The organism is Agrobacterium sp. ST15.13.013, assembly GCF_027956525.1.
GTDB lineage: Bacteria > Pseudomonadota > Alphaproteobacteria > Rhizobiales > Rhizobiaceae > Agrobacterium > Agrobacterium salinitolerans.
Window position 1 is genome coordinate 1 of record NZ_JAQKGP010000025.1, and the last position, 57671, is coordinate 57671.

Sequence of the window (57671 nt, forward strand, 5' to 3'; positions counted from 1 at the left end):
TATGGTGAAGTCACCGAAGATATTGCGACACCGGTTCTCGGTGAGATCCTGCCGGAGTATGCCGACGATATCTATAAGGTTGGTCGCGCTGTTCTGGAAGCCACCTTCCTGACTAAGGAGCTGTTTTTTCTCAAGATGGAGCCCACCAGTTAGGGCCCGCCCAAGGCGACTAAGCTATGAGGACGATCTCGCCTTCTGGCAAGTCTATCCTTGGCTCATAAATATCCTACGGTGTCATCTTTCTCCTGCGACGTTTGTATTATGTTTGTATTATGTTTGTATTTTCATAATTGTTTGTAACTGAATAAAGTGTTTTAATTTATTTCCCTCTTGCTTTACTCTAAACTTAATTATGTTAATAACAATTCTTATATAACGATCAATCATTATTAATACCAAATTTAGCTATTACATCATACGATCAGACTCCATAACATGTTACACAGATAAAACACACTAGTTTCAAAAAAATAGACTCTTTCCAGCACATACAATCTCTTCATACTTAAAAAACATATCGCTCTGATCCTCTGGCTGACGCTGCCGGGTAAAGACATCGAAGGGGCCACACTCGCCGTCCACTGTGCGCACCGATATCTCACCGGTCTTCTCAAAACAATTGCTGGGGAGGAACGCCACGAAATAGTCGCAACAAGCAGATTGAAGAGATCCAGATGCAGGACCTCCACAAACAATGGAGTTAAGTTTCTCAAACGCCTCGGCCCTTGTAACCCCAGGCAGGTATGGTGGAAGCGAAGTAATTTTCGCGACTGAATTGCTGTTGCAAACGAGGATGCGATTCTTTACACACAAGTCTGCTATTGGTTCATCCATATACATAAAAAGAAGCTTGTCGACCGTCACAGATTGATCGAGATCCGCCACCGCGTAACCGTTGCTTTTCCAGAAGTCGAGTGGAGTGCCCCCCATTTCGCCGGACAGCTCAGCTATTGAGACAATGCTTTGATGAACTCCCTTGGGGAGGCCATTTTGAGCGCTGAGTGTGGATGGATTTCATTATAGTCTTCAATCCATCCGTCGATCTTCCGGAGAGCTGTGTCGGCGTCCGGAATGGATGAGATGCGTATGTAGTCTCGCTTCAAGGTTTTGACGAAGGCTTCAGACATGCCGTTCGATTGTGGGCTGGCCACGGGCGTGAAGCATGGGATCAGGTTGAGGGCTTGGGCAAACAGCCTGGTCTCCCTCGCGGTATATGCACTGCCGTTATCAGATAGATGTTCTATTGCATGCGGGGCGCTGGTTGCGCCGAAGCGCTTTTCGACGGCCTCCAACATCATGTCTCGAATGTCGGAGCCGGATATCCCGGCATTGGCGACGGCTGCCCATGAGATAATTTCCCGGTCAAACGCATCGATAATGAACGCGAGACGAACCACCTCGCCATTCCAGCAAGTGAACTCAAGCCCGTCCGAGCACCAGCGGAGATTAGACCGCATCACCATGACCTTGCCGTCGTGGACACGACCAATTCGCACCGCCGTGTGTTTCTCAAGGATCATGGCGTGATTGGCCATGATGCGATGCACTCGCTTGCGATTGACGACGGGCAGATCGGCGGCTCGCCGCTGCCTGTTGAGAAGGGCAGCGATCCGCCGATAGCCATAGGTCGGCCGAGCATCCACGAGTTTACGAATGGCAGGCAGCAGCTCGGCATCATCCGCTTTGAGATATGATCCACGCGGCTTAGACTTGCCTTTAAGACGCTCCACGAGATTGGACCTCGATACGCCAAGGACGTCAGCCACGGTCTTCATCGGGAACCGTCCTTCGGCAACAAGATCGGCCGCGATATCGGTTTTTTTGAGTGGGCTTTGGAAAGAGCTTCGCGGAGAATCTCGTTCTCCAACGTCTTGCGCCCGAGGATGCGCTCAAGCTCGCGCACTCGATCTTCCAGCTTCTTCACCTCGGAATTGCCGATCACTGGCTCGTCAGAATCCACGGCCACCGCACCTCCCTCGCTAAGGAGCCTACGCCAGCGATACAGAAGATTTGGCGCAACTCCATGTCGCCGCGCCGCGGAGGAAACGGTCTCCCCGGCGGCATAGCTTTCCTCGATGATCTGCAGTTTGCGCTCCGTTGTCCAGCGTCGCCGCCGGACGTCACCGATCATCAGATCAACCTGTCGAAACTCGTTAGACATAAGCTTATCCTCAAGCCTGTGCTTGAGCCTTCCTGCTTATGCTGAGTGTCCGGTCGAAAGTGGGGGCAGTTCATCGAGATCATCGCGGTAGTCCCGTAGCGCCGCCTCAAGCTCGGCCCTCACATCCGGACCCAGGACTGTAACGAGAGAAATGCCTTCCAATTGACGCTCCAACTCATCTGCCATGCTCATGCTTTAGCAGGATTAGTGCTTTGTGCCTCCAGCTGTAAATTCTCTTCTGATCACTTTAGAGCAGCTGGAACCTATTTAAACACCTGGCCTCCTCCTTGTTGATTTCTGTGAACTTTTCGAGATGCGAAATAGATAAAAAATGAAATAAAATCTCAACCGGGCGTATCCGAATCTGTCAACTTGACTTTATTGGGGAGAGAACCTCTCACAAAGCATCATAATCAAAGCAGCCACACTTTCGATATTAGTGGAAGTTATTGGTGGTCTCGCAGCTCAGCCAATCAGGTAAGGATATAGTGAAGCGATGGATTCGATATGCTAGAAAAGGAACCACTCCATTAGCAATCGAGTGGCATCCGCGTCAGCCTCTCGTGCCCAACCCAATTTCAATGCTTTTTGGATATTATTGACTGTCCTAGTGGACTGCCATTTTTGAAGGCTCTTCTTCCGCCACGGGATTATATTCCATTTCCACTAAACTCTCTTTTGAATATTAAATTTGGCCTCAATCGAGATCGGTTGGAGATCAATGCTATAAAGATAGGTTTCAAGGAATTGGAAAACATGTTGAGGATGTCCTGTTGATTGGGCGCCGATAGTCAGGACGGCATGCTCACCGCTCACGCGATTCCAGTAACTCCCTTAGCAGCTGTCATGCTCACCGCCGTCTGCCGACGGGCAAATATGTTCTTCTGCCACCCTCGCTTGAAAAAGGTGCGCTACCGTTGTTCAGCAACCTTCCCAATGGTTATGCTCAACGAAAGCTACAACAAGAAGCACAAGGTCCGTTACAAGCCACCCGCCTTGAGCCCCCTGCGACCGCATTGTCCGGCAAGGTCGTCGTGCTCGTCACCTCGACGCCAGTCAATTTGGAACACCTGAGCTTAGCTTCGGTGCTACCGGCAAGTCACTCAACTTGGCTACAATCTGCGTGCTCTCTCAAACTCTGTCTGTATTATTTACGTATAACTGGCCAGCGGATATCCCAATAAACGCTGTATCCACCGTCTTTGTTATCACGTTGTACCCTTTGATATGTTATCAGATATTAAATAAATAATTTTAACACTATATTACTTCAATAAGCACACGGCACTGCAATGCGATTGATTACCCAAAAATATATATCATGATCATTTAACTACCCATCGAGCGCACACAGCGCTTATATTATAGATATTCAAAATATAACATATTTTACAATAGCACTTGATATCATCATCCCGTTATTTTAACACAATAACGTAACCGACACACGGGAGAACAAGCGAAACATGCATGATCTTAAGTCATGTAAGATAATACGAAATATAATCGAAACTCCCGTTGGATCAGCGGTGCACTGCCTATTCCAACAGGACCTTGCCAATTGCCAGTATGGCCTCATAAGCTAAGGGCCCCTCCAGTTGTCTGCTATAAATCTTGCAAAGGCCTTCGCCGCCATTTTTGGTGACAATTTCACAGCTCTGATAGTCGAAATTTTCATCTGGCAAGATCGCCACAAAATAATCCATGTCTGTTGGATTCCGGTACCCTCCTCCCGAAATGGAATTGTGGATCTCCCTTAAAGCAGCGAGTGAGACATTTGTCTGATAGGGAGGAACGACGCACGATATCAGATCTCCCTCCAAATGCTCCTCGCACACGAGATGCTTGTTCTCCTTGCAGGCTTTAGCCACGGCCAGGGAGGTAAAGACGAAGGACAGAGGATACTTGAACCCGGCCGGATGCAGCCCCATTTCTGCATTGTTGACATGGACTGCCTCCATATGAGCCACACGCTCAGTTGCAGATGGTATATAGTACTTTAACGTCTCTGTTTGTGCAGCCTTGTAGGTTTCCACCACATTAACAAGCTGAGCCTTCAGTCGAGTGGGCTCCTTGATCAAACGAAAATCATCGACATGAAGCCGTTGAGAGCTACCACCGAAATAACGAGCCATTCAACTGCCACTTTAGGTTAACTTGGAAAAATGCATGGGAAGCAGAGGTATTTAAAGGTGCTTGGTCACTAGTGTCAGCAACGCAAATTATCTGACTTATGAACTTTTCTTCCGATTATTACTCCAAGGCCACATTGTTTGTAAAACGTTTTCCATTTGCTACAGAAATTATTGAACAATCATGAAGGCGACACTTTGGCGTATTGCGGCTATTTCGTTCAAATAATCAAGGATTAAAAGTCTTTCCTCTGACTTCTGGTTTCTTTATGTTGAATTTGCTATGTGACTTTTTAGAGTGGGCTAATTTTCTTGTCTTTATTATCAGTTTTCAAGGAGAACGAGTTTGCCTAGTTTAAACATGTGGGCACTTCTATCGAGATATTGATAGCTAAGTTTGACAAATTAATCATCTATTGCGGCATTGCGGGCCAGCTTCGGTCATATATTGCGGCTATGTGAACTATTTTCTTTAATACACAAATAATTAAAAACATAAATGGAAAAAGTGATAACCAAATTTCGAACAGGCAGGTTTCATTTCAAGCAAACAACCCATCCATCGGAACCAAAAAAGAACAAGTGCATCCATGGCGCAGGTTACATCAACCAGATCCATGAGTTTATTACATTTATATTTCTAGCGTGAAACAGGTACCACCTCCAGCCTCTGGGCACCGTCAGAACAGCTACTGCCATCACTCCATTCCAAATTTGCATTCGCCATGCCTCACCAACGCACCAGGTTCGAGCCTGAGCTGGTTGCTGGCATAAAGGTCGAAGGTCAGAGACTTTCCCTTTGTTGAAGTTAGTTCCATCTGCCCATCCAGCTTGACGAAGTACCCGGGGACAGAAAGTGCGGCGAAGTAGGCGCTCCGGATAACATCCTCGTATCCAAAGAATCCTGATGCCTGCCTAAGCCCCCTGCACACCTCACCGAGACTTACATCTTTCTGGTATGGTGGAAGATTGGTGATGAGCGCGCCGTGCGTGGAATTGTAGGGCAAAGACCCTCCATAAAAGCATCGCATCATCGTCGGGCAATCGACGTAGAGGTACAGTATCCCAGGGTCTTGGCGACCGCCCTCTTCGTCAACATCCATCGACTGGCCCTCACCCGGCTCCGTCAGGGGGGTCCGCTCCTTTGAGGCGCTCTGGATGTGTTTCTTTAGCTCATCGCTGGACGATACGTCGCCTACCTTAAGACTGGAAAAGAGAGCACATAGGTCAAATTCCGCCATGTTAGCAAAGTAGGAAACAATAGTGGCGTGCACCCAGAACTGGAAGCACCATTCCCTTTATAGATGCTTTTGCTTATATGAGTTGAATATCAGTTAGGTATAGCTGCAAAACCCAATATTCATAAATTATACGACTATCGATGTTCCACGTCTCACATTTGTAAAATAATTATAGACCGGCACGTGTCTGTACTTAAAATGGCCTTTAAGGGTTTTGCATCTTTGCAAAAGCACGAGTGGGAATAGGTTCTGCTGTCCAATAATGGTGTCACATCGTCAATAGCATCTTTCTTTTTCCTTTAATTATGGTCGCACGCGCCTACCTTTATTTATGCTGCGAAAAGGCACTACTTTTTCAACCTGTGCACCACGTTAGGCCTGTCTGCACCACACAGGTGTCGCTTTTCCATGGGATCTCATTCAAAGCACTTAACTAGCCACGATTCCTTCTTTTAGATAAATGCTATTTCGGCCCATTTTGATTTTTGGGCTCTAAAACGATTGATGGGCTTCAAATCTAAAACTTGTATCAGTATGGCACTTATAGCAAGATCCGAATGGACTGGTTGCCTGGCGTGGCAATATTAAGTCGTATAGGTCCAAATTGTATTTAAGATTACACTTGCTATATAATCCACATTTTATTGGCATAAGAGTAATTGCGTAATTGAAATAAATTATTTGTATGAGCAGACATATGCAATTTCAAAATATACCACATACATCAATAGAATTTATGATATTATCGGCAATAACTACACGTAGCGGCAATAATTACATCTTAATTATAAATAGCATCGAGAGTGCAACCATCAACAAGTTGCCCGTGCAGCTTTCACGAAACCCAATATTCGGCAAACTTTAAGCTCTACCCCACCCCTCCCCATTTCAGGTATCTTTTAGATACACTTTCACTAAAGCCAAACAAAAAAGACAAAAATGCTAGCCCACTACTATGACCTCGTGACCAATCAAGCAGGCATTATTTTTCGCTTGATCCAGGTTTTAAGGCCGCCATGTCCGAGCATCGATTTTGATGCGATGGTGATTATTGCCAGATTGCCTCTGGCTTTCCCGACCGGAAACTGTGGCTGATTGATGCCACTTGCCGGCGGCGTACTTTAAATGGCACTGAACTTGCCGTTATTCCACAGTTATCCCCAACCTCACATCACAATGCCTCCTCGATTACTATTCCTTCAACGCTTTCAACCACGAGATCTCACAAAAGCCTGGAACCAGCTTAACTTGTTCAATGAGATCCAATTTGCATTTTTAATCTATAGCCAAGTCTATAGCAAAACTCTCATGGATTTCCAGAAAAGGTGGGCCCAAGGCGTGCTTGATTTGGAGGAAAACCGTCCGCCGGTGGTCATACTTAAACAACTGGCCCATCTTCTAAAAAACAAAGTATGTTATCATCCCCCCATGCTTGTCGATCAACCGGATTTGGCCAGAGAAAACGACCGACATGTATTTGTCTATCTATCTCGCGAGAAGATGCAGAAAGTACTGGAGGAAAAATCCATCACGTTTGGATTAGAGGCCGTGCTGGCGACCACGATGCAACCCTATCGTAGCGACCTCGCCCTCCAGGAGATGGTCCGTGCTCACAACATTGCTTGGCCGCACCGCCGCGTGGAAGAACCTGATCTGGAAGGTTTTATCGCCATTTTTGCAAGTACCTTGTTCATTCACCTGCTGGAGTTAAAAGTGACAAATGTGTACGGCAGGGAGGTAGCCTGCACCTTCTTCGTGCGGCAAGGCACTGGAAACCGCTCCTATGACGTCATTGCTTGCGGCATCACACAGTTCACCAAAAATGCTGGCGTGATGCCACGACCGGCGGTACCGTCACCGGAGCCAGACCTCACCCTGCGGCTCTCGGGACCCAACCAGAAACGTGAAGAGGGTGATATGAAGCCTGCTATAGTAAATCTGAAGAAAGAAACCTCGGCGACTTGAGGTCCCCTGCAGGCCACCTTTAACTATAAGTTTGGTAGGATTTCTATGTTTTCCGGCGTAGCCCCTATGCTCCTGTTAGGAGTTGTGTAGCGTACGCCACGATGTATTTTACTTGTGTTGAAATAAATTATTACAGCATTATTTCTGCCGCCAATTTTCAGAAAATAGGCAAATCATTTCGATATTTATAGAGATCTCACACAATACTGATAATGCTTTTACATTGATATTGTTACAAAGGCGCCTTAACAGACAATAATATTCCAAACATTACAAATCGCCATAGAGAGACGTTAAAGTACTATATAGAAAATTAAAAACAATCGCACGGTGGCTCGCAACTTATTGTACCAACGAGAAAATAGCCGACATCATCTCCGGCGGCGAGATGAATCGAAATTATAGAGCCACGTGCGTATTAATCCCGTAGGTTTGTTTAGAACTGCGTATTAACCCCGTAGGTCTGAATATTCCGGTCCAGCGACAAAGCGTCCCCTCGTGGCAATTCCGTGATCATTGACCATCACGGGAGGCCCAGGAGAAGTTATAGCCAGAGGAGTGACGCTCAGATCATCAAGCTCTGCAATTTGGTCAGGGAGGAAATCGCCCGGCGACACACGTTTGGCCTTCTTCTTCTTGACCTTAGCCCGCCGAAATAGGTCGGAGACAACGAGCGAGGCCTCTCCAAAGGTCTGGGCCATTCCGACAACGTTTATTCCGGCTAGTTCCATCCTGAGAATAAAAGAAGTGCTGTTAGCAAAATAGATTTCTTGCAAAACGAAACAAACATTTAGAACTTACAGCATTGAAGCATTACAGCATGATCTAAATAATTCATTCTTCTGGTGAAGCGATTTATATAGGAAGTTAACAAATGGCTGGCCGAAGACTAAGAAAAAAATAGTAGAAGGCCCACCGCCGAAAGTAATGGTCGTTGTAGACCCTATGCAATGATGAAGCATTCTTTTTTTGTTTGGCTGTTAACCTTTCTCCGTTGATTGCGGATTTTCTTTCAGCCTGCTCAATTGGCAACATTAAAGTCTTGTGAAAAGGAAATTCAAACCGAAGGTGATAGTGACCCCTTAGCTCGTCCAAAATATATGCAGTCCTAATTAGCGGCTAGTGGACCCCAAACGGCACAGTGGCGAATGCAAGTGGGGCGGCTGCCAATGACGAATGCAGTGACCTCATTGGGGTTAGTGGGAATATCTCGAATTGCGTGGCCGGCTAGTGTGTCAAGGGGCCCGCTATTAGCTGTCAAGATGCGAAAGCACGTGGAGACAAGCAATCACGAAGGCATTTCTCTGGAGATGTGAAGACTTTAATGTCATCGATCAAGGCGCTAATGGTCACAGATGGAAATTTTTGGAATCTGATTAATGTCATTTTAAGCCCACTCAAAGAATATTTTTTAAGCAGGATTCAATCAAAAATAAAGGAAAAACATTATTATTCATGGAAAGCTAAGTTGAGCGCCGCTACTGCAGCTTACAGGCTTACGGGATTAATACGCACTAATACATTAATATACTTAAGCAGGAAAATATATTTTATTCCAATCCAGGGGATGGAGTGAAGATAGTGTCCCGCCGGTGCTGCGAATGACGGTGCAGGCCGTTATGATGCCCGTCTTAACCTGCTCTTCGAACAAAGCTCCGTTTACGCAGTCCTTACTGTCAATCTGGCAAACTGCCCCATGCTCCATTAACGGAGAATCATACATATGCGGATCTTGGCTGTACTGACATTTTTTAAGAGAATTTTCCCTCCATAAAGAGGCCCTGAAACCATCCTTCAAGTGGCCGTCGAAGACATATTCTTCGTAATCTTCGTTGACTGGAACCAAATGACAAGCCAATTCAGGAAAGACAGCAGCAAGTTCTCTGACTAAATCCAAGCACCTTCTCTTCTTCTCATCGGACTGGAACGGGCGGGATAGATAGTCGTTCATTTCATAATGAAAAATAACAAGCCCCTCTCCCGATGGCGATTCGATGTCAATACAACAGAGCTCACGGACGAGCCCATCCGTCCAGATCAAAGCTGGGATATCGTCATCAAGCCAGAATTTTTGCTTTGTGATCATGAAAAGTGCTGCGTTAACAGTAGCAGACGAGTTTCCAGCGGGGGCTTCGATATCATAGCCGACACAGGTCACATGGCTAACCGGAGTGATATTAGTTGCATCGGGCCCACCTCGCCCGCCAATGATGACCTGGTCAAAAACGCGCGAACGGCCATCTTTCATGCATACCTTCACTTTCCCGCCCTCCTTGGCTAGTCCACGCAGGGGGTCAAAATGGAATCCTACTTTTCTCTTGAATATCTCAATGCGCATCAGAGCCTGCAAAAGATGAACCCCTCCAACAGAGATATACTGGTCCTCCTCGTACCCATTGATTATCCAGTCCAGGACTGTCGAAAACAGTAGGGTGTAACAGGAAGAAACTCGGCCGCCGCCCAATCTCATCATCCCGAAAGCAGCAAAATCAGTTGTTTGCCATGCCGCCCCACCAGGACTCTCGACACCGCAGCTGAAGATCTCGACCAGAGCGGCATGGAAAGTGAAATTATCAAACTCCCTGAGCCAAGCCCGCCTTGCTTCCGAGGCTTCTTCATAACGCCGACCTCTCAGCATGGAAAAGATATCCATCGGAGCGATCAGCCTCCTGCCGTTCCGTTCACACCCGTGGTATAGTAGTTTCTCCCACCCTGCAGATATCCGCTGGAATTCACCTGGTGGAGCTTGTCCAGCCGGCCATTCGTAACGTTTTTTCCGGAAGTAGAGTGCTGTGTGATCGTTGCCGGCACAAGGAAAACGAAGGCTGGACGGAATTCTAAACTTATCCAGATAGTATGACAGACAAACTTGGTTGCCGGAGATGGGCATGACACCGAATGACGTCAAGACCTGGCGAGCGTCGCCGTTTGACATCGGCGATACACCCAAACTCCGAACCTCATCTACTGGGGTAAAAAGGGCTATTTCCCTGACGCCAGCGTCAAGTAGTTCTGCAGCAGCAACAAGGCCAGAGAGCCCACCACCTACGATGGCGACACTAGGTAGTGGTGTGCCTTCCGGATAATGCCCCACACCATCATTGGCATCGCGCTCATGGAGGAAAACCTGATAGTCGTACCGCAGATCGAAGCAAGAAAGATCCTCATTGTAGTTCGCTGGCTGATGCAATGCGTTGTGAAAGAGCACAGACCCTATTGCAACTATGTCGTAACGGCTGAAGCACTCAGCGGGACGACGAAAGAAGCGGCAGGTTGTTTTTAATCCATTTCGCCCATGCACATCACATGTACCCTCCTCAACAAATAGGCTGCTGAGTTGGATGGCAATAAAGCACTGCACGTCTGCAATGCTCGTGTGACTGCCTGGACAAAAACTATTGTGGGCTCGAGACATTTCCTGCAGTGAGAGGTCACTCACGTAGGGCGGGATCATGCAAGCAAGGACGGCGTCGCCAGGTTGAGCAATGCACTGGTTCTCAACAAAGTGGCGCAACCTGCGGTACGACGTATAAATGAAGACCTTCGTGCGACAAGATCTCAGCACTTCCAGTGTGCCTGTTCGGGGACCATGAAGGCAAGGTTCAATCTGGAACACCAGAGCCATGTCTTCTATGGCTTCTGCAAATCCGTGGTCGAACACCCAATCCGTCCACCTTTGCTGATATTGTAGGAGTTCATCGCAAAACTGGTCATAGCAGACAAAGGCCCGAGAAATTGCTCGTTTCAGTTTGGCCGCACTAGGTAGACCGGTGATAGCAAACGGGGGGAAACGGGGGCGGTTATAGGGAAGATCCATCATGTAGATATGGAGTATTGAGAGAATATAGAATTTCCTTTTGTTTATAGAAGGCATGCTTTGTTAATGTAAATCTGGATGTAATATATATAAATTGAAACTATTTGCCGGAATTATCTTTTTATTCTGATGTACACGTAAATGGCGACATGTCATTGAAATTCAATAAAGCTGTCTCCCTAGACAACATCAACAATTAAAGAGATGAACGAAAATTCAAAAAAGTCGGAAAATTACGGCCCAAATTTATGCAATTTCGAACATGCAATAAGATTGACAAAAGGAATTCAACATACAATGGCAACACAAATATCAAACACATTGGAAACTTCCGTTACTGCTTCTGTTTTGTATCGTGCTCATAATGTCCTATCAATTAAGCCAAATACATCTTTAACGCTCGCAATTTCATTATCATCGCTTCCATCGTCTTCCAGGAATTCGGCATAACTTTCGAGCATTTTAGCAGCAGCATCGAGGATCAGAACACCAATTTCATTGAACTCCTTACAGGGATGTGGTTCCCGGAAAGTTATATATTGGCTGCAGAAGCTCGCTCTGCTGATATCGCGGGGCTCAACCATTGTCGGGGCGTCGAAAAGACCGAGAACGTATTTTCTGACAACCTGGGGGTCGACGAGTTCAAACTGACTTTCATTTTCGAGGGAGAAGGCGGTGAGTGGAAGTCCGTCTTCTTTGGCGGCGTAGCAACGGCTGGCATGGTCGCAGAAGAGACAAAAAACATCACTCAGCGGGACGGAACAAAGATCAGTCCGTTTGAAAAAGGTGGCGAGTGCAGCAGCGGAAAGATTAAGACAAGATGAAGGGCCTGTGTGAAGACCGAAACTCGTGCCCCAACCAGCCCTATATACCTGCTCCCCAAGGCGGTGAAGCACCTCCAACGCGCGGTGTGACTCGACATCCACTTCCAGACACAGAACCTTGTCACACTGATAAACTACCGTCCCAGGTTTATTGGCGGCAATTCCGAAGACCGTACTGCCAAGCAATTCTCTATCCCGCTCGACCAAGCCGAGATGGGTGAAATCGGCGGCGGCAAGTTTACTGTTGTCGGGGACCGGAGCGAAAAGAAGTTCAAATTTGGACCTGGGCGGACGTGGACTTGGTCTGCGAATACCGTGCTGCTTCCAATGACTTTTCAATTTCTCTGCAGTCACTGTGCCATCGCCTTTCATAAAATTGTAACTCTCTATCATTCTGGCTTCGACGAGAGCTCCAGAACTCGCAAACTGGAGGGTGAAATGGACAGAAACCGGAGAGTTGCTGGAACTCATCCTCGGCTGAATGAAGATGTATACGATGGCACCTTCTCCAATATCCTGAGCAACTTCTTTCTCGATCTTTTCACGGACAGCATGGCTGATCCCGTCGGAAGTGGCTAACATAGCACTTGCTATGTCGGGGTGGCAGATTGCGCACTGGTACCCTATTCCGAGGTCTCGCACTGGAGTTTCACCGGCGGCGACGGCAATTCGGTGATTTAGAGCAGGCATCCGCCGAATGACGTCGCCGAGGCCTGTCACTTTTTCGGCATCCATTGCAGCAACGACATTACATATGCCGCTAAGACCTCTGGCGACAGCGGCCGTAATCACATCTACAGGATCATGCAAAATCTGCAGCGCAGCGAGTTCTCTCTTCCAGTTACCCTCCGGGAAGGCGACCGCGGCAGCGCACATCGCGTCGCTGGCTGGCATGGTAGCAAGGCAAAAAAGGCAAGACCTTGGAAAGGGAGAGGTGGATGATTGGCGGTGTTTATAGGAAGTCAACGGGTCTGCAGGTCTACATCGACATAATCCGGCCTTGCACGCAAACATTGTCAGCCTGGCCCCACATTGATAATGGCTGGCCAACTAATCCCTGCTAAGAGTTATTTCTCTCACCAAAAAGTCAACTAATGCTTGCCGCGCTGCGTTACATTTAAGGCTTCATTCAGATCGTATTTACACCAGCTTTGAATATGTCTCTTGTTGAGGTCATTCCGGATATCGCGGAACGGGTAGCACGCGGTCTTACGGATCCCTCTCTCCGGGTTCTGCTCGCCTTCGATGGTGATGGCACCGCCTTTAAGCAAGATCGAAACCGTCAGTGCTGGGAAATTAATCCTGCCATCGATATCATCGACAATTTGACCAAGATCGCCCGGAAGGGACATTACCTACTGCTGACGTCCGCTCGCCACTGCGGCGAAATCGCTGCTTCGCCCTTCAAAGACATTCCAGGTATTGATTTTCAAGGGAATGACGGAACGGTCACAATCTTCAAAGGTCAACGTTTTGAATCCGTTCCCCTGCCCAACTGGAGCCGCATTCATGCGGTTATGGAGAGCGAATTTGGCGGCAACCCAGAAATCCGCAACATTCCGATGGAGCATTTCTATGGCTGTCAGATGTGGGACTCTCATCCACGTTACCAATCGGCCGGAGATCTGCTTTCATCGCTTCTTCCGCGTGTAGATCATTCCTGGGGACGCACTTTCCGGGCGACCGCAGTACCCGAGGGTCATTGCGTTATGCCCGAGGAAACGCCAGGCAAGCGCAAAGGCTATTTTGCTTATGTCAATCTACTCCCTCGTGAGATCGGCCTACATATAGCGTGCGGCAACGGCGAAAACGATAAAGATATGCTGACCGCTGTTGGCAACAAGGAGAATGGTATCGCGTTCTGGGTCGGTACCCGTGAGACGAAGCCCACTGGAACCAACGTCTTCGCCATACCGAATGAGGATGCTCTCTCTGCAATTCTTGGCGATCTCGGCGTGTTGTTGCCCGATCTGAGCAAGTGATCGCTCCGATCTGCCGCTGTTCTATTACATCCATAGTCACCGTAGGAAGGGAAAGAAGTCATAATTGCTTCAGTTGTTACTTAGTTTTTTCTATTTTAGTGTCTATGATCCGCCACTCCGGCGACTATTTCAATACACAACGCCAGAAATAATATAATATCTCCATGAGCCACTGCATTATTGAATAAATAACTATGGAATCTTTTTCACCGAAAATTATTTATATTTTATATACTTTATTTAATTAATCAATAATTCAGAATAGAATATTTTTAATATAAATTCTTTCAACATCATTAAGTACTTAAGACTCCCGCCGGATAAGGATTAATTATTACAAGAATCCTTTTTAGAAAAGCTCATATTTATCTGGCAGCCTTCCGAAACCGATGGAAAACGATATCCTTTGCCAGCGCAAACCGTTCCCCGTGAAAGGCACATGTTGGCCCGAGTGGAAGCTCGAATGGGATCTCCCAAATGGTGTCACGGCGGATGAGGTCTCGCCCGGCACTCGGTACCGAACCTCCTTGAACGTCTTGAAGAGACTCTGCCTCTTCAAGTCATCGAACACAGAGGCATGTACAATCTCGGAAAGCGAGTACAGGAATGCACTGAAACGTCGTTGCTCGCTGCTCTCGGAGAGATAGGCAGGCGCAATCTTTCCGAGCTCGATGCCGCACTCAGCTCTGACGATGTGCCCATCGCCTCTCACGACTTCAACTTGTGGCGAGTCTCCGCTTTGCCCGACCAACTCGTACGGCATAGTCGACAGATGTATTTGTTCTTTTTATAAAATGTTAGTAGTGAATATTATTGGCGCCCTTTCTAATTGCTCCAATCTGCTTGTATTTCCTATTTATATAATTTGGAAAATAAGTGCAGGCTCACGTATTGTTGCACGACGACGATTGGCGATAAAATTTTCACCTTTATTATTTAAAGGCGCGGATATTATTATTATTTTAATATCTTAAATAAAAATTGTAATTAGATAGGCTGTATTAATCACTTTTAAACATACCCGGACACCATCTGGTAATATAGCAAAAACGTGCTCAAAAATCGCTTCAAAGCTCTTGTACTTAGCTCGTTTACACCACAATATATCCTGCCACCCCACATAAGGCGACATCGTGCTTTGCCTTGGGTCGCTTATGAGGTGCGCCATGATCAAGAGCGATGATAGCCGCAACCTATTCGCGACCTTTTCATGAGGGAGCACGTTTCGGTAATATCTTGAAGCAAGGCCCGTTGTAAGGCGGTTTTGTTCGTTTGGAGACCTCGGGCGGTTGGCAGGAAAGTTCTGATGACAGTGTGCGCCACTTCGCTTATTGAACTCGGCTGTATAAAATCAGGCATTGGGCCAAGACACTGCGCTGGAGACGGATATCATCGTCGTTTGCGCAACCGCTGACGGCTTGCACGTCGGTCAACTTCTTCCGGTCACGACGCTCCACCGCCCTTAAGAGGCGGTCCATAAAGTTGAGCGCAACAAATCGCCGATTGGCGACGCTATAAATGCTGGAGGCCCCTAAGGGATGTCGAGGCGCCTGCATCCGGAGGAAAACCTCTCGGCACGACGACGGCGGGCGGACTCTGTCCACGTAGCGTGCCAATGCTTCCGCAACGGAGGGCACCAGCGGATAGATCTGGGCTTGTCGGCGCTTTAAGCGGAAAAGCCGAAGCGTTCGCCCCGCCCAGTCGATTTGGTCGAGCCGCAGCGCGGCTACTTCGCCGCGCCGCATACCATATACCGCCAGCAACATTAGGATCGCGCGGTCTCGGATATCGCGGGGCCGGTCGGTATCGACATCAGCCAACATCTTTTGGACGTCCGACCAGTCTGGGGCATATGGCAGAGATTCTTGTCGATAGAGCCGAGGCCGCGATATTGACGACACCAGGCGGTCTGAGCACCAAGCCTCTTTTGCCGCATATCGAAGAAATCCGCGCAAGGCTGAGACGATGTATGCAATCGAGACACGACCCCAGCGTCCGGCCCCTTGGGTCGCTATATAGTTGTCGATGTCTTCTGCCTTCAAATCCTTGAGCCGGTGGCTCGACTGTTCGCACCACAGCAAGAATCTGCCGGCTATGCGCCCCCATTGTTCCACCGTCGACGGTGTCAATCCGCGTTCGTCGCGCATCCAGCCAACATACCGGTCGAGTTGCGCCTGGTACGACAATATGACAGTGGGCTCACGCCACCAGCCAAGGAACTTCAGCCAGGGGCGCCCGATATCGACGACCCGACGTGCAGCGGTAGCCGCACCGTGAACATTCTGCCGAGCCTGCGCGATCGGCAACAACTCCGCCATGCCGACGCCGGCCGCAGCCTCTGGACCGAGATGTCGCGCGATCCACAGGAGTTCGTTGCGTTTGACCCTGAGAACTTCGGGTCTCGCTCCGAGTGTGGCGCAGTGATGCAAATAGCGGTTCCGCTCGTCAGCAAATGGCACTTCGGTAAATAGGGCATCAGCGGCTTGGTCGGAAAAGGAAGGGTGATCCATGTCGAACCTCCAAACGAGAAAAGGTCCGGCTGCCAAACTTGCGATTTATGTTGCGTCAAATCGGGCCCAAATACTCAGTTGACAAAGGGTATAGGTCAGCAGGGCCACATATGGACGGCCGCAACATAGCCCCCGATATGTTCGGCAGAACATATTGGCGGCTACAATCCGCTGTTCAAGGTAGACCGCGATCCGGGGCCGCTGACGCAGGCGCTCTGCTGGTCGCACGCGAGGCGCAAGTTCTTCGTGCTGGCCGACATCGCCACGAATGCCAAACGCGGCAGCCGCGCCGCACCGATCTCGCCTATGGCGTTGGAGGCCGTCAAACGGATCGATGCCCTGTTCGACATCGAGCGGCAGATCAACGGGCTTGCCGCAGCGGAACGCCTGGAGCGCCGTCGCAAGGACAGCCTGCCGCTTGTCGGCGAACTGCACTGCTGGCTTCAAACCGAACGGGCAAAACTGTCGCGCAGTTCTCCAGTCGCCGAGCCGATCGACTACATGCTGAAGCGCTGGAACGGCTTCACGTCTTTCCTCGACGAGGGCAGGATTTGTCTCACGAACAACGCGGCCGAACGAGCGCTGAGAGGCTTTGCTCTCGGGAGGAAGTCATGGCTCTTCGCCGGATCGGATCGAGGTGCCGATCGCGCCGCCTTCATGGCGACACTGATCATGACAGCATTATGCCGCGCGCGGCATAAGGCGGTTTATGCCGACCGGCGAACTATGCCGAGCACCTCTTCCAACTTACCAGTTGAAACGCGCTTCTCTTGCCGTTTTGGTCGAAGACCCGTCGTTGGCACTCGGCATAGTTCTCATGCTCAGAGGGCGTTCAGGAATTCCAGAAGCCGGTCGTTTGGTCGAAATCGCTCGGCCTTGGCGCGTTCGTACGGCTTCAGCTTTGCGAGTGTCGATTCCTTCAGTTCAAGATGTGCATGAAGATAGGTCAGCGTCGTTTCCATCGCCTCATGGCCCAGCCACAGGGCAATGACCGAGCAGTCGACGCCCGCCTGTAGTAGCTCCATGGCAGCGCTGTGCCGCAAGACGTGGGGCGACACCCGCTTCGAGCGGAGGGAGACGCAGTGCTCGCGCGCTTTGGCGACATATTTGTTCAGCAGTGCCTGCACGCCGTCGGCGCTGAGCCTGCCACCGTGCATATTCGGAAAGAGAGCCGTTGCGCCTCGCTTCCCTGGTTCCTTGAGCCAACGCCGGAGGGCTTCCTGTGCAACCTTTGTGAGCGGCGTACTTCGCTCTTTGCGGCCCTTACCGACGCATTGCACATGCGCACCGCGGCCGAGCATTACCGAGTCTCGGTCGAGGTCGATGACTTCCGAAACCCGCAGCCCCGTTTGCGCGGCCAGCAATAGCAGAGTGTAATCGCGGCGTCCCAGCCACGTGCTTCGATCCGTGCAGTCCAGGATCGATTCAATCTCGGGCCTGGTTAGGAACTGAAGCTGCCGCTTGTCGCATCGCTTGCTGGGGATCGCGAGCACGCGCTGGATGTGGGCGCTATGTGCCGGCTCCTCGAACGCCGCATATCGGAAGAAAGATCGAATGGCTGTGAGGCGGAGATTCCGGGTCCTCACCGAGGCGGCTCTCTGCGTCTCGAGGACTTCCAGGAATGCGCCGATGAACGGAGCGTCCAAATCCCGCAGTGTCAATTGAGATGGGGACCTCCCAAGGCGCGCCTGCGCGAACGCAAACAGGAGCCTGAACGTGTCTCGATAGGAGGCAATGGTGTTGGAACTTACACCTCGATGCTTCATGAGCCGATCTGTGAACCACCGCTCGATCAGCACGGCTAAGTCGTTCGTTCGTCTCATGACCGAACCTCCCACCGCTTATCCAATCGCCGAACGGCATGATTCATCAGCTCCGGCGCGGCGGACAGATACCAGTAGGTGTCGCGAACATTGGCATGGCCGAGGAAGGTCGAGAGTACCGGCAGCTCGCGTTCCACATCTTCGCCAGCGCGATGCCAGTTGATCAGGGTTTGGACGGCGAAACGGTGACGAAGATCGTGAACCCGCGGGCCACCGCGATCCCCCTCCTGCCGTAAACCAATTTGCCGGGATAGTCGCCAGAACACCCGGTGCACGTATTGATGCAGCAATCTGCCGCCCTGTTCGGCGACGAAGAAATAGGGACTGCGCGGCGTGCCAAGGTGTGCATCGCGTCGGGCAGCATAGTTTGTAAGGACAGCGATTGTCGTGGCATGCAGCGGCACCAGCCGTGACTTGCCGAACTTTGTCTCTCGGATAGTGAGGACGCCCTGCTCGAGATCGACGTCGGCCCGGAGCAGGCCGAGCGCTTCAGAATGGCGCAGTCCGGCGACCGCTATCAGTCCGAACAGGCAGTGATACGTCCAGCGTCGAAGGGCGTTGGCTGGCGGCAGCGACAGTGCTGCCGCCAGCAGCGCCTGAATCTCAATGTCGCTATAGATGTAGGGCTTTGTCCGCCGTGCCGGCGGCACTGCGTCGCTCGGTGGCACTTCCGTCAGAAGATCGAAATGACTGAGGTGCTGGGCAAAGCAGCGCACATCAGCCAGGCGGATGGACCAACTCGGCTGTCGGCCCATCGACGTCACCCACTGCATTGCCAGGTCCGACGTGATGGTCTCGGCGCCGCGGGCTTCCATGAAGGTGACGAATGCCGACAACCGTCGTGCCGGCCCATCATATTTGTATCCCAGCCCTTGGCGCATGCCGACATAGCGGTTGAGGGCAGTGCGAAGCCGGCTCATTGGACACCTCCCGGCCAGGGCAGGCTCAGTCCACGCAGCTTGTCAACATCGAGCTTGGCATAGATCCTTGTGCTGTCGATGCTTCGATGACGGAGCAGTTGGCCGATCTCGGCAAAGCTGGCACCCGACCGTAAAAGGTCGGTCGCGAGGCTGTGGCGGAAAAGATGGGCGCCGTGATGGGCATAGCCATCAATGCCTGCCCGCTCGAGTGCCTGCTTCGCGATCATCGTGATGGCGCAGCCGGAGGCAAAGCCCACGTGCGGCGCAAGTGTTCGCAAGAAAACTCGCCGACACGCCGAAGCGGGACGCCCATGCCGGATATAAGCCACGATAGCTGTTCCGACGTCGTGACGCAGCGGCATAGTCGCTTGCCGCCGTCCCTTTCCGTGTACGAGAATCGTGCCCGACTGCCAGTCGATATCATCGAGATTGAGGGTAGCAACTTCGCTAGCGCGCAAACCGAGCTTGGCCAAGATCATCAGAACCGCATAGTCCCGATGTCCCATTGCCGTCGTCCGGTCACAGGCATCGAGAACCTTCTGGACCTTCTCTGGCGGCAGGAAGGTTGGAAGGCCGGCAAGTCGCCAGCGGCGGATGGATGGCACGCAATCGGCCAACGCCGTCGAAATGAAGCCCTTCAAATGCAAGTAGCGCAGTAAGGCACGCACGACTCCGCACATTGCCTTGCCGCTGTCGGCGGAGCCATCGAGCGCATGTCGTTCGACATACCCGATGACAATCTCCGGGGTGAGCGCTGCAAACCCATTCGCGCCGGCAGGACAGACCTCCCGCAGAAATCGAAGTGACAGAAGCTTGTAGCTCCCCACCGTCGAGGCGGCGAGCCCTCTCTCATTCGAGAGATATGCCCCGAATACATCGACGATCTGCTCGTGCTCAGTGCGCTCAACCGGAAGCGCACCTGGTATTAAGCCCTCTTCCCGTAACGCTGAAAGCACGCGTCGGAGTGCCGATCGGTCGCCCGTATCGGGACTCCAGTGTTTGAAGCGATGCTCAAGAAAACGATCGACATAAGCTTCGCTCAAATCCTGCGGGGCATATCCATTGCCAACATGCCAGTCCATCAGGTCTCGAAACAGGCTCAGCGAGCGCCACGTGCATTGCCGACCCAAGCCTTCTTTCGACATGCTGGCGGCGTAAACACGCGCAAACTCCCGATACGGACCGTGGAGCAGCTTCCGATATAGGGCGCTGCGATTCAAATAGTCAGTTGTGTTCATGTGTCCTCTCCTTCGCGTCAATTGCGACGGAGAGACCCTAAGCTATGCCGACTGGGCGACCGCTATGCTGCCGGAAACGTTGGAAAAAACTTGATTAATAGGCATAGTTCGCCGGTCGGCATAAAGTGCCAAGCTCAACGACGTCGATCCGCAGGCTTGGCTTGCTGACCTCCTGGCCCGCATCGCCGACACGCCAATCAGTAAGCTCGAGCAATTGCTTCCGTGGAATTGGCAGCCGCACGGATTGAAAGCTAAAGCAGCCTAACCTGCGGCCTTCACCGGATGCTTACCCTACAGTAAACTGACTCGTAGCATTGCACCAGGTTGGGTCCGCCGGGTGGCGTTCAACGCGGCACATACCCCTCCAAATCCGGCAACAGGACGACGCTTTCCTGCTCCTTCGGGTCGGTGCGGGCGATGACCGCTGTCGCCGGCCGGTCGCTGAGATTGGCGGGAAGATGCGGAACGCCAGCCGGAATATAGAACATCTCATCTTCGCGAACGATGACGTGTTCTTCCAGCTGGTCGCCGAACCAGCAATGCGTCTCTCCGGAAATCGCATAGATCGCTGTCTCATGCGAGGCGTGCAAATGCGCCTTGGCGCGGGCGCCCGGCGGTATGGTTAAAAGATGCATGCAGATCCCCGTCGAGCCCACTGTCTCGGCCGCAATCCCTTCGAAATAATTGAGACCCTGTTTTCCGGCATAGGTGCTGCCGGGCCGCACGACACGGCAGGTGGGCTTCGATGAGACACTCGTGGCAGTTATTTTCGGGGATGGCACGGATTTCTCAGTGATCATTTTGACGCGAAACGTTGGTAGTTTGGGAATATGGCAGCAGGGATGAGCTCATTTGCCGGGGGGCGACTTGACAACTCGGTGTGTGCCCCCCTAGTTTAGCTATCATCGCGACAAAGTACCTGAGCCGGTGCGATCCCGATTCATCGAGCGGTCGCAAATTTCGGCTCTCGGCGAACTAAGCTTTTCCCTATCATTCGACGATCGCGATTCGTGCAATTCATTCAACCTGGATCCACCGCCATCATGAACGTGGCGATCGTCGCCGACGAACCCGGATCCGGCTTGATGGACGACGGTCATATCCGATTCGAGCGGCCCATCAAGTTCGTTTCCAAGATGACTGTTGGTATTTTCCCGCTGCGACCGCGAGGGGTTAGCTGAAGGGTGCTGCCAGGCCTGTTTATGGAGGGCACGTTCCGCGGCACGTAATACTTGAGCCTCGAGTTCGCGTCCACTTAATGTCTTCAATTCTTTACCGACCGTAACTCCGAGGATTTTTTTGGAGACCTCTTTGATTTCGGCGTTCAGGTATGTCGCTTCCGCTTTGTATATCTTCCCAAACGTGTGCTTGCTGCTCTTTAGCTCCCCTGTAGCGTCATCGTAGACGGCTGAACGCTTGTTGAGGAGGCTTCGATGTGCGGAGACATCCCGACCTAACTCGTGGCCGTCCTTATCCAGCCGGGATCTATATGATTCACTGAAAGCTCCGCCAAGCTTGCGGATACTTGTTCTAGATGTTTGTCGATCCGGTGCCTTTTGTGAAGACATCGAATAGCCCATCCGTTTGCTTGCAATGAGCTCCAGATTACCCTTGTCATCGCGTTCGAAAGTCTTTTGTTGGGAGCCCTCCCGACGCGTTAAAACGCGATAAAGCCTCTTCTCCAGGCCACTCTCATAAGGACGTCCGATTTCCTCGGAAATGGGATGCAACGCCCGTCCAGTAAGTCTGCGCCGATCGATGTATCGGGTGCGCATCAGTTCACCGTTTTCGTCCCGCTCCCATTTTTCTTCGAAGGCACCGGCTTTGCTTTTGATATGTTTCTCGCTCAACACGCCGTTCTGGTCGTAGTCATAGCGACGGACACTATTCCAGTCAGACCTCTCGTAGTGAATAAGCCGAAGGGAGCCAGTTGTTTGATCTCGAATGAAAACCTTCTTCTTCTTTTTTATGAGACCCCGACTATGGGTCAATTCTCCATTGCTATCGACCCGCAGTTGCTCGCTGCGAAACGGCTTGTGGGCGATCACACCACGGAAATCTGCATCGAGCTTATTGAGGAGTTGCAGTTTCGAGGCATATTTTTTCAACGCCGGCGGCGCTTCAAGTCGCGCGCGCCTTTCCTGCGCCTCGCGTTCCACAAGGTACGCCTGCCCTAACTGATCAACCAGGCGTTCATCAGAATTGCGCGTGGTCGCTGTAGAAGATTTCTGCGGGGCTTTTTTATTTATACTGACCATTAGGTGGGCCTTCCCTGTGCACGCTTTATCGATGCTCGTTTAAAAATTCGCTCGTCAACCAAGTGCTTTCGTCGGAGAAATAATCGAATATTCAGACCAAGTTCTACCGGCTGAGATCAGAATTTGACCTCCCTCGCGGTGCCCGGGTTAAGTTCGCGCGAGCATCGCGGTAAGCCTTCTCAATCGATCCAGCGATTCCTTCCGCTTTTACCATCTGGTCGTGAGCACTGAGAGTTTCGGGAAGGAGCTCAGTGCGGATTTTTTGTTCGATCTGAAGAATGTCCGTGGCCAGTTGTTTATTGCTCCGCTCGTGCGGACCTTCGGATGTCGACGCAAGCCCCAAATGCTCCTGCGCATGGATGCGTTCGTCGGCGTAGAGTCTCGCAAGCTGGGGTCTCTTCGCCATTGCATCGAAGATTTGTGACTTGTGTTCGAGTTCCAACTGGTTGTGCGCCGCTGCAATCGCGTAGGCTGCATAATGGCGACTGTCGTAGTTGATAGGCCCGTCTACCTTGAAGTATTCAATTGCTCTGTCGATAAGGCGTCTCTTGTCGGCCCTCTCGAGGTCACTCAAATGGGACGTCATCGACATAATCGCCTCCGCCTGCTCACCGCCTTCCGACATATTGAGAATGTGATTGACGATCGCTGTTTTCCTGGCGGGCGATTGGAACTTCAAAGTTGGACCAATTGTCCTGATGCGCTGGCTCGCCAGCGCAAACTCGCCAGCAGGGTCCGGTTCCGGATAGTTCGGATACTCGGCAAAGCCGTTCCGGGGTACAGCCAGGTCATACAATGCCTTGCTTGAGGCACCCAGTCGATTTACGCTTCGGTGGAACGTTCCGACATCGCTCTGATCGACCGATGCCCGAACCGACGGGCTCGCAAGTTTAAAGCTTGTGAGGTTGGCTGCCGTTTCGACTGGATCGTCGGTCGGCAGATGTTTGGCAACTTCCACCAAAATGTCATTCGGTAAGGTGGCTGCACTTTCGGTCTTATCACCACCGAGGACCGAAAGCTCGCGTTCCTGCATTTTCTGGCCGTCTTCGAGCATAACTCACACTCCAACGCGGATCAAGGATATGCGAAGTCTAACACCTGCGCTTAAGGCGTTGAATGGACATCGTGTTTCAACTGAAATTCAGGCCCTGGCGATCGATTGCACTACGGCGCGTTTTTTGCGGGGGATTTCAAAGAGTAGCAGTACAGCCTGCGGTTCAAATGCTGAACCATCATTTTTAAGCATCGATACAAAGTCCGCTAACGATGGTCATCTCCAGCTTTGTCACCGTTGTAATGCTTTGTCCCGACCGCGATCGCGCGGATCATAAACCCGTCGTTCATCAAACTCGTGAGTTGCTTTTTCAACTTCTGCGCTCGACGATTGGGCTTTCAAGGGTGAAGTGCCTATTGAGGCGGCAGTCCGGTTCAACGCGGAAACAAGCGCAGCTTTTTTCTTCCGCAACCCAAGTGTCTTGGCCTCCAGGTCCTTCTTGACGTCATAAAGGGCTAAAAACTCTCGATAGACTTGCTGCTCACGCTCGCGTGTTGGCCATCTTCCTGTCAATGCTGTTTCGCGAGCGAGTACAGCTTCTGTCTGGCCACGTGGCCCAAGGTGCAACAATTCCGGAGCTTGCTCTTTACTGGGCGGAGAAAGTACCGGATCGCGGCTTACCGTATAGTTGTAGCTAGTAGTCGCGACCTGAAGCGGCATGATAACCCCATCTGGCGTTTCGCTCTGCAGCCCGTCGTTAGCGAGCTGGTGTGCGTAGCCTAGCTGGTTTAATTGATACCCGTTTGACGCCGTTGCACCTTCCGTGGACGCAACAGGGTCCGATAGAGTTGCCCTTTGATCCGAGCGGTAACTTGCGTCATCTGGCCAGCCGCGCCCCACCAGTCGGGTCCGCCCCCTTCCCGTACCAACATGTTGTCGATGAAGTTCCTTGCATTCGAGATAGGCGGGCATAGGCCTTTCCAGCCGCCGGCCCTCTTTGGTCGAGCGCAGGGTATCGTGGACAACCTTGAACCCGAAAATATGCTCCGACTCGTATTTCCCGGTCTCGGTCGCAAGCCGAGCTCGTTCGTTTTTTCGACTTCCATAAGTGCCGATATTGTCGCTTCTCGAGCAAGCGGCTTTTTCTGGCTGAGTGGACTGAACCGTCAAACAACCCTCGTGAGACGACAGTCTTTCCGCACTTGAAATTACGTCATAGGCCGTTGCTTTAGCGCCTCGACGGCTCTTGGCACCCAGCCGTTTAACTTTGCTTACCTCGTCGAGGCGATTACTGTCGGCGATGCTGGCGGTTTGGTCTGCATCCCTCCCAGAGGGCCCGAAATATAGAGCACGTCTTGCTTCCAATTGTGCGCACGTCAGGTTTTGCACGTGAGTCGGCTGTTGTGCTGGCTCACGTGCGAGACTAGGCGAGCGCGCTTCCGGTTGATCACCTAAACTGAGGCGGGACTTATTGGTCGTGCTTGCTTGCGACAGAAGACCAGTCGCCCCGCCATCCTCAGACGGATCATGTTCATCGGGAATCCAGGCCGCCGGGTCGAGCTCTGCCAGGCGCGCGTTCACCACCAGATTTTGCCACCGCGGCTGGGCTAGCTGCCTCCACCGTCCGTACGCCTGACGCTCCGCATCCCCAAGCAACATTCCCTCGTATAAAAAGACTGAGGAAGATGTCTTCCCGATCATCCCATTCGAAACGGCACCGCCTTCGATAGCAGCTTGGCGCGCGACTATGATAAGATCTTCCCAGGTGGGCCGGTCCGGCCTGCTCCAACGATCATGCGCAGCGCGCTCGGCTGCTCCGAGCGCCACTCCATCGTACACGAAGAACGCACGCGACACCTGCTCGGCGTTAATTGGGACGCCCGAGATGCGCCCGGACTCGTTGGAAGAAACGTCGTTGCCTGGTTGGTGTTCGCACCACGTCGGAGCAGACTGGTGCAATTCCGCAACGCGTGCGTCCACAACCAGGTCTTCCCATCCTGGTTGCGCGGGCTCGAGCCATTTTTCATATGCTAGGCGTTCCCCCTCCCCAAGCGGGACGCCTTCGTACTCGAAGACCGAGGTGTCATTTGATTCGTTGAGCCAGGTGGAGGTGTCGATTGCGTCAAGACGGGCGTCAACTATCAGGTCTTTCCAGGATGGCGGTTGCGGTTTACTCCAATTCTCATATGCTTCGCGCTCAGGCGAGCCGAGTCTCATCCCATCAAATTCGAATGGTTCAGGGAAACCGTTCTTTTGACCAATGGAGCTTGTCCGCTTACGCTTAGGCGCCTCCGATCGGAATTCCTCTTGAAGGGGACTACACTCATTCGGAATTGCAGCAGAGGTGTTTAGCTCTTCAATACGCGCGTTCACAACGAGTTGTTGCCAACTGGGCTGTCCCGGCTCCACCCATTCCTCGTAGGCATGCCGTTCCCCTTCCGCCAGAGGAACACCATCATAAACAAAAGTTGAAGAGGTACTTTCTCCGACATCGACATTCCAAGCGAAACTGTCAATCGCGTTCAGGCGAGCGCTCAGTATCAGGTCTTTCCAACTCGGCCGGTCCGCTCTATCCCATGTCTCGTACGCGGACCGCTCGGCTGCGCCCAGTCTCATTCCATCGTAAGCGAATTGCGCAGATAAATTTTCCCGGTGATCCATTTGGCCGTCAGATGGGGAGCAAGCAAAACGGTTCCAAGGCTCTTTGGGATGAAGGACAGGCGTAACCCCTGCGCGAACCTGGGGCGAGGATCTAGCCGACCCGGCGTATCCAGTTTTTGAGCTTCCCGACGGTTTCATGGCGATGTCTCATCAATTGGCAACCTTCAACGTTGGTAATGCATTCCCGAAACGGGACATCTGACGGCGCTAACAAGACTCGATCCGAAGCGGTATCACATCGAGCTTCAAGTGCCGGAGGCTGTTCTACCTCGTAGCTGGAGCGAAATGATCTGGTCGAGGAGTTCGCGCTGCGCCAAAAGAGCCGGAGCAATTTCCGGAAGCTTCTCAGAGGTTGCGGCGTCCGCGCCTTGGTATTCCCGCTCGTCATCAACTTCGTTTGAACGGGGGCGAACTTCTATTGGCATTACTCCATCAGCCACAGTTCTGTTTTGGGGGGAAACGACTTCCCCATGGTCGTTCTCTTCAATCTGCACCGGTTTTTGCGAAGTTGTATCGGCTGTTCCCTGGTCGAGCTTGCCTTCAACGAGGTTTGTGTCTCCCGGCAACATCAAAGATGCGGGCTCGGGAAGGGAACCGTGTTGGCTTTCGAAAATTCGCTTCAATATGAAATCCGAATAATATCGCACTTTTCTCAGTTTGAGGGGAGGTTGGCCTTTGATAAGGACTATTTCATAATCGTCGTCGAGTAGGCGGACTTGTTCGGCGCGCAAAAGCGGTGCTCCTTGGTCGGAGATTTGGATGTTATGATCAAACATGCGCGCTTGGCTGTACGACGTTGAGCGAGCCTGGAATGTGTAGTCGCCGATAGCTTTGGAAATGTAGTTGGGCGTCTCGTCATCAGCAGTCGCCATGAATACCTGCACACCCGTATTGCTGAGAAAATTTTGCTTACCAGCTTCATCATAAGTTCCTGTCAAAGCCGAAAGACTCTGAATAATAAACATGAAGCGGCCCTTGTAGCCGGCGATCGTCGTAATTGCCGTCTCCACAGCTTCCAGCTTGCCCAAGTGCTTGAACTCATCGAGGAGAAACAGAACTTCGTGCCGTTCATCTCCAAGTGGCAGCGATCGCTGCAGGATTGATACAACCTGCTGGAAGAGAAGACGCATCAAGGGCGCTATGACTTCGAGATCGTTCGGGCTGACACAAAGATAAATACAAGTCCTCTTCCGCCGCAGATCGTAGACGGAAAAATCCGAGGTGCTTGTAGCCGCTTTAACGAGTGGATCGGCCCAAAGATTGAGTCCGCCGTCGCCGAGCACCGATGTGTAGGATGTCAGGATTTTGGTGTCATTCCCCGCCATATTGTCGAAGATACGCTGAGCCTCTTTGTTTTGTGTTTCCTCCGCGAGTTGCGCAAATAGTTTGTACTTTTCACCCGGCTGAGCAAACAGATCGTAAACGGCACCGATCGTTGGTGTGCCGCGCTCAATGCAACTCAATATGCCTGCTACGAAAAGATCCCGTGCCCCGTCGATGAAACCTTCGGCTCCCTTGCCTTTGGCTGTGATGAGATTCGCAGCGAGGCGGCGCGTTTCTGTAAAGCGCCGTTCGGGCGGCAACGCGGCAATATCCAGCACGGGATTGTAACAATGCGTTCGCCGCTCTGGATCTAAGGGCGAGAACTTGAAAACCGCGTCGCCACTTGATTTACGCGCCCTCGATGTGAGTTCAAATAGCTCGCCTTTCACATCCAAGGCAATTACTGAGCCCTTGAAGGTTAGCAACGTCGGGATAACGACGCCGACACCCTTACCAGCGCGAGTTGGCGCGACAACAAGGCTGTGAGGTTGTTCTCCGTTACTTAGGTAGCTGCCAAACCAACGTGGTCCACATGTCTTGCCGAAGATGGGACCCGTGACGTGACTGTAGCGCCGGAGGTACCTGGCGTGCCGCATCTCGCCGGAGCCGGCCCAGCGAGCAGTGCCGTGATGTTCGCGCTCGCGCATCGATAACAGTAGTTGGCATAGCAACACGAGCGTTGACGTCGCAACGATGATGGCTAGTCCGCGATAGAACGTAGGACTTGCGTATCCCAAATAAGGCGGTGTCTCGTACAGGAACGCAAAAACGTTGAAAGTCATCATCGTTTCGCCCGTAAAGCCATGGCGAAATGTGACATAGAGACTGGCCGCACAAAACCCCACGGCCAATGAACATGCTATGCTCGCAGCCAGGCCTATTGGCGTGTACTTGCCTGAATTCATCACGTGACCACGCTCCGTTTATCCTATTGGACGGCTGTTTGCTTTACGGGCAGCTGGATCTACAGCCCATACCTTTCGCGCACGCGCGGTTCCAAGGTTCTCTTACCACCCTGCGCGTCACGGCCGTCCCCGTTCCGGCCCATCGACTGATCTGCTAACCGGTCGGCCTGTTGCGCGCGATCTTCGTTTCGTCCGTCAACAGTTTTTGCGTTTGAAGTTCCAGGTTCCCGCAGGTGGTCGTGGACAGGAGCGGGACGTAGGAACTCGATGAAAAGGTTTTCGGCGCCGTTCGCAACCTTGGAATTATAGGTTTCCGGCGTCATGTAAGCATTGGCTGGCGATTTGAGCCAAACATTTTCCGCGCCATACGTATTCGTTACTGTCGCAAGCTTTTCCAGCCTGAGAAGTTTTGGCCAAAACGCGAAGAAGGTTCCGCTATGATGCTGAACCATCACCTCTGGATTATGCACGCCTGCCTGCCGCGGGAACTCATAATCATGTTCACTTACCCGTGGTCCAGCAGGTGTATCATAAAAATATTTGCTATCGGACTTCAATCCGCTGAAGGTATTATCGGATAGACCGAGCGCTTTCATTCGTTCGTAATACTTTTCGGATCCGAGATGCAAGAGCAGCTGATTTCGGGGCATATAGGATCGTTGCGCGCTATCCGCTTTGACGAGGATCACACTGTTTTCCAACTCCTCCGCAGTCGGCCACTTCTGCAATCTTTCGAAGAGCTGCTTGCCTGTTTCAAAACGAACAACGTGCTCCCAGGGGTAAGGCCACCGCGGAACTGGCTCATTCCCGATGAGCACTTCGTCACCAAGCCGTTCAGCATCGAAAATCGCTTCCGTCGGCATGCGTCGCGGCTGGTAAGCATAGGACGCGCCAGGACCTTGCTGAATCTGATAATCTGACGAGACTTTTCGTTTCCCTTTATCCGAAACATCTCGCCGTATATCGGCACACGACGCCTTCCCGATCCGCAGTGGACCCGCAACGTCCGAGCCAGGAAGTTCCGTATGGGTAGCCTGCGGCAACCTAGGTACTCCGCTTTCGAGCGTGATAGGTGCCGCCCTGGCGGCGCTTGTTCCCGAAACGGTAGTGGGCGAGCCCGCCTCCTCGATAGCCTCGTTCAGTTTGAGCCTATGAGATTTTCCCCCGACAACCTGCTCGGAGCGAGATCTCTTCGAGCGCGGTTCAGAGATTGCGTCAATCCTTACCAGATCCTCGTCGGTCAACTCCGGCAAGCCATCGAACTTCATCTCTGATGGGCTCGGGTCCTGCCGAGAAGCTTCCTCATGGAACGCAGGATTCGTATGCCGGCCGCCGCGGCCCACGGTATAATCTTCGGCTGAGAAAGCATCGTCCAACCTGACTGGCTGAATAGTGTTCGCACCTTCCCGCCCCGTAGTCGGGCGGGGTCCAGAGAGTGCGTCGATCCGGGCTAAGTCCTCTTTGGTCAATTCGGGGAAGTCGTCGGACTTCATTTCTGATGGGCTCGGGTCCTGCCGAGAGGCCTCCAACCTGACCGCATGAATAGTGCGTGCAACATCCAGCCTCGAAGTTGAGCGGGCTTCGGAGAGTGCGTCGATCCGTGCCAGGTCCTCGTCGGTTAATTCCGGGAAGTCGTCGGACTTCGTTTCTGATGGGCTCGATTCCTGCAGAGAAGCCTCCTGACGGAACGCAGGATTCGTAAGCCGGCCGTCGTGGCCCGCGGCAAGATCCTTGCGTGAGAAGGCATCATCCAAGCTGACCGCATGAATAGCGTGCGCAGCATCTCGCCTCGAAGGAGAGCGGGCTCGCGAGAATGCGTCAATCTGCGCCAAGTCCTCGTCGGTCAACTCGGGAAAGGCGTCGAAGCGTTCCTCCGGTGAGCCAAGCGAACGAACTGAACCTTCATGGATCGATCCTGAAGCTGTTTGGCCACCGGTTTCGGTCGCGTCGTCGGAATAGGCACTGTCGGCGAGGATTTGGGTGCTTTCGACGCTGGCGGACCCTGCCTCAGTGCTTAAATTCGTAGCGGCTACGTCAGGAGGAACAACCTGAGTACTGAGCGGTGAACTGCTGTCGGCGAGCAAATCAAGGTCATCTAACCCTGGCCAAGATAAGCCTTGTTGGATCGACGGAAGGCTATTGGTCTCGCTATCCCCGCTTTCTACCATCCAATATGGTGCGCCGTCGAATGTTTCTTCAGGCTGGCCCTCTCCAGGAATGATCACATCATGACCTGAACCAAAAGCGCTTGTGGCAATAGGTTGTGTCGCAATTTCGTGCTGAGATTGCGTACGGCTCTCTCCAGTCCCTTCGATATTATCCAGCTCCATCCCAGACCGGTGCGGCCCTTGCGAAGCCGGCGTCGCGGTCGAGCTATCTTTCATAGCCAAAGACGCGGCAATAGTTCCCACCTGCATTCCCGAGCTGGTACTCCGCTTCGCCATTGATTCACTTTGATCACCGGTTTGCTCGTGTTCGCGCAGCTGCTTTCTTTCCCCCTTGCCAAAACGTGACGACGACGTCGCCTCGTGGTCCGCCCTGGCAGTGGACTGCATTTCAATCTCCCGCAGGTATTGCATGGCCGTACGAAAATACCCCTTGCTCCTCGGAAAGACCGCTGATTGGCCAGCCGGAGCTTCGGCTGATCTCACCGGGAGTATTTCTGCTGTATTCGGGGCATGGGTTGTCGGCCGTTGATTTTCGGGGGAAGTGCCTGGAAGGTCGCCGGCCCCACCAGTAATTAATGGCCGTAAGGAACTGGTCGTTAAGTGTTCTCTGCGGTTTTGTCGGAAGGCAGTCGACACCGATGTATCCGGGATTGGTGCGCCTGTAGCGCCTTCGTTATTCGAGTTCAACGTAGCGGAGCGGCTGAAGTCTCGACGAAATTCTTCATCTGCCATGATCGATCCTTTTCTACCTTCTGTTTCCCTCATCCCCTTGGCTGCGCCCGTCCCTTGACCGCTTACGAATGCTCGGCTCGGCGTCATCATCACGAGGACGCTTAGAATTTGGCTCTCCCTGCTGCCGGCGATCGGCTGTCGGAGGCAATGCGTCCGTAGCGATGTTGGTCTGCCCCGGGTCATCCAACGGATTTGATCCAGGGGGCTGGATCGGCGATGTAATCGGATCGTCCTGGGCAACCGGTACGGCGCTGATTGTCACTCCCGTCCGAATTCCGTCTACCCTGGTCAGTTTTGCGCCGCTCTGCTCTTCCTCATCACCGCGAGGCCGTTTTCGATGAGGCCGTTGCCGAACATCATCTTCGCTTGTTGTGTGCGTGACGGGTTCGGTTGCCAAACGATGCATGCCAGAACGGCCTTCAAGATCCTGGCCGTCTCCGGCGATGGTGAGAGGGCCGTTCCTCAAGTTGCCATCGTCCACAAAGGCTTTATCGCTGCCGGATTGAGAACGGGAATCGTTTCCAGATGATACACGATCGGGCGTGACACCGTTGCCGTTCGATCCGATCAGTGCCCGGGAACGTACTTCAGACACCGATTGCAGACCGCCGTTTCGTCGCAAGTTTTCTGACACGTTTTGAGGCAGCGAACCGTACGAAGAATTAAAAGATTGATCCGGTTCTCCGTCGTTTCCCCCAGGCGAGAATTCTTCGAAATCAATATCCTCGAAACGAATTTGATTGGCCTGCTGCCGCTCCAGGCGTCGATACTGGGCAAAAGTCATCGGCCGCTCCGAGATGCCGCGCTCAGCTCGGCTCGTCGCCTCGAGGACGACGCCATGACGAAGTGAAATCTCGGCCATTGTAATGCGCAAGGCGTCATAATTCAGTTGGGGGTGGCGCCGGGATATTTTCAGCCAGCCGTGCCCCAAAAGTTCGCGACGATTAACGACCACATGCAGATGTGGGTGATCGCGATCGATGTGAAAGGCTGTAAGATAGTTGTATCGGCCTCCCCCTGCGCCTGACCCAAACATCTCGGCTGCCCACTCCCGGCTCGCTGCATAAGCTGCTACCTGACTTGTACCGGCAGGGAAGCTTACAATAATGTGGGTCGTCAACTCCTGTTGCCTTTCCTCGTCTGGCCGACTTTCGTGATAAGTCCCGGTTTCTTGAACCCAGCTTAGGGCGAGTTCGCGGATTTCATCCGGTGGTACGAAAGTATCGAGATGTCGGGCCGAACGCTGCAGCTCCAACTTGCCCTTCCGAGATAGATACTCCAACTGGTTGATAATCTGTTGGAGGGTCTTCGTCCCACCTCCCGGCACAATGCGGATGATGACTTGAGACCGATCGGGCATCCAACAGATTCCCCCAAGTGCTACGTTAATGCTGCAAGGCGTCCGCCAGCATGGAGCAACCGTCGATCCGTCGCCGTGATACGGACAAAATGGAACGGAGCAAACCGTCGAGATCAGCGAACGATTTACCGAAAGCGTTTCGTTCAGCTTGCAGAGCGCCCAAATCCGTTGTCGGATTTTCAGCATAGGCACACAGCAGCGCGGCAATGTTGTTTGAGAGTGCTCCTATTGAATGAAGAATGGCTTCCATCATCTGACGAGTCTCTGCATCGATTTCGAGAAAGCCGGCAATGCGGCGAACCGCAACTCTTATGGCCATGCTGTCGGAGAGCCCCAGCAGACGGGCTTGGCGAGAGAAGCTCTCATATTCCGACGATCGCAAACGAGTGCTAACGACCTTGAAACCTTCAATCTTCGGGCCTTCACGCCGGTCGACAATGTCACTTGAAGTGGATTTTTCGCTTTGCGACATGGCTTGCTCCATAGAAAACGGAATGATCTGGATTTGTTCCGGAGTGAAATTCTCCAGTTGAGACTGAGGGAGCCTAGCCGCCAACAGAATAAATTCAAGAATATACTGTTCATATTCGGATCTATATAGTTACATTTGCAACTATCCTTCAATGCAATTGAAATATACTCCTGATAATTTCGCTATACAGACAGTCACACATACAAACAATGATACAGACGCACTTTCGTTCACAACGTCGCCAGGATAAACTTATGAAACTTCTGACATTTTGCTCATTTAAAGGAGGCGCCGGCAAAACCACGGCGCTCATGGGCCTTTGCGCTGCGTTTGCAAGAGACGGCAAAAGAGTGGCTCTCTTCGATGCGGACGAGAACCGGCCGTTAACGCGATGGAAAGAAAACGCGATGCGTAGCAACACCTGGGATACATCCTGCGAGGTGTACGCTGCAGAAGAAATGTCGCTTCTTGAAGCGGCTTATGAGGACGCCGAGCTTCAGGAATTTGATTATGCGCTGGCCGATACGCATGGTGGTTCGAGCGAGCTCAATAACACAATCATCGCTAGCTCAAACCTGCTTCTGATCCCGACAATGTTAACGCCGCTGGATATCGATGAGGCACTTTCGACATATCGTTATGTTGTCGAGCTGCTGCTGAGCGAGAACTTAGTGATTCCGACCGCCGTGTTACGCCAGCGAGTCCCGGTTGGCCGATTAACCACGTCACAACGCGCGATGTCAGACATGCTGGTGAATCTGCCTGTCGTACAATCTCCAATGCATGAACGAGACGCGTTCGCTGCAATGAAAGAGCGTGGCATGTTGCATCTCACATTGCTGAACACGACAAATGATCCGACGATGCGCCTCCTTGAGCGGAACCTCAGAATTGCGATGGAGGAACTCGTAACAATTTCAGAATTGATTGGCGATACCTTGGGGAATTGAAGATGGGGATCCGCAAACCTGCTTTGTCTGTCGGTGAAGCAAGACGGCTTGCTGCCGCGCGACCGATCGTTCACCCAATCCCAGCTCTTTCCTCGCAAAACTTGGCGCCTTCGCAATTACCTGAAAGAGCCGGAAAGGAAAAACGACCAGCGCCTCCTATCGCCGCCAAACGTCGTGACAACTTCGATCGGCAATCAATGCTAACGGCGGACGCCTTGAGTTCGACTGCGCCGCCGGAAAAAGTCCAGGTCTTTCTTTCGGCACGCCCCCCCGCTCCTGAGGTATCGAAGATATATGACAACTTGATTCTGCAGTACAGCGCTACCAAGGCGCTGCAGATGATCTTGCGCCGTGCGCTCGCCGATTTTGAGAACATGTTGGCGGACGGATCATTTAGCACGGGGCCTCAAAGCTACCCGATCTCAAAAGTAGTCGAAAAACCTATCGTTGTCCTGACTTCTCGCATGTTCCCGGTATCGCTGTTAGAAGTCGCACGCAATCACTTTGATCCATTGAGATTGGAGACCGCCAGGGCTTTTGGCCACAAACTGGCTACGGCCGCACTTGCATCTTTCTTTGCCGAAGAGAAGATAAGAAAAGAACGCTAATATGATGAGGCCGGTCACTTGACGGCGGTATTGTATTCGACAGCAGGCAATGAGGCAGCCCCTACCCAGCTACAACACAGCCAGCTCACTCTAGGCTGTGTCCCCATAACGGGGTTCATGTTGATGACGTTGTGTGATTCAATTTCCTGGAAAGGAGATTGTTATGCGCCGTCACGAACTGACCGACGAGGAATGGGCGGTTATCGCCCCTTTGCTGCCGACCAACAGCCGTGGAGTTGAGCGCGTGGATGACCGCCGGGTGATCAATGGTATCCTATGGCGTTTCCGGACAGGTTCATCCTGGCGTGATGTACCGGAGCGCTATGGTCCGCGCACGACGCTCTACAATCGCTTCTCTCGCTGGCGCAAGGCAGGCGTCTGGGATCGCCTTCCCGGCGCTGTTTCAAGGCATTATGCCGGAGAGATCGTCATGATCGATTCTTCCTGCGTCCGCGTTCACCAGCATGGTGCAAACGAAAAAAAGGGGGATCTGCCGATCCTTGCATGGGACGTTCGCGTGGCGGCCTGACGACAAAGATCCACGCGCTCGTCGATGCTGATGGTTTGCCGGTTCGACTGGCATTGACCGCCGGTCAGGCCGCCGATGCTCCTATGGCCGAAAAGCTGCTGAGTGACATTCGGCCCGGAACGACACTGCTTGCCGACAAGGCCTATGACACCGACGCGATCCGTAACTTCGCCAAGCAACGCAAATGCTGGGCAAACATCCCCGCCAAGGCCAACCGAAAACAGACCTTCAGTTTCAGCCGTTGGGTCTATCGCCAGCGCAATCTGATCGAGCGTTTCTTCAACCATCAAACAGATGCGTGGTCTGGCAACACGATACGACAGACGTGCTGACAACTACCTTGCCGGGCTCAAACTTGCCGCGACGAGAATCTGGATCGCTTCAATTAACGAGTCCGCGTCCTAGGATCAGATCGAAAAAGGCATATGCGTCGCTGCTTCAGGCCGCCATCAGACCTCCATAGGAAACATCCACATCAGCGTCGAAGAAATAGCCGGCACCCCTGGCAGTTTTGATCAAGTTTGGGCTCGCTGCATCCTGCTCAAGCTTTCGGCGGAGCCTCAAAATGAGAACATCAATGCTTCTGTCATATACTTCCTCCTCACGCACTCGGCTCGCGATGAGGAGCTGTTCTCGGGAAAGCACGTCGCGTGGCTTTTCCAGGAAAGCGACGAGCAGATTGAATTCCCCTGCCGTAAGCTTCACCTCGCCATTTTGTGCGGATACCAATCGCCGCTGTCTGAGACTAAGTGTCCAGCCGGCGAAACAAAATGAACGCCGGTCTTTGGTTCGCATGACATTCGGTCGCACGCGTAATGCGACACGGATGCGTGCTAGGAACTCGCGCGTTCCGAAAGGTTTCGCGATAAAATCCGTTGCTCCCAGCTCGAGCGCCACCACTTTATCCGCCTCCTCAAGGCGATCACCGCTGATGATTATAATTGGAACATCGGATTTTGTGGCGAGACTGCGAACGATCTCAAGTCCGTCTTCACGCCCTAAATTGAGATCCACGACGACGACATCGACCGTCTCTGATGCAAGTACCCGGTTGAATTGCTGGCTATCTGATACCGCGGTGACCCTTAAGGCATGAATCGTTAAATACTCGGTAATAAGATGGCGCATCGCGGCATCGTCATCGATGACAAGAACATGTTTCACCAGTTCGCCTCCGTATGGGATTCTGCAGAATCGATAGATTCGTGCAAGCAGAGGATGTACGTCTCAGCCTCAACCTGATCATTTTCTCTCACTATGAGGGTAGTTCGGCAAAATTTCGGCCAAGCCGTGCATGACAAAAATGCTAACGGAAGGTTTCAGATTGATGACAGGAGTTGCTGCAGCGCGCTACACTTGTAACGCTTTAAAATCTGCGCGAGCAGACCTCCGTGCGGCTCTATTGCTGGTTTAGAAGATCCCCTATCGTCTCACCGCGTCGGCGGGCATCGGCGGCGAGCCATACTTCGCCCACTTCGTAAACATCGCCGTAAGCACGGAAGGGAACAATGACATCGATTGCCGTTGCCAACATGTCAATCAGTGTGCGATCTTCCAAGCATGCCCCCTGCACACTGCTCTTCACAAGTGAGAACAGCTTTTTGAAGCCTTGGACGGGATTCGCCCCATGTATGGTTGAAATCGATCCGGGGTGGCCTGAGACCACCTCACTCAGGTACGCCCACGCCGCGTCGTCGCGCATCTCACCGAGCAATATTCGGTCAGGCCGCATCCGAAGGCTTGCCTGGAGCAGCTGTTCCGCAGTCACTGCACCTAGCCCTGCCCCACTCTTGGAGTAGAGCAGTCTGACGTGGTTCTCATGTGGAATGACGAGTTCGAGCGTATCTTCAATGGTTATCAGCCTTTCTTCCCGCGGAATAGCACTGATCAAGGTCTTGCTCATCGTGGTCTTGCCGCTTCCGGTCGGCCCACAAAGCAACATCGTCCGCTTACCGATAACACATGCACGTAAAAATGATTCCAGATCGCCATTGTCGTAGTCGCGCAGAATCGCTTCGTCTAGTTGATCTCGTCGCTGCGTCCGGATTTGCCACTGATTCCATCGACGAACATCGTAGCGAGCCGAGACTTCCCCCAATTCAGAGACACGATTGCTCGGTCGTCGAATTGTCAAGCTCACGGTGCCAGAGGGTACCGTTGGCGGCAAGCAGATTTGCATCCGCTCGCCACCTGGGAGCTCGGTAGCGCAAAGAGGGTTGCGGGGGCCGACATCTTGTTTTCGCAATGCCCCTGCTAGAATGGCGATGTCTTCGAGATCATCATAAGAGAACGGTGCGGCGAACCTCGTGAAGACGCCACTTTGGCGTACAAAGGCTTCTCCCGGTCCGTTTATGGCAACTTCTTCAGTCCTCGGGTCATCGAGCCATTGCAAGACTGGGTTAAGAAGGGCGCGCAATTGCGGATTTACTTCCATTGGATGCATCTCGCAGCTTTGGCTATCTGTGCATTAGCGCAGATGCCGACGTTTCACCGATCCACCAGTCATATGAAGCTGGTAGATTCCTGAGAAATCCAAATCCCGCGCGACGAAGATCGAGACCGTGTCACCCTGATTTTTTTTCAAGGTTGGGGGAATGTTTATGGCCGCCCTTAGGGCCGTATCGGCCGCTTGTTCGCCATTGTTTTGGAAACTATTGAAGCTGGTCCCGCCGGTCGAATTCCCTGCGTAGCTACTTGCCGCCTGGACTGCGCCCTGGACGACACTCAGGAGCATGGCCCCGCTAAAGCGTTTCCAGAAATGATTGTCGACCGTACCCGGCAGTCCGGAACGGCCGAGTTCGTCGGCCCCCGGGGAGGAAAGAGAGACGACGGCGTGTGAGGGCGTCTCCGCGCGATTCCAGAGAACGAAAACGCGGGCGTCTCCCTGCTGCAGTCCACGCTGGATTTCGCCGACAACTGTCGTTCCGCGATCCAGAAGCACAACATTTCCGGTTGCTCCGCGTATGTCTTGAGGAAGTACACATTTCACATACCCTGCCAGATTTGTATCAATGGCGGTTTGCAGTATGCAGGGAATGATCGTTCCTTGCGTAACAGTGAAATCTGGGTGCGGCAAAAGTATAGCGAGGCTAGGCTGCAACACTGTCGGTTTCAAGCGCACAGAGAGATCGTTCTCAGCAGAATCCTCCGACGCGGCTAGGGAGTTGGCGTTTCTATTGTCTTGGCCACCGTTCTGAATATCAGCGTGTGGGGCGGATTTGACACCATTCTGATCACCTCCGCTGTAGGCAAAGATCGGTGTTTCTTCGGGCCTCAGTTCGTTGTGTTCTCGCTGATGTTGATCCGACGGCAAAACCGTTGCTTCCGCAGCTGGCGGTGTCATTGCCGGTTTGGCGGGAATATCAATCGGGGCCGGCCGAAAGGGCTTCGTGTTGGCATCGATCATTGTGTTTGGTGGAGACGGCTCGGTCCTTTTCTTTGAACGCGCCCCGAGCCAAATGAGGCTCAACGACAGTACCAGGACTAAACCCGCAACAAGGAGCTTTTGCGACCCCGAGAGGCGCCGGCCATGAGGATCGGTGACGAGGGATCCGGGCGCGTCGATACCTTCTCTGGATTGGGCATTCACGTCCTCCATCACCTCGTCTCCTTCAGCACGCGCACTACATCGGGTCTGACTGTGCCAGTGCCCGGCTTCCGTCCGACGGCGTCATATGCCTTATTCCAGATGCAAAGTACTGTATGGCCGTCCCGCAGACGCCATTCCCTGGAAACTGATGCTACTTCAACGTAATCTCCCTTAACTGAATAGTTGGCCGTGGCTTCCTTGCCATCTGGGTTAATCACGTAGATTGAAGGTACACGCACGTTTCCGGGAAAGCGAAATGTCGTGGAATACCCGTTGTCGAAAACCTCGAGCGGTAATAGCGAGCGGTCTCCTTGCGCGACATAGCTCCAATTTTTCGCATCTGTGCTGCCACCTGCTGGCGGACGCTCGAGCAAGTCCTCGGCTCGACGCTGATATTGTGCTTGCGCCCGCATCCGATCCGCAAGATCTCTCTGCTCCGCTTCTTTTCGGCGAGCAGCGGCAACGTCGGCAGGATAAGTGAACTGTACGCTGTAGTAGAGGTCAGGCTGCTCTTTATCGAGCCGAGACATCGTTCTGGTCGCGAGGCTGAAAACATAGCGCCGCATTCCTGCGTCGCTTGCGGTAAGGACGATCACAGGCTGCGGCTGCAGCACTTTGCTGGCCTTGAAAAACAGATAATTGCCGCGTGGGAGCGCAGCGAGATCTTTGCTGTTGGAAACGGCGACGGCTGTCACCGCTTCATTGGACCCAAATGTTACGACCAATGTGGCTCCAACAGCGGTTGAAAGGTGCACAACCTCATCGGGATTGTAGGCGAGATAGCGCATACGTGGATCCAGTTTGCCTGCCGCTGGCGTGTCTTCCGCGTTCGCGCCGCTGGTTACAAAGAGGATACAAACCAGGCCCAGAAACAAATTCTTGATCATTGCTGGCTCCGCGTCGTGTTCGAAACGGTATCTTCCGAAGTTTGATAGGAGGTAACGATTAAGCCGCCTGGATTTGTCAGCCTCAATCGGCCGGGCAAGTTAGTTACCGTTTCATAATGTACCGTTGCGGTCCAGGTGGTTACTATTGGAGCTTGCCCTTCCATGATGAGAGTGCGTTTGTAGCGGATCTGCTGGACGCCAGTCATAAGTTCGTTTGAGCCGATGTGCTCGGCTTCCAGCTTTCCGCGCTTACCAATGATGGTTTGGGGGGAGCTAGGACTGGGGTAATTGAAGAACTGCTGATAATCTTGACGCACCGTTGGGGCACTGAAGCTCGAGACCAGATCATAGGCGTATTGGGCTGTATCCGCCGAGTAGCTCTCCCGCAGACGAACATACTCCCATAGAGACGCATTCACGACCGCTTGCTCCTGCGTCGCCGGCAACCGCGAAATAGATACCTCACTGTCAACTGTACCGTCTGGGCGCACCCACAGATATACTGGAACAAGTTTGTTCAGCGGAAGCATGACGGCGATAGCGAAGGCCTGCGCCACGTTTCCTGCGACTGCAATGACAGCCAAAGCAGCCAAGGCTCTAGAGATTCGCCGAGCTGATCTAGCACGTGCAGACTGAAATGCTTCTACTTCCTTATAGTGGTCCGCCAATGCTTCCCGCTCTACTAACAGCGCGTATTCAGAGCCGTTCATTAGCCTCTCCTGCGTTGGTAGGCTGAAGGTCCGACTGAGCAGGCTGCCATCGCCCGACGTTCAGCGGAAAAATAGGCCCCTTACAAGTCGCCAACTGATCGCTTGTCTGACAAGACGCCAAGCCGATGATCAAAAACAATAGAAAGTACTTCAAGGAAATCCTCCATTTGTGAAGCTGGGACTAACGGCGGATTGTCCGGGCGAAATGGCGATTTAAGCTACCGGCCGTTTGCGTCGCACCGCTCCAATAGCTCCCTCCAATATTCCCGGCGATTGCCGGAAGAGCGACGATCAAGGCGTCGCCGGTCAGAAAGAACATGTCGAGTTCATAGAGGCCTATTATCTTGGCCGCCGTTGTGCCAGCAGAAGTGATAACCCCGAGCATTAGCACGAGTGCCGTCGCTTCCGTCAGAACCACGATAGTTGCCACTATGTTTAGAAGAAGCAGAAGTATGCCATAAGTGACGAGCTGGCCGATCCATTTCGCGGCCATGTCTCTAGTGCGATCGAAGAGATAGCCAACGAGCATCAATGGACCGATCGCCAATAGCACCTTGGTGAGGATTCCGACGGCATCGTAGATTCCAAACGCAGTCCAAAGCGTTCCATAGAAAATCCATTGTGCGCCTTGAAAGGCGAGGATGTCTTGATCGTTCATCGGCCCAATTTCAGAAGCAATCTTCTGAAAGGCTACTTGCGTGAGTGAAAACATCGTGTCGAGCTGAGCAGGAATCGTCTGCAAAGGAAGCCCACTGATACCGAACTGTTGAATGAAATTCGGAATCGTATCCTCGAAAACCGAGACAACGTAATCATGATATTCCGCCTGCTCAACGATAAGAGCAACAACTACCGATACCATGATTACCCGGGTGATTCCGCCCCGTGCGTCCATTTCCCCACGCATTACGAGGATGCCCTGGACAATGATCCATAGCGTCACGCAGGCCACGAGAGGAGCGCTGACTGCCCGTTGAATGTCCCCAAGCAACGTGTCCAGCCCGACGGTGAAGGCGAGGTCGAATATCGTATGTATCGCCGTAAAAGGCGCAGGAATGCTAAAATTCATTGCCCTTACCTGGATTTAGCTTCGATTTTCTACGGAGAAAGAGGGCCCTGAATGAACAGTAGCGGATCAGTGCAGTTGAGCGGCGCCAAATATAAGCGCAGTTGCCTGATGTTCCTTTCGTTGGGTCGCCGCCTCCTCCGCCTCGTGCAGCCCCGCCTGTGCGGTGGTCATCGTCAACAGGCTGGTCGCCTGAATGTTTTGAATAATTGCGTCATGGATCTGTTTGAGAAGCAAACCGTTGGTGACGGTGGCCTGCATGATATTGCGTGAGCGGGAGAGCTGGCCCGATGTCTCAGAATTTGCCGCAAGGCGCTTGTCCATTGCATCCAGATTGTCAGCCGCGACACCGGCAGCATTTGCGGCGCCTGCAATCTGCTGTCGCAAAAGATTTCCTTCAGCGTCGTCGCCCACGACTGCGCGATCGGCATCTAAGGTAATTGCACGCGCAGTTGTCGAAGCAGGCATCTGCGGCGAAAACATTTCCTTGTCGAGTTGGCCGGCAGAGGGATATTGGTTTTTCTGGTCGATCGCTGATAACATGCCGGTGACGCCAAAGGGCGAGGTCAACATTGTCACCATCGTGATCAATTGCTCGAGGTTCGCCGCAGTATTGATCGCTGTCGTCAGCGTTTCGGCCTCCGTTGCAGGGTCGCTGACAACAAACTGCGCCTTGGCAGTCCCCGACAGAACAAGGCATATGAAAAGTGCGTTTATTACGAGCTTCGTAATATTCATGACTTCGAACTCCAGATCAATCCTGTGCCTCATGGTAGCGCGTCATGAATTTTTCCAGCCAGGCAGAGGGTTCCTCTCCATGCGTCTCGCGCAACTGCTGGGCAAAACGCACCGTATTGGCACGCCCGGATAGTACGGCGACGTATTCCGGCATGTCGCGCAGATCGAATTCGCACACAACACTTCCGCTCTCGCGCTTCAGCAGAAATTTGCGGCTGCCAATCGCCATCTCCTCGCGAATAGCCTGAAATTCTCGCTCGGTGCACTTCAACCCGTCTATGTAAGCAGAGCGGTCTGCAGTGGGTGATGGGTAGAAGATTTTGGTCATACATTGTGCTACGAGGCTTGCGCCCAATGGTGAATCAAGTACGTGCTCGGGTTGCTGCGTCGCAAGAACTAACATTCCGTTGTTCTTCCGGACGGTCAGCAGGAACTTGTCGACGACTGCTGCGAATTTCTGATTAAGCAGGTAGGAACGAAACTCATCGCAGCTCATGACGAAGCGTCGGCCATCTACCATCGCTCCTATTCGATGCAAAAGGTATGCTGCGGCCGGCGCGCATACCTCCTCATATTCGAGGAGATGGGTCATATCGAAGCCCGTAATCGAAGGATCTAACTTCACTTCGTCCGATTCGCCGTCAAACGCCCAGCCAAGAGCGTTGCCTCGGCACCACCGCTGCAATCTAGCTCCCGCACCTTCGGAGGGCCCGTGCAATAAGAACTCCCTTAAGCCCGCAAGGGATCTCATGTTAGGCTCAAACGAAAGTTGCCGTTGGATACCGCGCTCTAAGCGGCGATTTTCCTCCGGCGAAATTCCCCCCCTGCCGTCGCTTTCAATCAGCGCCACGATCCACTCGCGGAGAAAGTCCCGCGCCGCTGCCGTATCCTCTAGGCCGCGCAAAGGTGCAAGGCCGCTTGGGACACCTCGTCGTAACGTGAGGTACGTGCCCCCGGTGGCGCGCACAAGCAGTTCACCGCCACGATCCTTATCGAAAAAAACGATCGTCCCGCTGCGGTCAACCACGCTCTGCTCAAGCATCGCCAGGATGAAGGTCATAAGTGTCGTTTTTCCCCTGCCAATCGGCCCGAAGATCGCGGTCATGCCCACGTCGTTTTCGTGCGGAATATAATCGAAGGGCGTCCCGCCGTTTGTACGGAAACGAGCAACCGCACCTCCCCAATGGCCCGACTTCCTTCCGATAGGGAAGTTCTCGAATGAAACCAAGCCGGCAAAGTTGCGTGAAGTGATCGCTCCGGGACGGGTACGCCATCTGTGGTTTCCTGGAAGCTGAGACCAGTATGCAGCCTCCATTCCAATGCTTTCCTGCACGATAACCGCGCCCGCGTCCGACAAGCTCGTGCGGGCTCGCGCACCATAGTCGGCAAGGGTATCGAGATCATCGCCATAGACACAAAGGCTGAGATGATGCGAACCCATGACGAATTCGCTACTGGCCAATGAATCTTCTGCTTGGGCGAGTTCACCGATCTGGGTGACCGCCTTGTCACCGGAGCTAGTCATCTGGTTCGATTTGAGGCTGAGCTTGGCGTGAGCCTGTGCACGTGTGAGGAAAGAGAAACTCTGGCTCAAAACGAGCGGAAAACTTGATGACAGGAGTGTGTTAAGCATTCCGGGCCGCGTCTTTGCCGGGTACTCGCGGAATGAAAAGATAGATCCAACGTAACGATCTTTCGGCGCTCTAATCTCGAGGGCACGCTTGCCGCAGATGACCCGGTCGGTATAAACTGAGGCGCCGAGGGATCCGCTAACGACCGGCACCGGTAAAAAACGACAAGTCATTATCAGGCGAAGGGCTTCACCAATTTCCGTGAAAAGCACCTGATTTTTTTCTCGGATGCCAAGTCGACGAAGTCCATACCCATCAAGCGCGCCAGCGACAACGTTCCAAAGATCCTCCAGATGTCGGATCTGATGCGCAAGATCGCCTGGGTTCTTCCCATAGCGCCTGGTGAATCTGCTTCCCACTTTACCGAGAGCGGTGCGAGGAGAGACAATGAGCGTGAGGAAGTGGTCGTTTCGAAACAGTTTACCAGACAGAACACGCCGCTCGAACGTTTCGCTTAGGCTTGACGCGAAGGTGCTGCGAAAATGGCGTACCGGCGGTACTGGCACATCGTTGTGACGGACGAGATGGGCATATACTGAGACGTTATCATCGGCAATATTGCGAAAGAGCGTGTTAAAGGCACGGCAGCGCGCATTTCGGACCTCTACTTCCTCCAGTTCGAAGGGAAGGCCACTGATATGCGCCATGGTCAAGATGGAACCGTCCTCTAGAAGAACGACATGGTCGCTGAGGTGCCCTACGTAAGGCAGGTAGATTTCCCCAGATCTCTCGGTCCGTCCGCTTGCTCCGAACATTACGTCATTCCTCTTCCTCGCGACGCCACTCTGATGGGGTTGGGACTGACGCTCGCGCCGCCCCACGCATGGCCGTCAACGCTTCTCCCTGCCGTCTGGAGAAACAGCAAGACCACGCTTGCCGCGTTATAGTCCCGCTCTACGATGAGCCGCGCTCCAAGCCACAGCGGCAAGAGAACAATTTCATAGAGGGGGTTCTGCACAACAACGATGAGAAACCCCGCCAACATCATGAAAACTCCAGCAAGCGTCAGCGGTACCCCAAAGAACAATGCAGGTCTCGTTGCCGCCAAGTAGAGTGTGGCTTCTTCAAGATCGGCATTCATCCCCCGCCCCCTGTCAGTGTTTGGCCGAGAAAGCTGGCTCCAAACATGATAACGATCCCGCCAACAACACCTGCTACCAGACCAAGGGAAGCTCGGCCGAACATCCACGATACCCCGATGGCTACGATACCAAGAACGGCGAGCGATTGACCAAACGGACCGAGAATAAACGTGCAGATATTGTTGACCATGGTGGCGGGGTCAGTGCCCCCAGCGGCCTGCGCGGCAGCTGGCTCGCAGAAAAACAAGCTCCAGCCGATCGCGCCGGTGACGCTCGGCACGTGCGGAGCCAGCAGGCGCACAGCTCTGTGCCAGAGGCCACGGAATTTCGACGGTGCGCGGTATCCTTCAAGCCATGCCATTATGGTGCATCTCCATCATTCGGTTCGAAAACTTGATCTTGTTCGGGGGATTTGCGCTCATTCGGCTGCTGCGCCTCTGGCGGCGCGGACGAACCGACTGCTGAGTGGGAGCGGTCGTATGAACCCCAGACGTTCCAGGGTTCTTCTGGACTCCGCTCATCACGGTCGCCTTTTTTCCCCGACTGAGCCAGCGGGGGGACGAGTAGCTGAGCCGCCACTTCGACCCTCCGCACATAGCCGTTCGCGAAGCCGCGTGTCGGGTTGCCGGTATTGTAAGCCGAAATTGCTCGCCGGATGGCAAGTTGTTCTGACTCTACCGTGTCGCCGCCACTATAATGCCGTACGAGCAGGTCCGCCGCCGCCGACAGGGACACGCAAGGGTTGATTGCATTGCCGGCAGTCAAGCCCAAGTTCGCGAAATTTTTCGAGTTCACTTGCATTAGGCCTACATCGACTGAATGCCCTGCTGCGACGCGATTGTTTACGCTTTGCGTAGCATCCGCCGGATTCTTGCCATGTAAAGTTTCGCCGGTGGTATTGTCATGCAGCACGAGCGGATCAAACTGACTTTCAACCTTCGCAATCGCTCCAAGCGTCGATGGAGCGACTGAAGGTGCGCATTCGCGAGCGAGTTGGTTAAATTCAGCGAACGAGAGCGGCGCAGCTTTGCTTGGCTGGACCATCAGAAAAATGATCCCGAAAGATCCTGCCGTCTTCCGCATTGTTTATTCCCCACTGTATCGCAATGATCTTGGTCAGCATGAAATGACTCGATCGCTAACAGTCGCGACTATGGGAGGTGTCTGTTACTTTCTGATTTTATTATCTTACCTCTCGGTTTCATTTGAAGCATCGAAGCGAAGCCGTTTGATTTCTTGAATCGAGGGAATCGGCGGCCCAAGCGGTGATCCCTAGGCCATGAGAGCGAATTCACCATAGCGGCGGTTTTCGAAAATTTTCGCAGGCTGGCGCGGAGGATGGTGCAGCCGCAGGAGATTTCGCAAAGCGCCCCCGAAGCGGAGATCGGCACCGACTGCACCCTAGACAGGGGGCCGTTCCTCACGTCTCCTAGTGCCGCGCGGCAGATACATCAAGTCCGTTGCATGAAACGCGATCGCAGTATTGACCTGCGAGACCGATGTCCTAGGATCACAACGAGATCTTTTTGAGGTGTTGTCTTGCAAAAGCTCGAACTCGTTTTTTTTGTTTGCGGTCTGTTGGCTTTGGGAACATGGCTTTATTCGAACGAGTATTGGGCGTATGGCGCACTTGCGACGATTTTCCTTCTGATGATCGCTTCGATCCATCTCCTCTTAACATCAAAAGAGCAGGTTTACCGGTTTTTTGCCTGTATATCACTGGCGGTGATTGCAGCCGCAACCGGAGTTGCGTTGTTGCGGATGTCGGGACTGACCGGCTGATTCCGCGACTGGGGATTAAATTAATAAGCAATCGCGTTGTGCGGCCGGCTTCTGTTCAGAGGGCGTATCGGTTTATGACGCAATCACGATTCCGCTGCTATTCGAGCCGACCATTCGTTCAGTTCTGATATTCGCACGAACGACATAGGCGAGAGTCTTTGCTGAAATCGGCTTTTCCAAAAAACGGGCAGATCCCTCGCGATCCGCAGAAAGGGGAACATTTTTCTGGTTTTCGCCAATAATGATGATGGGCGCTTTTGCCAGCTTTGAGATTAAGGACCCTGCACCGTCTCCATCCAGCAAAGACGGTTGATCAATTAGAACAAGATCAGGTTCTTTTCCTTCCAACACCCAGTCGATTAAACCATCCAACGTGTTAAAGCCGACTGGCTCATAGCCCAGCGCCGCGATCTTTTCCTCGTACATTTCCAGCGTGGCTAAGTCGGGTTCGACCACCGCGACAATCTCGCCGTTCCCAAGCGGGATTCTTCCAGGGTCAAAAAAACTCTCTGAATTTACCGGCTGCTTCGACGAAGGTGGCAAGTAGACGTCGAAGCGCGTACCTCTGCCGACAGTTGATACCACGTCGATGTAACCAGCCATCGCGCTAACGTGACCGTGAACCGTGGATAATCCCAGGCCCGTGCCACCGCTGCGGGCGCGGGTAGTAAAAAAAGGCTCGAAAATGTGCGATAATACCGCCTCTGTTATGCCTGCGCCGTTATCCTCAACTGAAAGAAGGATATACTCGCCGGTGGGAATAGTACCGTTTGTAAGAACCTTGTGTTTCCGTACGACAGACCTCCTAACGCTGACCTCCACACGCCCTAACTCTCGGCATGCTTCAGCAGAGTTTTTGCACAAATTCATCAGTATTTGCTCGACCTCAAGTGAGTTTCCTTCGATAACCATTGGAGCGCTCTGATATTTGAAATCGAGCTCGACGCCCGGAGGCAACGCAACACGTAACGACGGCGCGATCACGGTCACTAACTCCGAAAGATCGAATGGTTTTGTTGTTCGATCCCGCTTTCGACTAAGGGCAAGGATCTGGTTGACAATCAACCGCGCTCGATTGCCTTCAGAAATGATGTGATCGATGTAGTCTCGAGCATGAGTACGACGGCGCAGAACGTTGTGTGCCATTTCCGCGTAACCCAGAACTGCACCCAAAATGTTGTTAAATTCATGCGCAATGCCGCCGGCAAGCGTACCAACTGCTTCAAGCCGTTCCGCATGTTTCAAACGACGTTCCAGAATATCTCGCTGGGACTGCTTGCGCCGAATGACCGCATAGTGGCTAACACATGCAGCCGCTAGTTCCATCAGCTGCATTTCACGTGCGGTCGGCGTCTGTAGATGCTCTCGATCAAATCCCAGGCCAAAGACAGCGACTATTCGATCGGATACCTTGAACGCAAGCAGCACCCACAGAAATGGAGAGTCCTCACCGAAGCAGCTCGCTTTTCGTTGAGGATAGGCTCGGAAAATCCGCCCGCCGTCCTCGGCCCCTACCGTGGAAACAATTTCGCGCACCCGTTGTTCGTTCCACTCTGGCGCAGGAGTGCTTCCAAAAAAGGTGACGCCAACGTCATTCTCATTGATGTTGACCAGTCCCAGCGCGCATTGATGAGCTTCAAAGAATAATTGGATAATTCCCAACGCGGCATTCGTTGAGGATTCCAACGACGGTTTTGCTTCTGAAGCATCTTCGAAGCAAAGCCCAATCTTTTTGATCACTTCTTCGAAGTCCAGTCGTCTCGTCAACACCTTGGTTCGCAGATGTAACCTATGGACTAGGGAAATTATGCAAAAGCAAAAGAAAACCGAAACTGCGCCGAGGAAGACCCGTACCCGCTGTTCACCCGCGCTGGCCAAGCTATAAGCTTCAAGGTATGCTCGCTGCAACTTCTTCGTGTTGTCGATGGTTTCAGAAGTTTGGATCACTCCAACGGTGTCTTTCAATCGCGGCAGTAGAGTCAGGATAATCCTCCCACTGCGAACGATCTCCTTGACGCCTGCCTTATCCCCGTTCGCCGAAACCTGAAGCCGGTCGAGACGTTGGTTGATTTCCCGTGCAAACTCGAAATTTGGCTGAGACGAAAACTGGAGCATCAGATAGCCCAACTCAGCGACTTCTAGCGAGTTCAAATCCCTCGTATCCAAAGACCTCGGAAGCGAAGCTATCGACTGGTTAAAGGTCGCCAACGAATCCTGGAACATTACATTTTGCGTACCGAACGCTGCAACGGCTGCGTCGGTCGCATCTACTGAGCTCTTCACCCGCGCCAGCAATTCAGAAAATTCACCGGCCCCGTCGAGGCCCGCCCGCCTAAAAAGCTGCTGTAAATCTGCGACGCTCGTGCGCAGTCGCCCCAGAGGGACGATAAGAGGATGGTAATTCCGAAGAAGGCCGGCGTGAGCACGCAACACATTCCGCTGCAGCATCGCGCAATCCACGTCGATCGATTGCAGCTCTGTCAGGATCGCTTCGTTGCTTTCGTTGTCTTGCCAAGATCCTATGGCCAGAACCGCAAAAGATATCGAGGCAATTACCAGTACCAATACAGACCACGATTTGATATCAAGCAGAACCCTTCGGGAAGGTGATAAATGATCCCAAATCATGCGGTCACCTCTCCTTCTGACAGCCAATCCAACTAAGCAGATTTCGCGGAATCAACGGAGCCCAGTGGTCTGACCCAGTTTCTCATTACTCCGCATCCACGGTGAAAAACACCGACCGAACAAACCAAGCTGGTCCGACAAGAATTTGGCGGCGACTCCTATGCGCTTTCTTCCCATCAGCCAACGAGAGAAAGCAACTCGCTTCAATTTTCTCGATTGAAGCCAACTCTCATCTCCGCAATTCGGCGCACACCTCCATGACCCTGTACCGCCTGCCATTCACCTTCAATCGAGAGATTGGGAGCATGTCTAAGCACCGTAGCAAGTCCTTCTTGCAATTCCAAACGAGCCAACGCTTCCCCAAGGCATCGATGTTCACCGGTGCCAAATACCATATGCCAGCGCATCTGCTTGCGATGAATATCGAAAAGTTGAGGGTGGACATAGTGTTTCTCGTCTCTTAGCGCGGACATGGTGCAAAGTGCGAGAAGACTATTTTTGGGTAGTATGAACCCGTCAAGATCAATATCTGCCAGTGTTGAACGGGGATAGGATCCGACTGGAGGCTCAAAGCGCAGTCCCTCCTCGACGGCGGCGGCCACGAGAGTACCATCGTTCAACAGTGCGTCCCATGCCTGTCGATGTTGCAAAAGCTGTCCGGTCAGTGCAGTGAGGCCGGTTTTGGTCGTGTCAGTTCCAGCCAAGATGATAAGCATCAGCTGGGTTAGGCCTTCGACGGGCGAGAGATCCTCCGCTTCTCGCGTTGCGTTTATGTAGGATGAGAGGAAGTCATCACGCGGATCCGTTCGGCGATCGTCAATTACCGCTTGCACGTAGTTCTTAAACTCGACCGCTGATTTTTCGATGTCCGGAAAGTCGGCATCCCGCCATGAAGGGCTCAGGCAGCGAGCAACGCGATAGACGAGTTGAGTAAAATAGGGAATGTCGCTTGGCGGGAGGCCTAACAGGCTGGCTATCGTAACGGCTGGGAGCTTTGAAGCATATTCCCCCACGAAATTGAAGGAACCAAGCTCCTTCAAATCTCGAAAAAGGATCTCCGTCAATTGCCTTATTTGCGGACGTAGATTTTCAATCATCCGGAATGCGAAAGTCCGAGTAAAAGGAGAGCGACGCCTGCTGTGGGTTTCCTTGTTTGAAAAAAGCATGCTGTAGCGAACGAAGTCGAAGACCGCTCCTTCGTTGACCCCCCGATTGAGCATCAGTTCCGTCTCTATCTGACGGGTCCGAGGGTCACTACTTAAGCCCAATACATCGTCCGCCCTAAGTACGAGGTATACGCCGTCCTGCCTGCGGAGGAAGGGCCGCTTCGGCCGCCATTCTTTAAAAATAGCGTGGCCGAACCGATCTAAGTCCGCGATACTAACGTTGTCTGGGTCGATCGACGCCGATATCATTGGCCCGGACTCTTCCGACACTTTTTGAGAAACTCTACCATTCATAAAATAACCTCTGGAGGATACGCTCTTACGAGCAATTCGAGCAAAACTGCTGAATGCGGCGGCAGGCTTCCTCGATAAGCGCTTCCGACGTCGCATAGGAGATGCGGAAGTTCGCGCCGAGGCCGAAGGCCGAGCCGTGAACGACGTCAACGCCTTCCGATTCCAGAAGCTCGGAAACGAAATCCTCGTCCGTCTCGATGACCTTGCCCGACGGCGCCGTCTTGCCGATCAGGCCGGCGCAGGACGGATAGACGTAGAAGGCGCCTTCCGGCACCGGGCAGACGATGCCCTTGGCCTGGTTCAGCATGGAGACGACGAGGTCGCGGCGGCCTTCGAAGATCTTCTTGTTCGCCGGGATGAAGTCCTGGGTGCCGTTCAGCGCTTCGACAGCCGCCCACTGGGCGATCGACGTCGCACCCGAGGTCTGCTGCCCCTGGATCATGTCCATGGCCTTGATGAGCTGGAGCGGGCCGGCGGCATAGCCGACGCCAGCCGGTCATTGCATAGGCCTTGGAGACGCCGTTCATCGTCAGCGTCCGGTCGTAGAGGCTGGGCTCGACTTCAACGGGCGTGACGAACTTGAAGTCGCTATAGGTCAGGTGCTCGTACATGTCGTCGGTCAGCACCCAGACATGGGGATGCTGCATCAGCACGTTGGTCAGCGCCTTCAGCTCCGCATGCGTATAGGCCGCACCCGTCGGGTTGGACGGCGAGTTGAAGATGAACCACTTGGTCTTCGGCGTGATCGCCTTTTCGAGATCCGCCGGCTGAAGCTTGAAGTCATGCTCCTGGGTGGCCGAAACGAAAACCGGCGTGCCGCCGCAAAGCGCCACCATCTCGGGATAAGACACCCAGTAAGGCGCCGGGATGACGACTTCATCGCCCGGGTTCAGCGTCGCCATGAAGGCGTTGAACAGGATCTGCTTGCCGCCGGTGCCAACGATCGTCTGCTCCCAGGAATATTCCAGACCGTTTTCGCGCTTGAACTTGGAGGCGATCGCCTTGCGCAGCTCGGGGATACCGGACACCGGCGTGTACTTCGTTTCGCCGCGGTTGATCGCGTCGATGGCGGCCGTCTTGATATTGTCGGGCGTATCGAAATCCGGCTCTCCTATATTGAGGCGGACCACGTCCCTGCCCTCAGCTTTAAGCTCGCGAAACTTCTGCGAGACAACGATAGTGGCAGAAGGCTTTATACGGGAGAGAGCATCGGAACGCACGAACATGACAGGCTGACCCAAACGTTTCAAAAGGAAGTCTTCCCGATGTTTTTATGTTGAACGCGCTTCGGATTTCAATCGACGCGTGGTCCCCTGTTACAAATGAAATCAAATTTGACGTCCTCAGCGAAGCGCGCGATTTGAAGTCGTTCAAAGCGGCTTGGTATGCCGCCGCGTCTGCGATCGGCAATTCTGAAAGCCGCCCCTGCGAAACTCGTCGCTTTAAGAGCCCGAGTGGTCCTCGATCAGCGCATCAGTTTGCCGAACGGATTTGCAACTTTGTGAGCGTTACAGATGAAGCTCGATCCGACGTTTCAGCTCTGTTGAGATCATGAGATAAGGCCTCAAAGAAACGCCTGCATCATCAAAGAATTCTTCGACCGGTCAATTTTCCAACGCCGTTGCGAAAGCCTTTGTTGCGTTTTAAACGATGCGGGAAAAGGAGGCTGGGGCTCCGAAGAGCCTGTTGAAATCATGTCCGCAGAAAGCCATCCGACCGAATCCCAGATGACGCCGAAAAAGCTGTTCTATCTGACGCTGGGTTCCATCGGCGTCGTTTACGGCGATATCGGGACCAGCCCGCTCTACGCCTTTCGCGAGGCGTTGAAGCCGGTGGCCCATGACGGGCTCACCCGTTTCGAGGTCATCAGCCTGATCTCGCTGATGATCTGGGCGCTGACGATCATCGTCACCATCAAATATGTGCTCTTCCTGCTGCGCGCCGACAACGAAGGCGAGGGCGGCACGCTGTCGCTGCTTGCTCTTTTGATGAAGACCGCCAACGGCCATACCGCCATCCTGATGCTGCTCGGCCTCTTGGGGGCTGCGCTTTTCCTCGGCGACGCGATGATCACGCCGGCGCTGTCGGTGCTGTCGGCGGTCGAAGGCCTGAAGCTCGTCACGCCCAGGCTCTCGGAATATATCGTGCCGATCTCGGTGGTGATCCTGGCGCTGCTCTTCGTCGTGCAATCGCGCGGCACCGGCGCCGTCGCCAAATTCTTCGGCCCGATCACCGCCGTCTGGTTCCTCGTCATGGCCGCCGCCGGCATTTCGCATATCTCGGACGATTTCGGCATTCTTGCCGCCTTCAATCCTTACTATGCCGTCAGCTTCCTGCTGCATGAGGGCTTCTACGGCGTCGTCGTGCTCGGCGCCGTCTTCCTGACGGTGACGGGTGCGGAGGCGCTTTATGCCGATCTCGGCCATTTCGGCCGTCGCCCGATCCAGTGGGCCTGGTTCCTGCTGGTCTTCCCGTCGCTGACGCTGAACTATCTCGGGCAGGGCGCACTCGTGCTCGGCAAGCCGGAGACGATGTCGGATCCCTTCTACCTGATGTATCCGCAATGGGCGCTGCTGCCGGTTGTCATCCTGGCGACCGCGGCGACGATCATCGCCAGCCAGGCTGTTATAACAGGCGCTTTCTCGATGGTGCGCCAGGGCATCAACCTTGGCTTCCTGCCGCGCAGGGAAATCCTCTTCACCTCGGAAACCAATACCGGGCAGATTTTCGTGCCCTCGGTCAATGCCGTGCTGTTCATCGGCGTCATCTTCCTGGTCCTGAGTTTCAAAACCTCGGACGCGCTGGCGACCGCCTATGGCATCTCCGTCACCGGCGCCATGGTCGTCACCTCGATCATGGCCTTCGAATTCGTTCGCGCCCGTTGGAACTGGTCGCTGCCGGTTGCGGTGATCGCGCTGGCGCCGCTGGTCATACTCGAATTGATCTTCCTCGGCGCCAATCTTTTGAAGATCCACGACGGCGGCTATATCCCGATCCTGATCGCCACGGCCTTTACCGTCATCATGTGGACCTGGCGCCGCGGCACTGCGATCCTGATGGAAAAGACCCGCCACACCGATATTCCGCTCGCCTCCTTCGTCAGCTCGATCGAGCGCAAGAGCGAACATTCGCCGGCCCAGGTTCCCGGCACGGCGATCTTCCTGACCAGCGATCCGGAATCCGCACCCGCCGCCCTGCTGCACAATCTCAAGCACAATCACGTGCTGCACGACCGCAACGTCATCCTGACGATCCGCACGGTCAACAAGCCGCGTGTGCCGAGTCAGGACCGTTACAAGGTCGAGCAGATTTCCGAGCGTTTCTCGCGCGTCGAACTGCTGTTCGGCTTCATGGAATCGCAGAACGTCTCACAGGCGCTCGCGACGCTGCGCAAGGCCGGACTGAAGTTCGACATCATGTCGACCTCATTCTATCTCGGCCGGCGCAAGCTGGTGCCGGACGCCAATTCAGGCATGCCCTACTGGCAGGACCGGTTCTACATCCTCCTTGCGAATGCGGCCTCACTCCCATCAGACTATTTTCACCTTCCTGCCAACCGGGTTGTTGAACTGGGATCGCAGATTATCGTTTAGACGCGGCCCCTGACGGCGACCGGCGAGGACCACTCTCGACAGTGTTTGGCAAACAAGGGATTGTCCCGACTTTGCGAGCAGGTTCGGACCAATATCTGCCTCTAATGCAGAGCGAGCCGCATTCATCCAGCCCCGTTGGATTACAGCTGAAACTGACCTTCTCCCACGGCAAATCATTTTAGCACATTCAGATTGCATAGGGGGTGAAAGCTGTACAAGGAGACTGAACCATGAGCCTGAACGAAAAACCAGGTACTGCAAACAGCCGCTCGGATCTGGAGCCGGCTGGTGTCGACGGCACGCAATCGACAAGATTGCCAACCGCTTCAGAGATCGAGGGACCAACCGTTGCGCTACAAAGATCATTTTTTCAACAGTTGCTCTTGGACTTTGCCTACGGATGTGAATTTTTTTATCCACTACAGCAATATGAAGCTTTCACTTCGAAAGCAAAAGACGATGATGAGAACTGATGGCGGCCACTCGCCGAAGGAGTTCAAGGCGGCGACGCTTGAATCGGTTCTCGTTTACGAATGCGCCGCGCCTGACGCGGATTCAGATCAAATGTTCCAAAGCTACCCGCACCCCATTGCCAATGTCGAGAGATGACGACTTCCAACGACGCCTTGGCGCCTCAAAGCGGTATGGCTTGTCGTGATACAATAACCGACTGCAGAAATTGCCATGTCAATGCGGTGGGAGTGGGCGACTGACCGGGGGAAAGCCGTTTGGTACATACATCTACGTCTTAATCCGAAACAAAGTGCACTCGAATTTCCTGAAGTAATGAGAAGCCAACGTAGTTTTTTCGGTATGACATCCAACGGCAACGCGTCCGAAGGCAATGCTTTACATTTGTAACACGATTGACATTTAACCAACCTCGAAGGAACGCTAGAAGTTCCAGTACACCAAACGAGCTGAACTCAACGGTGGACAATCAGAACGATTGGGCGGCCGGCGGAAGATGCATGAGCAGACACGAAAGCCGGAACAAACTGCCCCGCTGGCCACTCCGCGAACAGCGATGCTTCCAGTCCTCCCCAAGATCAACATTCAACTCGCCCACGCACATCCAGGGAGTAATTCAGTATGTCGAATTTTTGCTTAAAGTCTGTGCAGGTAACAGCAATCGCATCGACTATAGCGCTCGTGCTGGCCGCGAATACCTTGGCACAAGAATCTTCCACCGCCTCTCCATGGCCGGACACACCAACCGCTCGGATCGAGGCGCTCGCAGTTCTCCAGACCTTGAATGCAAATCTCCTGGGAAATCCTAGCGCCACCTTGACGCTCGATCGCTGGTGTGCCGCGCACAAACTCGCCCCGGAAGACTCCAAGATCGTTGCCCAGCGCGTGCGCGTACAAGACACGCCCGCCGATAGCAGTATCCGAGAACTTCTTGCCGTGGGATCAGAGGAGCCTATCGCTTATCGCCGCGTTCGCCTGGTTTGCGGAAATCGCGTACTATCAGAAGCCGACAACTGGTATGTTCCGGCGAGACTGACAATGGAAATGAATAACGCGTTGAGCACCAGTGATATAGCGTTCGGCAGGGCCGTTCAGTCTCTTAACTTCACCCGCACCAACCTATCTTCCAATCTGCTTTGGTCTCCTCTACCAGAAGGCTGGGACATGGGAAATGAATTAACTGCGAACCGGAGAGGACCACTGGTCCTGCCACCGTTTCTTCTCGAACATCGTGCCGTGTTGAAGCTGCAGGACGGCACACCATTCAGTGCTGTGGTAGAAAAGTACACAAACAAAGTGTTGGATTTTCCGGCTCCGATAGCAATCCAAGGCTGGCTATTGGGACGCACGACCCGAGCGTCGGGCAGCACGCCCACGCGCTCCTGTTCTACATCTCCGGTCGAGCCTTGTCCTATGTCAATCTCACGATGAAAGCCCCTACTGCGGATTGCGGCTGGCGTTTTCCCCTTGGAAAAGCCGTTCCGGGTGCCAATCAATCCTCATTCCTCGGACCAGCACAGCTTGCAACGAGGCCGATGCCGATTGACTGCACCAAACACGAATGAAACCTGGAGCACAGCGGGGACAAGTCACCTTGTAATCCCTCCACTCACGCCAACACGGAACGGCTGCCGAGAGTTACCGTGACAATGCCGATCTGTCCCGATCGCGGGAGGATGAATCGAATTCGGCGCGCGTACGGGTGTAGGCATCACCGACGTTCTTGACGAAACTCTCGTGTGCCGTCAGAAGGCCGATAGCATTTGGCCCTCTCGTCACGACCGATCGACTATATCTTTCGATTATGTCAATCACCTCGTCGATAGGTTTCACCTCCGGTTCTTTCGCGTCTTGATACCTGCGGGGATGCGCCGCCATGTTTTTTTCAATCTCAAAGTCTGCGACAGCCCGGCGGAACAGGCGCAGCAGCTCCGGGCGATTGTTCCTCTCGTGTTGTACCCGAGTTTTTTGGTCGTCGTTTAAGTGCTTCTCGCCCTGGACCAATACGTCTGCGGCGGGGCATTTCTGACCCTGGTTCCAAGTAAGAGGGGGATCAAGCTGCAAGATTTCGATCGAACGTTCGATTAAGCGCGTCTTATTGACTTCCCCAAGATCGTCCAGATGCTTTATCACGCTCAGAATTGCGTCGCACTGATCAGGCTGAGGGAGGTTCAGGATGTTGGTTGTGAATCGTGCTTTTCCAGCCTCAGATTGAAACTTCAGAAGTGGTCCTACCGCCCGCGTTCTTGCCGTTTCAGATGGCCGGTTCACCTGCCAATCAGGCAATTGCTCCCCAGGGATGATTGTATCGAAGACTGCTTTTGCCGATGTACCAATCCTTTTCACGCGAGCGTGATAAATTCCGATAGGGCCTCGACGTAAAGCTTCGCGACCTGCGGAGCCAGTTCGCTCTAGATTTCCGAGATCTCGTGCGGTTTCGACCACATCCTGGGTTGGAACG

41 protein-coding genes and 4 pseudogenes (1 of these 45 running past the window's edge) are annotated in these 57671 nt (G+C 53.2%); 11 read left to right on the forward strand and 34 right to left on the reverse strand.

The annotated features are described in order from the left end of the window. Nucleotides 1–462: 462 nt before the first annotated feature. The 4 genes from PL597_RS20960 to PL597_RS20975 form a co-directional block, all read right to left on the reverse strand. Nucleotides 463–885, reverse strand: a complete 423-nt coding sequence (locus PL597_RS20960; RefSeq protein WP_269834370.1) for a RolB family protein — start codon at nt 883–885, stop codon at nt 463–465. Nucleotides 886–947: 62 nt separating this feature from the next. After that, a protein-coding gene (locus PL597_RS20965) for an IS3 family transposase (protein WP_269834369.1) occupies nt 948–2161 on the reverse strand; the annotation gives its coding sequence in 2 pieces (ribosomal slippage) (nt 948–1825 and nt 1825–2161; 1215 coding nt in all). Between the two features lie 1538 nt (nt 2162–3699). Then, nucleotides 3700–4296 (reverse strand): RolB family protein, encoded by a 597-nt coding sequence (locus PL597_RS20970; protein ID WP_077768172.1) that lies wholly within the window; start codon nt 4294–4296, stop codon nt 3700–3702. Nucleotides 4297–4991: 695 nt separating this feature from the next. Next, nucleotides 4992–5396, reverse strand: coding sequence for a RolB family protein (locus PL597_RS20975; protein WP_161596388.1), 405 nt, complete (start codon nt 5394–5396; stop codon nt 4992–4994). A gap of 1314 nt (nt 5397–6710) precedes the next feature. Between PL597_RS20975 and PL597_RS20980 the strand changes: the two genes are divergently transcribed. Then, complete coding sequence (locus PL597_RS20980; RefSeq protein WP_236771578.1) at nt 6711–7499, forward strand: RolB family protein; 789 nt, start codon at nt 6711–6713, stop codon at nt 7497–7499. A 1531-nt stretch (nt 7500–9030) separates the two neighbouring features. Here PL597_RS20980 and PL597_RS20985 read toward each other — a convergent pair. Both PL597_RS20985 and PL597_RS20990 read right to left on the reverse strand, forming a co-directional pair. Then, nucleotides 9031–11319, reverse strand: a complete 2289-nt coding sequence (locus PL597_RS20985; protein ID WP_161991480.1) for an FAD-dependent oxidoreductase — start codon at nt 11317–11319, stop codon at nt 9031–9033. Between the two features lie 356 nt (nt 11320–11675). Continuing rightward, the gene (locus PL597_RS20990) at nt 11676–13034 is read right to left on the reverse strand and encodes a hypothetical protein (RefSeq protein WP_077768103.1); all 1359 of its coding nucleotides are present in this window, start codon (nt 13032–13034) and stop codon (nt 11676–11678) included. Between the two features lie 263 nt (nt 13035–13297). Between PL597_RS20990 and PL597_RS20995 the strand changes: the two genes are divergently transcribed. Next, nucleotides 13298–14122 carry a hypothetical protein gene (locus PL597_RS20995; RefSeq protein WP_010900201.1) on the forward strand — a complete coding sequence of 275 codons (825 nt, stop codon included), beginning with the start codon at nt 13298–13300 and terminating at the stop codon, nt 14120–14122. 1328 nt (nt 14123–15450) lie between these two features. Here the strand turns inward: PL597_RS20995 and PL597_RS21000 are convergent. After that, entirely contained in the window at nt 15451–16632 is a 1182-nt protein-coding gene (locus PL597_RS21000; RefSeq protein WP_077768104.1) for a tyrosine-type recombinase/integrase, read from the reverse strand. 144 nt (nt 16633–16776) lie between these two features. Here PL597_RS21000 and PL597_RS21005 point away from each other — a divergent pair. Then, nucleotides 16777–17313: pseudogene (locus tag PL597_RS21005) on the forward strand (IS66 family transposase); the annotation flags it as partial. Between the two features lie 140 nt (nt 17314–17453). Here the strand turns inward: PL597_RS21005 and PL597_RS21010 are convergent. The 3 genes from PL597_RS21010 to PL597_RS21020 are packed head-to-tail and all read right to left on the reverse strand — an operon-like array spanning nt 17454 to nt 20613. Next, on the reverse strand, nt 17454–18455 hold the full coding sequence (locus PL597_RS21010; RefSeq protein WP_077768105.1) for a tyrosine-type recombinase/integrase: 1002 nt from the start codon (nt 18453–18455) through the stop codon (nt 17454–17456). Next, nucleotides 18452–19375 (reverse strand): tyrosine-type recombinase/integrase, encoded by a 924-nt coding sequence (locus tag PL597_RS21015; RefSeq protein ID WP_077768106.1) that lies wholly within the window; start codon nt 19373–19375, stop codon nt 18452–18454. Before PL597_RS21015 ends, PL597_RS21010 begins: the two co-directional genes overlap by 4 nt. Beyond that, a complete protein-coding gene (locus tag PL597_RS21020; RefSeq protein ID WP_012476048.1) occupies nt 19372–20613 on the reverse strand; it encodes a site-specific integrase in 1242 nt (413 codons plus the stop codon). Before PL597_RS21020 ends, PL597_RS21015 begins: the two co-directional genes overlap by 4 nt. A 124-nt stretch (nt 20614–20737) precedes the next feature. On the opposite strand from PL597_RS21020, the pseudogene PL597_RS21025 reads away from it, so the two are divergent. Further along, nucleotides 20738–20878: pseudogene (locus tag PL597_RS21025) on the forward strand (transposase domain-containing protein); the annotation flags it as partial. A gap of 79 nt (nt 20879–20957) precedes the next feature. On the opposite strand, the gene PL597_RS21030 reads toward PL597_RS21025, so the two are convergent. From PL597_RS21030 to virD1, 8 genes are all read right to left on the reverse strand, one after another. After that, complete coding sequence (locus tag PL597_RS21030) at nt 20958–21395, reverse strand: cupin domain-containing protein (protein ID WP_244614288.1); 438 nt, start codon at nt 21393–21395, stop codon at nt 20958–20960. A gap of 120 nt (nt 21396–21515) precedes the next feature. After that, a complete protein-coding gene (locus PL597_RS21035; RefSeq protein ID WP_012476046.1) occupies nt 21516–22871 on the reverse strand; it encodes a hypothetical protein in 1356 nt (451 codons plus the stop codon). A gap of 103 nt (nt 22872–22974) precedes the next feature. After that, nucleotides 22975–23925: a hypothetical protein gene (locus PL597_RS21040; protein ID WP_077768107.1), complete on the reverse strand. Its 951-nt coding sequence runs from the start codon at nt 23923–23925 to the stop codon at nt 22975–22977. A 231-nt stretch (nt 23926–24156) separates the two neighbouring features. Next, nucleotides 24157–26526 carry a virA/G regulated protein gene (locus PL597_RS21045; protein ID WP_236771576.1) on the reverse strand — a complete coding sequence of 790 codons (2370 nt, stop codon included), beginning with the start codon at nt 26524–26526 and terminating at the stop codon, nt 24157–24159. 245 nt (nt 26527–26771) lie between these two features. Further along, on the reverse strand, nt 26772–28754 hold the full coding sequence (gene virD4 / locus PL597_RS21050) for a type IV secretion system ATPase VirD4 (RefSeq protein ID WP_012476043.1): 1983 nt from the start codon (nt 28752–28754) through the stop codon (nt 26772–26774). A gap of 59 nt (nt 28755–28813) precedes the next feature. After that, nucleotides 28814–31309 (reverse strand): virA/G regulated protein, encoded by a 2496-nt coding sequence (locus PL597_RS21055; protein WP_173992072.1) that lies wholly within the window; start codon nt 31307–31309, stop codon nt 28814–28816. Nucleotides 31310–31667: 358 nt separating this feature from the next. Beyond that, complete coding sequence (locus PL597_RS21060) at nt 31668–33014, reverse strand: T-DNA border endonuclease VirD2 (protein ID WP_012476041.1); 1347 nt, start codon at nt 33012–33014, stop codon at nt 31668–31670. Between the two features lie 25 nt (nt 33015–33039). Next, the gene (gene virD1 / locus PL597_RS21065; protein ID WP_012476040.1) at nt 33040–33486 is read right to left on the reverse strand and encodes a T-DNA border endonuclease subunit VirD1; all 447 of its coding nucleotides are present in this window, start codon (nt 33484–33486) and stop codon (nt 33040–33042) included. 254 nt (nt 33487–33740) lie between these two features. Here virD1 and PL597_RS21070 point away from each other — a divergent pair, with 254 nt between their 5' ends. The 3 genes and pseudogenes from PL597_RS21070 to PL597_RS21080 all read left to right on the forward strand — a co-directional run bounded on the left by PL597_RS21070 (nt 33741) and on the right by PL597_RS21080 (nt 35905). Then, entirely contained in the window at nt 33741–34436 is a 696-nt protein-coding gene (locus tag PL597_RS21070) for a conjugal transfer ATPase VirC1 (RefSeq protein WP_012476039.1), read from the forward strand. 2 nt (nt 34437–34438) lie between these two features. Next, nucleotides 34439–35044 carry a conjugal transfer protein VirC2 gene (locus PL597_RS21075; protein WP_010900354.1) on the forward strand — a complete coding sequence of 202 codons (606 nt, stop codon included), beginning with the start codon at nt 34439–34441 and terminating at the stop codon, nt 35042–35044. Nucleotides 35045–35207: 163 nt separating this feature from the next. Further along, a pseudogene (locus PL597_RS21080) lies at nt 35208–35905 on the forward strand (IS5 family transposase). A 106-nt stretch (nt 35906–36011) separates the two neighbouring features. Here the strand turns inward: PL597_RS21080 and PL597_RS21085 are convergent. From PL597_RS21085 to PL597_RS21140, 12 genes are all read right to left on the reverse strand, one after another. Continuing rightward, nucleotides 36012–36737 carry a response regulator gene (locus PL597_RS21085; protein WP_012476036.1) on the reverse strand — a complete coding sequence of 242 codons (726 nt, stop codon included), beginning with the start codon at nt 36735–36737 and terminating at the stop codon, nt 36012–36014. Nucleotides 36738–36972: 235 nt separating this feature from the next. After that, nucleotides 36973–38007 (reverse strand): P-type DNA transfer ATPase VirB11, encoded by a 1035-nt coding sequence (gene virB11 / locus PL597_RS21090; protein WP_012476035.1) that lies wholly within the window; start codon nt 38005–38007, stop codon nt 36973–36975. Nucleotides 38008–38040: 33 nt separating this feature from the next. Beyond that, nucleotides 38041–39171, reverse strand: coding sequence for a type IV secretion system protein VirB10 (virB10, locus tag PL597_RS21095; RefSeq protein ID WP_012476034.1), 1131 nt, complete (start codon nt 39169–39171; stop codon nt 38041–38043). Continuing rightward, complete coding sequence (gene virB9, locus PL597_RS21100; RefSeq protein WP_012476033.1) at nt 39171–40049, reverse strand: P-type conjugative transfer protein VirB9; 879 nt, start codon at nt 40047–40049, stop codon at nt 39171–39173. Before virB9 ends, virB10 begins: the two co-directional genes overlap by 1 nt. Beyond that, a complete protein-coding gene (locus PL597_RS21105; protein ID WP_012476032.1) occupies nt 40046–40759 on the reverse strand; it encodes a type IV secretion system protein VirB8 in 714 nt (237 codons plus the stop codon). Before PL597_RS21105 ends, virB9 begins: the two co-directional genes overlap by 4 nt. Then, a complete protein-coding gene (locus PL597_RS21110) occupies nt 40746–40913 on the reverse strand; it encodes a type IV secretion system lipoprotein VirB7 (protein ID WP_010900348.1) in 168 nt (55 codons plus the stop codon). The genes PL597_RS21105 and PL597_RS21110 overlap by 14 nt, the downstream gene beginning before the upstream one ends. A 27-nt stretch (nt 40914–40940) precedes the next feature. Then, entirely contained in the window at nt 40941–41828 is an 888-nt protein-coding gene (locus tag PL597_RS21115; protein WP_010900347.1) for a type IV secretion system protein, read from the reverse strand. A 66-nt stretch (nt 41829–41894) separates the two neighbouring features. Continuing rightward, nucleotides 41895–42563, reverse strand: coding sequence for a pilin minor subunit VirB5 (virB5, locus tag PL597_RS21120; protein ID WP_012476031.1), 669 nt, complete (start codon nt 42561–42563; stop codon nt 41895–41897). Nucleotides 42564–42579: 16 nt separating this feature from the next. After that, a complete protein-coding gene (locus tag PL597_RS21125) occupies nt 42580–44949 on the reverse strand; it encodes a VirB4 family type IV secretion/conjugal transfer ATPase (protein ID WP_077768109.1) in 2370 nt (789 codons plus the stop codon). Further along, nucleotides 44949–45275, reverse strand: a complete 327-nt coding sequence (locus PL597_RS21130) for a type IV secretion system protein VirB3 (protein WP_010900344.1) — start codon at nt 45273–45275, stop codon at nt 44949–44951. Before PL597_RS21130 ends, PL597_RS21125 begins: the two co-directional genes overlap by 1 nt. Beyond that, complete coding sequence (gene virB2, locus PL597_RS21135; RefSeq protein WP_010900343.1) at nt 45272–45637, reverse strand: pilin major subunit VirB2; 366 nt, start codon at nt 45635–45637, stop codon at nt 45272–45274. Before virB2 ends, PL597_RS21130 begins: the two co-directional genes overlap by 4 nt. Then, entirely contained in the window at nt 45637–46359 is a 723-nt protein-coding gene (locus PL597_RS21140; protein WP_010900342.1) for a type IV secretion system lytic transglycosylase VirB1, read from the reverse strand. Before PL597_RS21140 ends, virB2 begins: the two co-directional genes overlap by 1 nt. Nucleotides 46360–46815: 456 nt before the next feature. Here PL597_RS21140 and PL597_RS21145 point away from each other — a divergent pair, with 456 nt between their 5' ends. Next, nucleotides 46816–47058 (forward strand): hypothetical protein, encoded by a 243-nt coding sequence (locus PL597_RS21145; protein WP_077768110.1) that lies wholly within the window; start codon nt 46816–46818, stop codon nt 47056–47058. A 72-nt stretch (nt 47059–47130) separates the two neighbouring features. Here the strand turns inward: PL597_RS21145 and PL597_RS21150 are convergent, their stop codons facing one another. The 3 genes and pseudogenes from PL597_RS21150 to PL597_RS21160 form a co-directional block, all read right to left on the reverse strand. Further along, a complete protein-coding gene (locus PL597_RS21150; protein ID WP_010900341.1) occupies nt 47131–49686 on the reverse strand; it encodes a two-component system VirA-like sensor kinase in 2556 nt (851 codons plus the stop codon). Nucleotides 49687–49889: 203 nt separating this feature from the next. Next, on the reverse strand, nt 49890–51146 hold the full coding sequence (locus PL597_RS21155) for a cytochrome P450 (protein WP_234886495.1): 1257 nt from the start codon (nt 51144–51146) through the stop codon (nt 49890–49892). A 25-nt stretch (nt 51147–51171) separates the two neighbouring features. Next, nucleotides 51172–52372: pseudogene (locus PL597_RS21160) on the reverse strand (pyridoxal phosphate-dependent aminotransferase). 468 nt (nt 52373–52840) lie between these two features. On the opposite strand from PL597_RS21160, the gene PL597_RS21165 reads away from it, so the two are divergent. From PL597_RS21165 to PL597_RS21175, 3 genes are all read left to right on the forward strand, one after another. Next, nucleotides 52841–54739 (forward strand): potassium transporter Kup, encoded by a 1899-nt coding sequence (locus tag PL597_RS21165; protein ID WP_012476026.1) that lies wholly within the window; start codon nt 52841–52843, stop codon nt 54737–54739. A gap of 230 nt (nt 54740–54969) precedes the next feature. Continuing rightward, nucleotides 54970–55212, forward strand: a complete 243-nt coding sequence (locus PL597_RS21170; RefSeq protein WP_142843418.1) for a hypothetical protein — start codon at nt 54970–54972, stop codon at nt 55210–55212. 619 nt (nt 55213–55831) lie between these two features. Next, on the forward strand, nt 55832–56641 hold the full coding sequence (locus tag PL597_RS21175; protein ID WP_010900336.1) for a hypothetical protein: 810 nt from the start codon (nt 55832–55834) through the stop codon (nt 56639–56641). Nucleotides 56642–56848: 207 nt separating this feature from the next. On the opposite strand, the gene PL597_RS21180 is transcribed toward PL597_RS21175, so the two are convergent. Then, nucleotides 56849–57671 carry the 3' portion of a hypothetical protein gene (locus tag PL597_RS21180; RefSeq protein WP_077768177.1) on the reverse strand. 119 nt of this gene lie beyond the right edge of the window, so 823 of the gene's 942 nt are visible here — the last part of the coding sequence; its start codon lies beyond the right edge, outside the window; it ends in the stop codon at nt 56849–56851.

Bases quoted from the DNA above. Each gene is read 5' to 3' on its own strand.
- PL597_RS20970 (WP_077768172.1), bottom strand. From the start codon at position 4,296: ATGGCTCGTTATTTCGGTGGTAGCTCTCAACGGCTTCATGTCGATGAT.
- PL597_RS20975 (WP_161596388.1), bottom strand. From the start codon at position 5,396: ATGGATGTTGACGAAGAGGGCGGTCGCCAAGACCCTGGGATACTGTAC.
- PL597_RS20980 (WP_236771578.1), top strand. From the start codon at position 6,711: ATGCCTCCTCGATTACTATTCCTTCAACGCTTTCAACCACGAGATCTC.
- PL597_RS20985 (WP_161991480.1), bottom strand. From the start codon at position 11,319: ATGATGGATCTTCCCTATAACCGCCCCCGTTTCCCCCCGTTTGCTATC.
- PL597_RS20990 (WP_077768103.1), bottom strand. From the start codon at position 13,034: ATGCCAGCCAGCGACGCGATGTGCGCTGCCGCGGTCGCCTTCCCGGAG.
- PL597_RS20995 (WP_010900201.1), top strand. From the start codon at position 13,298: ATGTCTCTTGTTGAGGTCATTCCGGATATCGCGGAACGGGTAGCACGC.
- PL597_RS21000 (WP_077768104.1), bottom strand. From the start codon at position 16,632: ATGGATCACCCTTCCTTTTCCGACCAAGCCGCTGATGCCCTATTTACC.
- PL597_RS21010 (WP_077768105.1), bottom strand. From the start codon at position 18,455: ATGAGACGAACGAACGACTTAGCCGTGCTGATCGAGCGGTGGTTCACA.
- PL597_RS21015 (WP_077768106.1), bottom strand. From the start codon at position 19,375: ATGAGCCGGCTTCGCACTGCCCTCAACCGCTATGTCGGCATGCGCCAA.
- PL597_RS21020 (WP_012476048.1), bottom strand. From the start codon at position 20,613: ATGAACACAACTGACTATTTGAATCGCAGCGCCCTATATCGGAAGCTG.
- PL597_RS21035 (WP_012476046.1), bottom strand. From the start codon at position 22,871: ATGGTCAGTATAAATAAAAAAGCCCCGCAGAAATCTTCTACAGCGACC.
- PL597_RS21040 (WP_077768107.1), bottom strand. From the start codon at position 23,925: ATGCTCGAAGACGGCCAGAAAATGCAGGAACGCGAGCTTTCGGTCCTC.
- PL597_RS21045 (WP_236771576.1), bottom strand. From the start codon at position 26,526: ATGGATCACCGGGAAAATTTATCTGCGCAATTCGCTTACGATGGAATG.
- virD4 (WP_012476043.1), bottom strand. From the start codon at position 28,754: ATGAATTCAGGCAAGTACACGCCAATAGGCCTGGCTGCGAGCATAGCA.
- PL597_RS21055 (WP_173992072.1), bottom strand. From the start codon at position 31,309: ATGCAGTCCACTGCCAGGGCGGACCACGAGGCGACGTCGTCGTCACGT.
- PL597_RS21060 (WP_012476041.1), bottom strand. From the start codon at position 33,014: ATGCCCGATCGGTCTCAAGTCATCATCCGCATTGTGCCGGGAGGTGGG.
- virD1 (WP_012476040.1), bottom strand. From the start codon at position 33,486: ATGTCGCAAAGCGAAAAATCCACTTCAAGTGACATTGTCGACCGGCGT.
- PL597_RS21070 (WP_012476039.1), top strand. From the start codon at position 33,741: ATGAAACTTCTGACATTTTGCTCATTTAAAGGAGGCGCCGGCAAAACC.
- PL597_RS21075 (WP_010900354.1), top strand. From the start codon at position 34,439: ATGGGGATCCGCAAACCTGCTTTGTCTGTCGGTGAAGCAAGACGGCTT.
- virB11 (WP_012476035.1), bottom strand. From the start codon at position 38,007: ATGGAAGTAAATCCGCAATTGCGCGCCCTTCTTAACCCAGTCTTGCAA.
- virB10 (WP_012476034.1), bottom strand. From the start codon at position 39,171: ATGGAGGACGTGAATGCCCAATCCAGAGAAGGTATCGACGCGCCCGGA.
- virB9 (WP_012476033.1), bottom strand. From the start codon at position 40,049: ATGATCAAGAATTTGTTTCTGGGCCTGGTTTGTATCCTCTTTGTAACC.
- PL597_RS21105 (WP_012476032.1), bottom strand. From the start codon at position 40,759: ATGAACGGCTCTGAATACGCGCTGTTAGTAGAGCGGGAAGCATTGGCG.
- PL597_RS21115 (WP_010900347.1), bottom strand. From the start codon at position 41,828: ATGAATTTTAGCATTCCTGCGCCTTTTACGGCGATACATACGATATTC.
- virB5 (WP_012476031.1), bottom strand. From the start codon at position 42,563: ATGAATATTACGAAGCTCGTAATAAACGCACTTTTCATATGCCTTGTT.
- PL597_RS21125 (WP_077768109.1), bottom strand. From the start codon at position 44,949: ATGTTCGGAGCAAGCGGACGGACCGAGAGATCTGGGGAAATCTACCTG.
- PL597_RS21130 (WP_010900344.1), bottom strand. From the start codon at position 45,275: ATGAATGCCGATCTTGAAGAAGCCACACTCTACTTGGCGGCAACGAGA.
- virB2 (WP_010900343.1), bottom strand. From the start codon at position 45,637: ATGGCATGGCTTGAAGGATACCGCGCACCGTCGAAATTCCGTGGCCTC.
- PL597_RS21140 (WP_010900342.1), bottom strand. From the start codon at position 46,359: ATGCGGAAGACGGCAGGATCTTTCGGGATCATTTTTCTGATGGTCCAG.
- PL597_RS21150 (WP_010900341.1), bottom strand. From the start codon at position 49,686: ATGATTTGGGATCATTTATCACCTTCCCGAAGGGTTCTGCTTGATATC.
- PL597_RS21155 (WP_234886495.1), bottom strand. From the start codon at position 51,146: ATGAATGGTAGAGTTTCTCAAAAAGTGTCGGAAGAGTCCGGGCCAATG.
- PL597_RS21165 (WP_012476026.1), top strand. From the start codon at position 52,841: ATGTCCGCAGAAAGCCATCCGACCGAATCCCAGATGACGCCGAAAAAG.
- PL597_RS21170 (WP_142843418.1), top strand. From the start codon at position 54,970: ATGAGCCTGAACGAAAAACCAGGTACTGCAAACAGCCGCTCGGATCTG.
- PL597_RS21175 (WP_010900336.1), top strand. From the start codon at position 55,832: ATGTCGAATTTTTGCTTAAAGTCTGTGCAGGTAACAGCAATCGCATCG.